Annotated in this window: 52 protein-coding genes, 1 other RNA gene and 2 pseudogenes (1 of these 55 running past the window's edge); 28 read left to right on the top strand and 27 right to left on the bottom strand. The window is 54.3% G+C overall.

All coding sequences use genetic code 11. The features are described from left to right. The 4 genes in view from mhpD to FE839_RS02345 are tightly spaced (at most 17 nt apart) and all read right to left on the bottom strand, a layout consistent with a single transcriptional unit that may run on beyond the window. On the bottom strand, positions 1–760 hold the 5' portion of the coding sequence (gene mhpD, locus FE839_RS02360; RefSeq protein ID WP_138358757.1) for a 2-keto-4-pentenoate hydratase. It extends 47 nt beyond the left edge of the window; only the first 760 of its 807 coding nucleotides appear in the window; it begins with the start codon at positions 758–760; its stop codon lies off the left edge, out of view. A gap of 9 nt (positions 761–769) precedes the next feature. Further along, complete coding sequence (gene mhpC, locus FE839_RS02355; protein WP_138359009.1) at positions 770–1,636, bottom strand: 2-hydroxy-6-oxonona-2,4-dienedioate hydrolase; 867 nt, start codon at positions 1,634–1,636, stop codon at positions 770–772. A 17-nt stretch (positions 1,637–1,653) separates the two neighbouring features. Further along, complete coding sequence (gene mhpB / locus FE839_RS02350) at positions 1,654–2,598, bottom strand: 2,3-dihydroxyphenylpropionate/2,3-dihydroxicinnamic acid 1,2-dioxygenase (protein WP_138358755.1); 945 nt, start codon at positions 2,596–2,598, stop codon at positions 1,654–1,656. Between the two features lies 1 nt (position 2,599). Beyond that, positions 2,600–4,264: a bifunctional 3-(3-hydroxy-phenyl)propionate/3-hydroxycinnamic acid hydroxylase gene (locus tag FE839_RS02345; RefSeq protein ID WP_138358753.1), complete on the bottom strand. Its 1,665-nt coding sequence runs from the start codon at positions 4,262–4,264 to the stop codon at positions 2,600–2,602. Between the two features lie 190 nt (positions 4,265–4,454). On the opposite strand from FE839_RS02345, the gene FE839_RS02340 reads away from it, so the two are divergent. From FE839_RS02340 to FE839_RS02325, 4 genes are all read left to right on the top strand, one after another. Then, positions 4,455–5,261 (top strand): DNA-binding transcriptional regulator, encoded by an 807-nt coding sequence (locus FE839_RS02340; RefSeq protein ID WP_138358751.1) that lies wholly within the window; start codon positions 4,455–4,457, stop codon positions 5,259–5,261. 98 nt (positions 5,262–5,359) lie between these two features. Next, on the top strand, positions 5,360–6,421 hold the full coding sequence (locus FE839_RS02335; protein ID WP_138358749.1) for an ABC transporter substrate-binding protein: 1,062 nt from the start codon (positions 5,360–5,362) through the stop codon (positions 6,419–6,421). Then, complete coding sequence (locus FE839_RS02330; protein ID WP_138358747.1) at positions 6,411–7,418, top strand: FecCD family ABC transporter permease; 1,008 nt, start codon at positions 6,411–6,413, stop codon at positions 7,416–7,418. The genes FE839_RS02335 and FE839_RS02330 overlap by 11 nt, the downstream gene beginning before the upstream one ends. Further along, the gene (locus tag FE839_RS02325; RefSeq protein WP_138358745.1) at positions 7,415–8,164 is read left to right on the top strand and encodes an ABC transporter ATP-binding protein; all 750 of its coding nucleotides are present in this window, start codon (positions 7,415–7,417) and stop codon (positions 8,162–8,164) included. The genes FE839_RS02330 and FE839_RS02325 overlap by 4 nt, the downstream gene beginning before the upstream one ends. On the opposite strand, the gene FE839_RS02320 is transcribed toward FE839_RS02325, so the two are convergent. Both FE839_RS02320 and FE839_RS02315 read right to left on the bottom strand, forming a co-directional pair. Beyond that, positions 8,148–8,888 (bottom strand): substrate-binding domain-containing protein, encoded by a 741-nt coding sequence (locus FE839_RS02320; protein ID WP_138358743.1) that lies wholly within the window; start codon positions 8,886–8,888, stop codon positions 8,148–8,150. The two genes, FE839_RS02325 and FE839_RS02320, sit on opposite strands and share 17 nt — an antisense overlap. 92 nt (positions 8,889–8,980) lie before the next feature. Beyond that, positions 8,981–10,843 carry a bifunctional sugar phosphate isomerase/epimerase/4-hydroxyphenylpyruvate dioxygenase family protein gene (locus FE839_RS02315; protein ID WP_138358741.1) on the bottom strand — a complete coding sequence of 621 codons (1,863 nt, stop codon included), beginning with the start codon at positions 10,841–10,843 and terminating at the stop codon, positions 8,981–8,983. A gap of 132 nt (positions 10,844–10,975) precedes the next feature. On the opposite strand from FE839_RS02315, the gene FE839_RS02310 reads away from it, so the two are divergent. Further along, positions 10,976–11,614, top strand: a complete 639-nt coding sequence (locus FE839_RS02310; protein ID WP_138358739.1) for a TetR/AcrR family transcriptional regulator — start codon at positions 10,976–10,978, stop codon at positions 11,612–11,614. 23 nt (positions 11,615–11,637) lie between these two features. Here the strand turns inward: FE839_RS02310 and fumD are convergent, their stop codons facing one another. After that, entirely contained in the window at positions 11,638–11,850 is a 213-nt protein-coding gene (gene fumD, locus FE839_RS02305) for a fumarate hydratase FumD (RefSeq protein WP_138358737.1), read from the bottom strand. A gap of 229 nt (positions 11,851–12,079) precedes the next feature. Here fumD and ynhH point away from each other — a divergent pair, with 229 nt between their 5' ends. From ynhH to lpp, 3 genes are all read left to right on the top strand, one after another. Beyond that, positions 12,080–12,352, top strand: a complete 273-nt coding sequence (gene ynhH, locus FE839_RS25070; protein ID WP_421807841.1) for a protein YnhH — start codon at positions 12,080–12,082, stop codon at positions 12,350–12,352. A 6-nt stretch (positions 12,353–12,358) separates the two neighbouring features. Next, a complete protein-coding gene (pykF, locus tag FE839_RS02300; RefSeq protein ID WP_138358735.1) occupies positions 12,359–13,771 on the top strand; it encodes a pyruvate kinase PykF in 1,413 nt (470 codons plus the stop codon). A gap of 311 nt (positions 13,772–14,082) precedes the next feature. After that, a complete protein-coding gene (gene lpp / locus FE839_RS02295; RefSeq protein WP_001082307.1) occupies positions 14,083–14,319 on the top strand; it encodes a murein lipoprotein Lpp in 237 nt (78 codons plus the stop codon). A gap of 62 nt (positions 14,320–14,381) precedes the next feature. On the opposite strand, the gene ldtE is transcribed toward lpp, so the two are convergent. From ldtE to hutU, 11 genes are all read right to left on the bottom strand, one after another. Next, on the bottom strand, positions 14,382–15,365 hold the full coding sequence (ldtE, locus tag FE839_RS02290) for a L,D-transpeptidase LdtE (protein ID WP_138358733.1): 984 nt from the start codon (positions 15,363–15,365) through the stop codon (positions 14,382–14,384). A gap of 98 nt (positions 15,366–15,463) precedes the next feature. Further along, entirely contained in the window at positions 15,464–15,880 is a 417-nt protein-coding gene (gene sufE / locus FE839_RS02285; RefSeq protein ID WP_138358731.1) for a cysteine desulfuration protein SufE, read from the bottom strand. An 11-nt stretch (positions 15,881–15,891) separates the two neighbouring features. Beyond that, positions 15,892–17,112 (bottom strand): cysteine desulfurase SufS, encoded by a 1,221-nt coding sequence (gene sufS, locus FE839_RS02280; protein ID WP_138358729.1) that lies wholly within the window; start codon positions 17,110–17,112, stop codon positions 15,892–15,894. After that, on the bottom strand, positions 17,109–18,383 hold the full coding sequence (sufD, locus tag FE839_RS02275) for a Fe-S cluster assembly protein SufD (RefSeq protein ID WP_138358727.1): 1,275 nt from the start codon (positions 18,381–18,383) through the stop codon (positions 17,109–17,111). The genes sufS and sufD overlap by 4 nt, the downstream gene beginning before the upstream one ends. After that, positions 18,358–19,104: a Fe-S cluster assembly ATPase SufC gene (gene sufC / locus FE839_RS02270; RefSeq protein ID WP_138358725.1), complete on the bottom strand. Its 747-nt coding sequence runs from the start codon at positions 19,102–19,104 to the stop codon at positions 18,358–18,360. The genes sufD and sufC overlap by 26 nt, the downstream gene beginning before the upstream one ends. 163 nt (positions 19,105–19,267) lie before the next feature. Beyond that, positions 19,268–20,755 carry a Fe-S cluster assembly protein SufB gene (gene sufB, locus FE839_RS02265; RefSeq protein WP_138358723.1) on the bottom strand — a complete coding sequence of 496 codons (1,488 nt, stop codon included), beginning with the start codon at positions 20,753–20,755 and terminating at the stop codon, positions 19,268–19,270. Between the two features lie 2 nt (positions 20,756–20,757). Next, positions 20,758–21,135: a Fe-S cluster assembly scaffold SufA gene (sufA, locus tag FE839_RS02260; protein WP_138358721.1), complete on the bottom strand. Its 378-nt coding sequence runs from the start codon at positions 21,133–21,135 to the stop codon at positions 20,758–20,760. Between the two features lie 622 nt (positions 21,136–21,757). Beyond that, a complete protein-coding gene (gene hutG, locus FE839_RS02255; protein ID WP_138358719.1) occupies positions 21,758–22,561 on the bottom strand; it encodes an N-formylglutamate deformylase in 804 nt (267 codons plus the stop codon). Continuing rightward, positions 22,554–23,762, bottom strand: coding sequence for an imidazolonepropionase (hutI, locus tag FE839_RS02250; protein ID WP_138358717.1), 1,209 nt, complete (start codon positions 23,760–23,762; stop codon positions 22,554–22,556). The genes hutG and hutI overlap by 8 nt, the downstream gene beginning before the upstream one ends. Positions 23,763–23,772: 10 nt before the next feature. After that, positions 23,773–25,170, bottom strand: coding sequence for a purine-cytosine permease family protein (locus FE839_RS02245; protein WP_138358715.1), 1,398 nt, complete (start codon positions 25,168–25,170; stop codon positions 23,773–23,775). Positions 25,171–25,228: 58 nt separating this feature from the next. Next, entirely contained in the window at positions 25,229–26,905 is a 1,677-nt protein-coding gene (gene hutU, locus FE839_RS24805) for a urocanate hydratase (protein WP_138358713.1), read from the bottom strand. Between the two features lie 494 nt (positions 26,906–27,399). Here hutU and FE839_RS02235 point away from each other — a divergent pair, with 494 nt between their 5' ends. Genes FE839_RS02235 through FE839_RS02200 form a run of 8 tightly spaced genes read left to right on the top strand, consistent with a single transcriptional unit; the run spans position 27,400 to position 35,182 of the window. Then, positions 27,400–28,497, top strand: coding sequence for an ABC transporter ATP-binding protein (locus FE839_RS02235; protein ID WP_138358711.1), 1,098 nt, complete (start codon positions 27,400–27,402; stop codon positions 28,495–28,497). Next, complete coding sequence (locus FE839_RS02230; protein ID WP_138358709.1) at positions 28,494–29,138, top strand: ABC transporter permease; 645 nt, start codon at positions 28,494–28,496, stop codon at positions 29,136–29,138. Before FE839_RS02235 ends, FE839_RS02230 begins: the two co-directional genes overlap by 4 nt. 3 nt (positions 29,139–29,141) lie before the next feature. Beyond that, the gene (locus FE839_RS02225) at positions 29,142–29,822 is read left to right on the top strand and encodes an ABC transporter permease (protein ID WP_138358707.1); all 681 of its coding nucleotides are present in this window, start codon (positions 29,142–29,144) and stop codon (positions 29,820–29,822) included. Between the two features lie 33 nt (positions 29,823–29,855). After that, a complete protein-coding gene (locus FE839_RS02220) occupies positions 29,856–30,743 on the top strand; it encodes an ABC transporter substrate-binding protein (RefSeq protein WP_138358705.1) in 888 nt (295 codons plus the stop codon). Positions 30,744–30,761: 18 nt separating this feature from the next. Continuing rightward, positions 30,762–32,321, top strand: a complete 1,560-nt coding sequence (locus FE839_RS02215) for an HAL/PAL/TAL family ammonia-lyase (protein ID WP_138358703.1) — start codon at positions 30,762–30,764, stop codon at positions 32,319–32,321. Next, positions 32,314–33,510 (top strand): CaiB/BaiF CoA transferase family protein, encoded by a 1,197-nt coding sequence (locus FE839_RS02210; protein ID WP_138358701.1) that lies wholly within the window; start codon positions 32,314–32,316, stop codon positions 33,508–33,510. The genes FE839_RS02215 and FE839_RS02210 overlap by 8 nt, the downstream gene beginning before the upstream one ends. 15 nt (positions 33,511–33,525) lie before the next feature. Continuing rightward, complete coding sequence (locus FE839_RS02205; protein ID WP_138358699.1) at positions 33,526–34,422, top strand: 3-hydroxyacyl-CoA dehydrogenase family protein; 897 nt, start codon at positions 33,526–33,528, stop codon at positions 34,420–34,422. After that, the gene (locus tag FE839_RS02200) at positions 34,415–35,182 is read left to right on the top strand and encodes an enoyl-CoA hydratase/isomerase family protein (protein WP_138358697.1); all 768 of its coding nucleotides are present in this window, start codon (positions 34,415–34,417) and stop codon (positions 35,180–35,182) included. The genes FE839_RS02205 and FE839_RS02200 overlap by 8 nt, the downstream gene beginning before the upstream one ends. Here the strand turns inward: FE839_RS02200 and FE839_RS02195 are convergent. Then, positions 35,179–35,748 carry a HutD/Ves family protein gene (locus tag FE839_RS02195; RefSeq protein WP_138358695.1) on the bottom strand — a complete coding sequence of 190 codons (570 nt, stop codon included), beginning with the start codon at positions 35,746–35,748 and terminating at the stop codon, positions 35,179–35,181. The two genes, FE839_RS02200 and FE839_RS02195, sit on opposite strands and share 4 nt — an antisense overlap. Next, positions 35,745–36,506 (bottom strand): histidine utilization repressor, encoded by a 762-nt coding sequence (gene hutC / locus FE839_RS02190; RefSeq protein ID WP_138358693.1) that lies wholly within the window; start codon positions 36,504–36,506, stop codon positions 35,745–35,747. Before hutC ends, FE839_RS02195 begins: the two co-directional genes overlap by 4 nt. Before the next feature lie 106 nt (positions 36,507–36,612). On the opposite strand from hutC, the gene FE839_RS02185 reads away from it, so the two are divergent. Beyond that, positions 36,613–37,995 (top strand): formimidoylglutamate deiminase, encoded by a 1,383-nt coding sequence (locus FE839_RS02185; protein ID WP_138358691.1) that lies wholly within the window; start codon positions 36,613–36,615, stop codon positions 37,993–37,995. Positions 37,996–38,545: 550 nt separating this feature from the next. Next, the gene (locus FE839_RS02180) at positions 38,546–38,863 is read left to right on the top strand and encodes a hypothetical protein (RefSeq protein WP_138358689.1); all 318 of its coding nucleotides are present in this window, start codon (positions 38,546–38,548) and stop codon (positions 38,861–38,863) included. Positions 38,864–38,987: 124 nt separating this feature from the next. Here FE839_RS02180 and FE839_RS02175 read toward each other — a convergent pair whose 3' ends face one another. From FE839_RS02175 to ydiJ, 3 genes are all read right to left on the bottom strand, one after another. Then, the gene (locus FE839_RS02175; protein WP_138358687.1) at positions 38,988–39,236 is read right to left on the bottom strand and encodes a GlsB/YeaQ/YmgE family stress response membrane protein; all 249 of its coding nucleotides are present in this window, start codon (positions 39,234–39,236) and stop codon (positions 38,988–38,990) included. A gap of 496 nt (positions 39,237–39,732) precedes the next feature. Further along, complete coding sequence (gene menI / locus FE839_RS02170; protein ID WP_138358685.1) at positions 39,733–40,143, bottom strand: 1,4-dihydroxy-2-naphthoyl-CoA hydrolase; 411 nt, start codon at positions 40,141–40,143, stop codon at positions 39,733–39,735. Beyond that, the gene (gene ydiJ, locus FE839_RS02165; RefSeq protein WP_138358683.1) at positions 40,140–43,196 is read right to left on the bottom strand and encodes a D-2-hydroxyglutarate dehydrogenase YdiJ; all 3,057 of its coding nucleotides are present in this window, start codon (positions 43,194–43,196) and stop codon (positions 40,140–40,142) included. Before ydiJ ends, menI begins: the two co-directional genes overlap by 4 nt. Positions 43,197–43,399: 203 nt before the next feature. Between ydiJ and ydiK the strand changes: the two genes are divergently transcribed. Beyond that, positions 43,400–44,521, top strand: a complete 1,122-nt coding sequence (gene ydiK / locus FE839_RS02160) for an AI-2E family transporter YdiK (protein WP_138358681.1) — start codon at positions 43,400–43,402, stop codon at positions 44,519–44,521. A 324-nt stretch (positions 44,522–44,845) separates the two neighbouring features. Next, positions 44,846–44,953, top strand: an RNA gene (rprA, locus tag FE839_RS02155) — antisense sRNA RprA. Here the strand turns inward: rprA and FE839_RS02150 are convergent. Together FE839_RS02150 and FE839_RS02145 are read right to left on the bottom strand one after the other, a co-directional pair. Continuing rightward, a complete protein-coding gene (locus FE839_RS02150; protein ID WP_138358679.1) occupies positions 44,953–47,322 on the bottom strand; it encodes a glycoside hydrolase family 3 N-terminal domain-containing protein in 2,370 nt (789 codons plus the stop codon). The genes rprA and FE839_RS02150 overlap by 1 nt on opposite strands. A gap of 1 nt (position 47,323) precedes the next feature. Further along, positions 47,324–48,724, bottom strand: a complete 1,401-nt coding sequence (locus FE839_RS02145) for an MFS transporter (RefSeq protein ID WP_138358676.1) — start codon at positions 48,722–48,724, stop codon at positions 47,324–47,326. 340 nt (positions 48,725–49,064) lie between these two features. On the opposite strand from FE839_RS02145, the gene FE839_RS02140 reads away from it, so the two are divergent. The 8 genes from FE839_RS02140 (at position 49,065) to FE839_RS02105 (ending at position 56,410) form a co-directional block, all read left to right on the top strand. After that, the gene (locus FE839_RS02140; RefSeq protein ID WP_138359007.1) at positions 49,065–50,090 is read left to right on the top strand and encodes an IS630 family transposase; all 1,026 of its coding nucleotides are present in this window, start codon (positions 49,065–49,067) and stop codon (positions 50,088–50,090) included. 77 nt (positions 50,091–50,167) lie between these two features. After that, the gene (locus FE839_RS02135) at positions 50,168–51,025 is read left to right on the top strand and encodes a MurR/RpiR family transcriptional regulator (RefSeq protein ID WP_138358673.1); all 858 of its coding nucleotides are present in this window, start codon (positions 50,168–50,170) and stop codon (positions 51,023–51,025) included. A 134-nt stretch (positions 51,026–51,159) separates the two neighbouring features. Then, a complete protein-coding gene (locus FE839_RS02130) occupies positions 51,160–52,503 on the top strand; it encodes an aspartate aminotransferase family protein (protein WP_138358670.1) in 1,344 nt (447 codons plus the stop codon). Further along, positions 52,500–53,051 (top strand): carboxymuconolactone decarboxylase family protein, encoded by a 552-nt coding sequence (locus FE839_RS02125; RefSeq protein WP_138358667.1) that lies wholly within the window; start codon positions 52,500–52,502, stop codon positions 53,049–53,051. Before FE839_RS02130 ends, FE839_RS02125 begins: the two co-directional genes overlap by 4 nt. 132 nt (positions 53,052–53,183) lie before the next feature. Continuing rightward, positions 53,184–53,936 carry a glutamine ABC transporter substrate-binding protein GlnH gene (gene glnH, locus FE839_RS02120; protein WP_138358664.1) on the top strand — a complete coding sequence of 251 codons (753 nt, stop codon included), beginning with the start codon at positions 53,184–53,186 and terminating at the stop codon, positions 53,934–53,936. A 53-nt stretch (positions 53,937–53,989) separates the two neighbouring features. Continuing rightward, positions 53,990–54,646, top strand: coding sequence for a glutamine ABC transporter permease GlnP (gene glnP, locus FE839_RS02115; protein WP_138358662.1), 657 nt, complete (start codon positions 53,990–53,992; stop codon positions 54,644–54,646). A 2-nt stretch (positions 54,647–54,648) separates the two neighbouring features. Then, complete coding sequence (gene glnQ / locus FE839_RS02110) at positions 54,649–55,371, top strand: glutamine ABC transporter ATP-binding protein GlnQ (RefSeq protein ID WP_138359005.1); 723 nt, start codon at positions 54,649–54,651, stop codon at positions 55,369–55,371. A 19-nt stretch (positions 55,372–55,390) separates the two neighbouring features. Further along, positions 55,391–56,410, top strand: a complete 1,020-nt coding sequence (locus FE839_RS02105; RefSeq protein WP_138358660.1) for a C45 family autoproteolytic acyltransferase/hydrolase — start codon at positions 55,391–55,393, stop codon at positions 56,408–56,410. Positions 56,411–56,506: 96 nt separating this feature from the next. Here the strand turns inward: FE839_RS02105 and FE839_RS02100 are convergent. After that, a pseudogene (locus tag FE839_RS02100) lies at positions 56,507–56,995 on the bottom strand (nucleotidyltransferase family protein); the annotation flags it as partial. Positions 56,996–57,055: 60 nt separating this feature from the next. Then, positions 57,056–57,295, bottom strand: a pseudogene (locus FE839_RS02095) (transposase domain-containing protein); the annotation flags it as partial. Positions 57,296–57,671 lie beyond the last annotated feature (376 nt).

The raw sequence follows: 57,671 nt of genomic DNA, 5'->3' as shown, positions 1-57,671 counted from the left end.
AACCTAAACCGTCGATATCAGCCGCGAAACGATCGCCGGCGTTAATCGCCACCATTGGGCCTAACGCCCCGGTCAGCACAATATCCCCGGCCCGTAGCGGCTCGCCGAGGCTGGCCATTTTGCGCGCCAGCCACACCGCCGCATTTAGCGGATGACCGAGACATTCGCTGCCGCACCCGCTGGAAACCTCCTCCTGATTACGGGTCATACGCATGACGCAGTTTTTTAAATCCAACCCGTCCGGACGTCGCGCCGGGCTACCAAGCACGTAGACGCCGCAGGAGGCGTTATCGGACACGGTATCGACAAAACCAATCGACCAGTCACGAATGCGGCTGCCAACCACCTCCAGCGCAGGTAGCACCCAGTCAATAGCGGCATAGAGTTCATCAAAGGTGGTATCGGTGTGTGGCAGGTCGTGCCTGAGCACGAGGGCAATTTCTGCCTCAATTTTCGGCTGCAGCACCCGGGAAAACGGGATGTCGGCGTTATCGCCGTAGCACATATCGGCATACAGGGTGCCAAAGTCCGGCTGGTCAACGCCCAGCTGTCGCTGCACTTTAGGATGGGTCAACCCCACCTTACGCCCCACCACCCGGCGACCATTCGCGACGTGATGCCGCACGTTAATTTTCTGGATGGCGTAAGCCGCCTCGGCATTATCGACGCCAGGAATATCGCGCAGCGGTTCCATCGCCTGGCCCGTGGTTTCCGCCTCACGCAACCGTTGCGCCAGTTGTTCAAGAGATAACGAAGTCATGATGGTTCCTCAGGTTCGCGCCAGAAAATCGAGCACCAGTTGATTGAAACTGTCCGCATGCTCCCACTGTGCCCAGTGGCCGCAGTCGCGATAGATATGCAGTTCTGAGCCATTGATCCCGGCCAGCAGACGTAGCCCGGCGTCCATCGGCACAAAGCGGTCATTACGCCCCCAGACAATTAAGGTTTGTGCGCTAATTTCGCCGAGCCGCGGACTAAAATCCGGGAACTGTTTAGGATTGGCTTCCAGGCTCTTGACGAAATTATCCAGATGTTCCCGGCGGGACAGCATATTGTTGAGTCGGGCTTCGAACAGCGCGTCGGTCAGATCGCGGGGATCGAAGACAAAGATATTCATCATCTTTTTCAGGTTTTCGATAGTCGGCTCACGGTACAGGCCATTCAGCAGCTTGATGCCTTCCGTTGGCATCGGGGTAAACAGACTCATCCCGCCGGTTCCGCCGCCCATCAGCACCAGCTTGCCGACGCGTTCCGGCCAGCTCAGGGTAAAGGCCACCGCGCTGTGGCCGCCCATGGAGTTGCCCAGCAGATGCACTTTGCTGATCTCCAGTTGGTCAATAACGCTTTTCAACACCCGGGCGTTCAGGTCAGAACGGGAGCCGCTGTTGACGATGGAATCGCTTTTCCCCCAGCCAGGGCAATCCAGCAAAATCACCCGGTAGCCCGCCTCGACCAGCGGATCGATATTGCGGCTGAAGTTGGCCCAGCCGGTGGCGCCGGGGCCGGAACCGTGCAGCAGGACCACGGTTTCATCCCCCTGGCCGCAGTCGTTAAAATGGATACATAATGTTTCTCCGCCCTCTTCGACGTTGAGGAAACGGCTGGTGGCGGCTTCAGTTTGTGGTTGGTAGCTCATCATCTTCTCCCTTTAATTCAGTTCAGCGTGGTAGCGCTCAGCGAGCCAAATCCGGCGATCCACTCGGGGACAGGTCGGTAATAACGGCTCTCGCAGCGCCAGTTGCCAAAAGCGGATAGCGCGGCAAAGGCGGCCACCCAGGTTTTAATTTCGTGCGTCGATTTCCCTGCCATTGCCGACAGTTCTTCATTACTGATGGCGTCCAGCTCCGCCAGCCGCCCCTGCGCCAGCAGGCTCATAAAGCGGTTGTCCCAGATGGGGTTGAGCGGATAGAGCGAGTTCTGGTCCTTAGTAAACTGTTTCGCTGCGCTAATGACCCGCTGCTGGCGACGTTCCCGTTCATCCGGCGGCAACTGCTTGCCGCTGCCCAACAACCGGTCGCGCATATGGGCGTCGGCCTTCGCCAGCTCCGGCACCGGCGGCTGATGCGACAATCCGCCGGAGCCAAGGATTAATACCCGTTTATTCAGGGTGGTAAGGAAGCGGCCAATGGCTTCGCCCAGCATGCGGGTACGCTGAAATCCCGGCAGCGGCGTGGCGACGCCGTTGATAAACACCGGCAGAACCGGCCGCTTATCCAGGCCGCCAAGCAGGAACTCCAGGGGTTGCGCAAAGCCGTGATCCACCTGCATGCAGTAAGAAACCGCCAGATCGATCCCGTCTTTCATCACCGCATGGGCGCAGGCCTCTGCCAGCGACGTCGGCACCGGCAGAACGCCGCTGGCGCTGCTGAAATCGCCGATGGAGGTTGCGCCGATCCCCAGGCAGAACGGCGGCATCACATCGTAGAAAAAGCCGTTGTAGTGATCGGGGGCAAACAGCACCACCAGTTCCGGGTCAAAGGCGGCAATTTGCGCCCGCGCTTCGGCAATGACACCGTTGACCTCGTCCAGCACCGCCTGTTCCGGGTCTACGTAGCCCACCAGCGGGGTATGAGAAAGACAATGAAGCCAGACATTCATATCAAGCCACCTGTTCAATGGTTGTTGCGGGTTGTGCGGGCGCCAGCTGCATTTTGTTCGCCAGCGCGTCGAGGTTGTTGCCCAGGGTTTGCGGTATCGCCACCGTCGCGACAAAGCGATCCGGTCGCACAACGGCGATGGCGGTACCATGCTGTGCAAACCAGCTTTTCAGACGGTTTTGTGCGTCGCCGAGGCGGATGACGCCGGGAACGTTGTCCTGCTGGCGGTGAATTTGTATGTCTGGCACCACCTGGATAAAACAGGTCCCAGCGGCGCGCCAACGGGAAATCTGCTCATCGTTTAACCCCCACAGCGGGTTGCAGCCCCAGGCGATAATGGCGAACCTGGCGCCAATCACTTCATCCAGCAGCGTCACCTGGCCGCCCTCCAGCGTCACTTTCGGCTGGATAAACATTTTGCCGACCGGTGAAGTCTTACTTTCGCCTTCGGCCAGCAGCGCGCCGTCGCGATACTGCGGCATCGGCTTGAATCGCATTTCGAGGAAGTAGCGTTTAACCGGCGGCAGGTAGTTGAGCAGCCACGAGATACCGTCGCGCACTGCGCCATGCCAGCGTTTCGTCGGCGCCAGGACATTACCGGCGGTAACCGACAGGTCAATCATTGCTTTGGCGTGATCCCGTCGCTCCTGCTGGTAGCTGTCCAGCAGCGAGTCCCCGGCTTTCCCGTTCACCACCAGCGCCAGTTTCCACGCCAGGTTGAACGCATCGCGCATGCCGCTGTTATAACCTTGCCCCTGCCAGACCGGCATGATGTGCGCGGCATCGCCCGCCAGCAGTACGCGGTCTACGCGAAAGCGTTCGGCGATGCGCGCGTTATGGGTATAAACACGCTGACGAATCAGCTCGACGCGATCCGGGTCCGGCAGCACCTTACTCAACAGCTGGCGCATATTGTCCGGTTCGCTAAGCTGGGCTTCGGTTTCGCCGGGCATCACCATAAATTCAAACCGCCTCACCCCGTGCGGCAGCGCGGCGGACACATACGGACGCACCGGATCGCAGCACAGATAAACATGCGGCGTCGCGAGCGGGTCGTTGGCGATATCGATCACGATCCACTGATTGGGCGCGGTTTTACCTTCAAAGGGAATATTCAGTGTGCGACGAATAAAACTTGCCCCGCCATCGCAGGCTACCAGCCAGTCGGCACGTACTGTTTCTCGCTCGCCATTGAGACCTTTTATATTCAGGGTGACGTTGTCACCATTCTGGGTAAAGGCTTCGACTTCACGGGAGAACAGGCAGCGTACATGCGGAAAACGCTTCAGGCCGTCGTACATCACCGCATCAACCTGCGGCTGAATAAAGGCATTCCGGCGCGACCAGCCAAACTCATCGGTCATCGGCTGAATATCGGCAAAGCAGCGCCCTTTCGGGGTAAGAAAGCGCATCGCGTGCCACGGTGTGGTGTGCGGCAGCACATTGTCCACCAGCCCCACCGCCTGCATCGCGCGCAGCGCCTCATCGTCAATACCGATGGCGCGGGGATAATCGATCAGCGATGCCAGCTTCTCAATCAACAGTACGCTGACCCCCATCTGCCCCAGGTAGTTGGCAATCATCAGGCCAACCGGACCCGCGCCGGCAATGGCAACCTGAGCAATATGCTGTACAGCAGGCTGGATATCAGGATTCGATGTTGTCATGTTCAGAACCTCACGCTTCGGACAAATTGCCGTCATTCGGACAATATCCGCCCGGCATTTTGTTAATTAAATGTGAATATATTTTTATTGAGAGGTCAGTATAGGTTCGATGATTTGCGCTACAATCAAAACATCATCAGATGTGCACCAGGTGCACATAGTTGTTTAAATTGATTTTTGTTGAGGTAGCATGATCGAAAACTCATCGACGGATTACAAAATAGTGCGCGGATTAAGCCGCGGATTATTGTTATTAAATTTGTTAAATAAATTCGATGGAGGCGCGACGGTGAGCACGCTGGCCGAGTTTAGCGGTCTGCATCGCACCACCGTCAGACGACTACTGGAAACGCTACAGGAGGAGGGATATGTTCGCCGCAGCCGTTCCGATGACAGCTTTCGGTTAACGATCAAAGTTCGCCAGTTAAGCGAAGGATTTCGTGACGAACATTGGATTTCTGCCCTCGCCACCCCACTGCTTGGCGAGCTGTTGCGGGAAGTTTTGTGGCCCACCGACATCACCACCCTTGATGTCGATGCGATGGTGGTGCGCGAAACAACGCACCGGTTTAGTCGGCTCTCCTTTCACCGGGCGATGGTTGGCCGCCGTTTGCCTTTGCTGCTGACCGCGTCCGGATTAACCTGGCTGGCCTTCGCCCCACAGCATGAGCGAAACCCACTCATCGACATGCTGGCCGCACGCCCGGAAGCGGAGTATCAATTGGCCCGCGAACCGGAAAAGCTGGCGGCGATTCTTGAACGCACCCGGCAAAATGGTTATGGCGAAAACTTCCGCGGCTGGCAACAGGAAGAAAAAATCGCTGCCATTGCCGTGCCAATCCGCAGCCAGCAGCGGGTTATCGGCTGCCTGAATCTGGTGTATATGGCTAAAGCAATGACCATTGAGCAGGCTGCGCAAAAATACCTTGTCGCGTTGCAAAAAGTAGCCAGCCAGCTCGAAGAACGGATGGCTGACGAAGAAGTGTTTTACGAATAACCCGCATTTTGAAAGGGAAAAGCGCCGATAACCATTGCGCCTGACTTCGCTATATATTCTAATGCATAACGTTAATTCATTCGCTATCGAGTCACGCCATGTTCAAACACCCGCGCTTTTTGCTCACGCTGACGCTATTAAGCGCCAGTCTGTTCGTCAATTCGGCCTTTGCCGACCGAACCATTACCGACCAGATAGGCCGTCAGGTCACCCTTCCCGACCATGTCACCCGCGTCGTGGTACTCCAGCATCAGACCTTAAACCTGCTGGTACAGCTTAACGCCGCAGAGGATATCGTCGGCGTCCTGAGCAGCTGGAAAAAACAGCTCGGCCCGCAGTTTGCCCGCTTTATGCCGAACATTGAGAAACTGCCGACGCCGGGCGATCTGACCCAGGTCAACATCGAAAGCCTGCTGGCGCTGCGCCCGCAGGTGGTGTTCGTCGCTAACTATGCCCCGCAGGCGATGATCCAGCAGATTCAGAATGCCGGGATCCCGGTGGTGGCGATTTCGCTGCGCCAGGATGCCGCAGGCGAAAAAAACAAAATGAACCCGACGATGGTCAACGAAGAGCAGGCATACAATGAAGGCCTGAAAGAAGGTATCCGCCTGATCGGTACCGTCGTCGATCGTCAAAAACAGGCTGAAGATCTGATCAATTACACCTTCAGCGCGCGCGCAAAAGCCAACGCGCCGGTGGCCGATATCCCGGAAAACCAGCGGGTGCGCGTGTATATGGCTAACCCGGATCTCAACACCTATGGTTCCGGCAAATATACCGGGCTGATGATGAAGCACGCCGGAGCGTTAAATGTCGCCGCCGCCAGCGTAAAAGGCGCGCGTCAGGTCTCGCTGGAGCAAGTGCTGCAATGGAATCCGCAGGTCATTTTCGTCCAGGACCGTTACCCGAACGTAGTGAAACAGATCCAAAACGATCCCCAGTGGCAGCGCATTGACGCGGTGAAAAATCACCGCGTGTGGCTGATGCCGGAATATGCCAAAGCCTGGGGCTACCCAATGCCGGAAGCGCTGGCGATCGGCGAACTGTGGATGGCGAAAAAACTCTACCCCTCACGCTATAACAACGTTGATGTCAATGCACAAGCGCAGGATTACTATCAGCGTTTCTATCGCGTGAAGTGGACACCGGATGCTCAGTAAGCGTCATCCAGCCCTGCTGCAATATACCCTCGCGCTGGCGACGCTGTTGATTGCCGTCGCCTCGATCAGTTTTGGCCAGTATCCCCTGAGCCTGACGGAAGTTCTGCGTCAGTTAGGGCATGCTTCCGCCACTGGCGATGTGACCGGGCAGATTGTCTGGTCGATCCGGTTGCCGAGAATCGTAATGGCGCTGCTGGCCGGCGGCGCGCTGGGGCTGTGCGGGGCCACGTTGCAGGGTGTATTCCAGAACCCGCTGGTGGACCCGCATATTATCGGCGTGACCTCCGGCTCCGCGTTTGGCGGCACGCTGGCGATTCTGCTGGGGCTCAATATCCCGCTGATGATGACGTCGACCTTTTTCTTCGGTCTTGCCGCGCTAATCCTGGTTTACCTGATTGCCGCACTGCAGGGACGGGAAAACACGCTGGCGCTGATTCTCTCGGGCATTATTCTCAGCGGTTTTTTTGCCGCGCTGGTAAGCCTGATGCAGTATCTCGCCGATACAGAAGAAACGCTGCCGAATATTGTCTTCTGGCTGCTCGGCAGTTTCGCCACGGCAAACTGGCACAAAGTGTTTATCATGGCGATTCCGCTAACCTGCGCAGCAGCGGTGCTCATTAAACTACGCTGGCGGATTAACCTGCTGGCGCTGGAAGACAAGGACGCACGCGGACTGGGGGTTTCCGTCACCGCCCTGCGTCGCGGCGTACTGGTGTGCTGCGCGGTTCTGGTCGCCGCTCAGGTCGCGGTGAGCGGCAGTATTGCGTGGGTCGGGCTGGTGATCCCACACCTGGCCCGGCTTCTGGCAGGCGCCGATCATCGGCGTCTTCTGCCAACCGCTTTCTGGCTCGGCGGCAGTTTTATGATTATTGTCGATGACCTTGCTCGTACGCTGACGCAGGCGGAAATTCCCATTGGTATTATTACCGCTCTGCTTGGCGCGCCGCTGTTTACCTGGTTGCTGGTACACTCCCGGCGCAGAGGCGCGCACGGATGACCACTTCTCTGCGTTTAACCGAATTACGCTACGGCCATCGTCAGCCATTATTTGCGCCGCTGAGCCTGCAATGCCGCGCCGGCGAGACCTGGGCGGTACTCGGCGCTAACGGGCGCGGTAAAAGCACCCTGCTTGATACCCTGACCGGGGTGCTGACGCCGCTCGGCGGTCAGTTTGCCAGCCAGGGCGGTATCGCAATGGTGCCGCAGTCATTTCGTCCGGCTTTCAGCTGGCAGGTACGCGATGTGGTGCTGATGGGACGGGCACGCCACGTTAATCTGTTTGCGCAGCCTTCAGCGCAAGATGAGCGCCGGGTACAGGAGGCGCTGGCGCAACTGGGGATCGCGCCGCTGGCCAGCAAAGTATTTCGCTCCCTTTCCGGTGGACAGCAGCAGCTGGTGATGATCGCCCGGGCGCTGGTGGGCGCCAGCCAGAATGTGTTACTGGATGAACCTTGCTCAGCGCTGGATCTCGCCAACCAGCAGGTGGTATTGCAGTTGATTAGCGACCTTGCCCATCGCCACAAACGCACCGTGCTCTTTACCACTCACGATCCGACCCATGCTCTGCAGGTGGCAAGCCACACTCTGCTCCTGCTGCCGAACCTTCAGTGGCTGGCGGGAAAATCAACAGACGTGCTGACGGAAGAGAATCTTCAGCATGCCTATGGTTTGCCGGTACATAAAATCAATCATCCCGGCTCGGCGGTACCGCTGCTGGCTCCTCAGTTTACGATTCGTCGTTGATGCCCAAAAACCCCGCGTTTTTCAGATAGCGCTGGCCCTCGGTACTGAGGATAAAACGGCACAGCTGCCGGGCACCGGCGCAGGGGTCAATTTGCGTCAGGTGATAGTCGCAGCAAATATTCCACGGCGCAGGGATGACCAGCATGCGCAGGTCGTCATACGCCGTCATCTGCATGGCATAATGCGCATAGCCGATAAACAGATCGGTTACGTTTTCATGAAGCAGCCATGCCCCGGCGATTTCTCCCGCAGGCACCCGCAAAGAGTCTCGTCCGCCAACCAGTTGCTGCGCGCGGGCCATCATGGCGGCGCCAGTGCCGGGACAACGCGCATCAATACGAGAAAAAAGCTGCCAGGTGTAATCGCCGGATGGATCGCAGCCGGGCGTGGAGGTGGCAAGACGCAATCCGGGATCGCTGAGCAGCGCCAGCCAGTCCCGCGCTTCAGTGTCCGCGCCACGGCGGGCGGTCAGCATCAGTTGGTTACGGGCGAACAACTGGCACTCTCCGGCCAGCCCGGCCTGGCGCAGCGCCTGCGGATGCTGGCGATTAGCCGAAGCAAATACAGAGCATGGCTCCCCGGCCTCGATACGCTCACGCAGCAGGCCTGCCGGACCAAATTGCGCTTCGACCGTTATCCCACACTGTTGTTGAAAACGCGCCAGTAGCGGAAGGAACGCGCTTTTCAGGCTCCCCGCCGCTAACAGCCTTAAAGAGGTTGTCATAAGCACCCATCGCTATATTCCAGAAAATATAGCGATATATTAACCGGGTTCAGGTTGTTTCAGCAGCCAATTTCCACAAACGGAGGAAATCATCACGGCTTCTCCGACAAACGCATCGCCGACAGGCGCACCGCCGCGTTTACCGCGCCATATGCCGCATAACCTTTGCGTCGCTCGATTAACTCGAAGAAAAAACGACCGGATGAGAATGGACGGGTGTAGAGGTGCAGGAACTCACCGCCGCTATCGTCGCGATCGTAGAGAATGTGCAGACGTTTTAGCTGGTTAATGCAGTCTTTGTCGCCAAAACGAGCCAGCAGATCCTCGTAATAGTTCGCCGGGATCGGTAGCGCGTTCACGGAGACCTGCGGCACGTGTTCAAGCGTGTCGGGTAAATCGCGGCAGGCAAAAGCCGCATGCTGTAAACCGGCTCCCTGATAGCAGGCCACCGAGCGGGCGATCTGAGTCGCGCGGCTTTGTGAAATATTTAACGCCAGGCGAATATCCCCCTGTGGGCTGCGCACTGCCAGGCTGCGCACCAGCCCGTAGGGATCCGGCAGCGTCTGTTCATGCTCAAGGGTGAAACCGAATACGGTACGGAAAAAGATAATCCAGTTATCGCGGCTGTCTGCTTCCATGCCGAGCGCCAGGTGGTCAATGCCACAATAATCCTCACGCAGGGTGAGATCCGTTCGCAGATGAAAATCGCGAGCGTAAATATCCTCGCCCGTTTCAATCAGGTAAATCAGACTGCCGTCCGGGGCGCAAATCGCCGGGATTGAGCTTTCATTTGGCCCGGCATCCCCCTGCCAGGTGGCGTAACCGTAGGCGCGGGCACGCGCCACGCTCGTGCTGCTGTGGCTGACGCGCAGCGCCATGGCGCAGAGTGAGACCCCGTGCCGCTGGTAAAAATGGTCGGCCCAACTGTGAGGCTGGGCGTTGACCACCACCCGAGCCCCACCATTGCGCCAGAGGGAGACGCATTTAGAACGATGCGTCCCCTCCTCGGCAAATCCCAGTTGCGCCAGCCTTTGTCCCAGTTCGTTAGCTTCCGCGGAACCGGCGGTAAATTCAATAAACGCCAGCCCGGCATAAACGGGGAGTTCAGCCAGGCTAAACAGCGGCGCGTCGCTCTGCGGTAACCGCTGGCGGGTCTGCTCTTCCAGCCACAACAGCGAGCGATAGCCGTCTTTCGCCGTCGCGCCGTTGGGCGATCCGCGAAAGCTGTCGTTGAAAATCTCCAGCGACCACGGGCCGCGATAGCCGCAGCGGGTCAGCTCGCAGGCAAAATCCACCAGCGGCAGTTGTCCCTGCCCTGGAAAACAGCGGAAATGCCGACTCCATTCCAGGATATCCATTTTCATCCGCGGCGCATCGGCCATCTGCACAAAAGTGATTTTCTCCACCGGGACTTCCGTCAGCCGCTGAAGCGTGTCGCCCCGCGCCAGAACATGGAAACTGTCGAGGACAATTCCCAGCGCCGGACTGTTGACGCTTTTAACCCGCTCCCAGGCCTGATGCCAGCGGTTGACGTGCGTGCCCCAGGCCAGCGCCTCGTAGCCGATGGCGATGCCCTCGCGCTCTGCCAGTTCAGCCAGAGCGCGTAAATCCGCCACCTGCAGTTCAACATCCGCAGAACAATCCGGCTGGACATTACTGCACAGCAACATCGTGTCACAGCCCAGCTCATGCATCAGCGCGAATTTGCGCCTGGCCCGTTCCATATTCGCCGCAAACTGGTCGCGGCTGGCGCCTTCAAAATCACGAAAGGGTTGAAAAAGCGTGATTTTTAGCCCTAAATCAGCCACCTGATGACGGATATCTGCCGGCGTGCCGGTATAATAGAGCAGATCGTTTTCAAAGATTTCAACGCCCTGATAGCCTGCCGCAGCAATCGCGTGCAGCTTTTCAGGTAACGTACCGGAGATCGAGACGGTCGCGATGGAGCGCAGCATACGTATCCTCGTGTCATTATCAGCGCTAAGATCTGAATATGTATCATTTGGTTCAATTGCGCCATGATGGGTTGCGACATTGCGACCACTATGCCTATTTTTTCAGCTTAAGAACTCAGAAAAGGAGCCGTTATGCCCCCCGTTGCTCATGATGATGCACTCTCCCTGAAAGAGAAGATCTTCGCGGCCGCCATTACCGTATTCGCCGGGCATGGCGTGTCGGGCGCGAGACTGGAACAGATCGCCACCGAGGCGCAAACCACCAAGCGTATGGTGGTCTATTACTTCAAAACTAAAGAACAGCTTTATCTGGCGGTATTACAACATGTCTACGCGCGGATCCGCGAAACGGAGCAGCAGCTTGGTCTGGAAAATGTGCCGCCGGTCGAAGCGCTGGTACAACTGGTGAAGTGGAGCGTGCGCTTTCACGCCACGCACGCCGATTTTATTCGCGTGATTTGTATGGAAAACATGCAGCGCGGCAAGTGGCTGAAAAAATCCGGTCAACTGAAACCATTAAACCGCACCGCCCTGTCGATTCTCGAAGATATTCTGCAGCGCGGCCAGCAGCAGGGAATATTTCAGGCGGGGCTGGAAGCGCGCGATGTTCACCGGTTGATCAGCAGCGTGAGTTTTTACCAGGTATCAAATTTTTATACCTTCAGCAGCCTGTTTATGGACGATCCGTTACCAGAAATTGACGACGAAGCGATGATTGAACACCACAGCGATATTGCGGTAAAAGCGGTGATTCGTTTCGTCATTTCCTGATCTGCGGCACAACGCAGGCGCGGTCAGTTCCCCGAAAGGGCGTCGACCACTTTTTCCATCGCTTCCCGGGTCAGCGCGGAGCGCTGGACTTTCAGGTTTGCGAGGGCCGTTCGCACCACGCCCGCAATGACAATATGTTTCGGTTCCTGACCCAGATCGCGCATTTCCAGCACCACTTTGCCGACTACGCGACACATTTCCTGGTACAGTTCATCGTCTTTGGCTTTATTTCCCATGCAAGTTAACCCACAAATTTTCATTACCAATCAATTCATTATTGATATATTTCCCGACAAAATCAAACCAGCGTGGTATTTGTGGGTCAGAGAGCGATTTTTTCAGTGAAACTTGTGAATAAACCTCGTTTTCCACACCATTTATGTTATCAGTCACTGAAAAAATGTGTTGCGAATATTCATTAAATTAGTTTGCATATTGTTAAGTATATGACTATAGAAATGAAACATGGTTTTCATTTTCTTTTTGCTTTGGGCAACGTATAATGCCGACAAATACTTATTGAATGGTTTCAGCGCATTGGATTGCATAACTCAACGCATAACAAATCGCCTCTTTTCATGGGCTGAACCGCCAGCACACATTCTTCTGCACGCTCTTATGTTGTCGCCTATCCTTAGAGCGTGGCATCGCAACTTTCGTAAACCCGGTTTAACTCTGTGGCAGTTCGCCCGCGGAGTGAGATTCCTCCATCCTTATCCTTCACAACTTAAAGATTGAACTGTCATGAAAAAGACCAAAATTGTTTGTACCATCGGTCCGAAAACTGAATCTGAAGAGATGCTGACCAAAATGCTGGACGCAGGCATGAACGTTATGCGTCTCAACTTCTCCCACGGTGACTACGCTGAACACGGGCAACGCATCCAGAATCTGCGCAATGTGATGAGCAACACCGGCAAAAAAGCCGCTATCCTGTTGGATACCAAAGGGCCAGAGATTCGTACGATTAAGCTGGAAGGCGGCAACGATGTCTCCCTGAAAGCCGGCCAGACATTCACCTTCACCACCGATAAATCCGTTGTGGGTAATAACGAAATCGTTGCGGTGACCTATGAAGGCTTCACCAGCGACCTGAGCGTCGGCAACACCGTACTGGTGGACGATGGTCTGATCGGGATGGAAGTCACCGCGATCGAAGGTAACAAAGTGGTTTGTAAGGTGCTGAATAACGGCGATCTTGGCGAAAACAAAGGGGTCAACCTGCCTGGCGTGTCTATCGCGCTGCCAGCGCTGGCGGAAAAAGACAAACAGGACCTGATCTTCGGTTGTGAACAAGGCGTTGACTTCGTCGCGGCCTCCTTTATCCGCAAACGTTCTGACGTGGTGGAAATCCGTGAGCACCTGAAAGCCCATGGCGGTGAAAGGATTCAGATCATCTCTAAGATTGAAAACCAGGAAGGCCTGAATAACTTCGACGAAATCCTTGAGGCTTCTGACGGCATTATGGTCGCGCGTGGTGACCTGGGCGTTGAAATCCCGGTTGAAGAAGTTATTTTTGCCCAGAAGATGATGATCGAAAAATGTATTCGCGCGCGTAAAGTGGTTATCACCGCGACGCAGATGCTGGATTCCATGATCAAAAACCCGCGTCCGACCCGCGCGGAAGCAGGCGACGTTGCGAACGCTATCCTCGACGGCACCGATGCTGTAATGCTGTCCGGTGAATCCGCAAAAGGTAAATATCCGCTGGAAGCCGTCACCATCATGGCGACCATCTGTGAACGTACCGACCGCGTCATGACCAGCCGTCTGGAGTACAACAACGACAACCGCAAGCTGCGTATCACCGAAGCGGTTTGCCGCGGCGCCGTCGAAACGGCGGAAAAACTGGAAGCGCCGCTGATTGTCGTGGCAACCCAGGGGGGCAAATCCGCCCGCGCCGTACGTAAATACTTCCCGGATGCCACCATCCTGGCCCTGACCACCAACGAAACCACCGCCCGTCAACTGGTACTGAGTAAAGGCGTTGTCGCTCAGTTGGTTAAAGAGATCTCTTCCACTGACGCGTTCTATATTCAGGGCAAAGAACTGGCGCTGCAAAGTGGCCTGGCGCGTAAAGGCGATGTGGTGGTTATGGTCTCCGGCGCATTAGTTCCGAGTGGCACCACCAATACCGCATCCGTGCACGTGCTGTAATAATTTACAGGTTAATTAACCTTACCTTTAAAAGCGCCTCTTAGGGGCGCTTTTTTTATTCCAGTACTAGACACTGCTAATAAAAATGCAAATCGAATTTTACTATTTAATGCGAGATTATCTAAGATGAATCCGATGGAAGCATGCTGTTTTCACTCGCCTTTTTCACCTCTCGCGAAAATTTCGATGCTTCTTTGAGCGAACGATCAAAAATAAGTGTGTTCCAGTAAAAAAATATTCTCATCACAAAAAAGTTTGTGTAATACTTGTAACGCTACATGGAGATTAACTCAATCTAGAGGGTATTAATAATGAATCGTACTAAACTGGTACTGGGCGCAGTAATCCTGGGTTCTACTCTGCTGGCTGGTTGCTCCAGCAACGCTAAAATCGATCAGCTGTCTTCTGACGTTCAGACTCTGAACGCTAAAGTTGACCAGCTGAGCAACGACGTGAACGCAATGCGTTCCGACGTTCAGGCTGCTAAAGACGACGCAGCTCGCGCTAACCAGCGTCTGGACAACCAGGCTACTAAATACCGTAAGTAATAGTACCTGTGTAACAGAAATGGCGCACAATGTGCGCCATTTTTTATTTCTGTATCACCCGCTTACTGGGTTCTTTTCGCCCCATCATCCGGCCTGTTTTGCACAGACAGCATCGATGTCGCGTTGCCCTCGCTCGATACCACCACCGGATAACCTGCCCGTCTGTTCAGCGCGCGTTTCAGCCGCGCCTCATCGACAGATTTATCGTCAGCAAACTGATGAAACGACGCAGAGAGCGTATAGGCCATCGTCTGGGTGTTCTTTCCCTCATCCGGCGTCAGCGGCCTGTGAACTTCAACATAGCGCTTACCATCCGGCTCTACGGCGAATTTCACCGGCTGGTTAATCACCCGCACCGGCGTCCCGCTCCTCACCTGACTGAACAGAGACTGAATATCCGCCGCATTCATACGCATGCAGCCGGAACTGACGCGCAAGCCGACGCTGTCCGGCGCATTAGTGCCATGAATGAGATATTCGCCGTTGCCGTACGCCAGACGCAATGCAAAACGCCCTAACGGGTTATTTGGCCCGGCAGGGACTACCGGCGGCAAGGTAATGCCCTTCTCAAGAGAGCGCGCGCGAATACCCGCCGTCGGCGTCCAGGTCGGGTTAGGGATTTTCTGCCCGATGCGGGTCGTCATCTCCGGCGTTTCCAGCCCCTGCTGACCAATGCCCAGCGGATACACCTGCACCTGATTCATGCCCGGTGGAAAGTAGTAAAGACGCAGTTCAGCGAGGTTGACGACGATCCCCTCACGCGGCACGTCGGGCAGCAGCATTTGCGAGGGAATCAGTACCCTGGTGCCGGGCTCAGGATACACCGGCGCAATGGTATTATTCGCTTCGAGGATCAGCATCGCCGCCGTATCAAAACGACGGGCGATCGCCTGCAGATTACGGTCTCCCTCCTGTACCGTCCAGGTCTGGTTCTCACCGATTAGACGGCTGTTAGCGGGAGGAAGCGGATAATCAACGGCCCAGGCCGCGTGTGACGCACTGAAGGCGCTCAGAAGAGCCGTAGTGATGAGAAACGCGCGTTTCATACTCAGATTCCTTCTTTGCTGATAAAACGCAAACCTGTTATACACGCCGACAGCCCCTCTCCCGACGCGCATAACAGAATGATATCTACTGTTTTATTCTAGCTAAGATTTTCCGCTTTCGCGCGAATTGCGCGGATCATGGCTTCCAGCCCTTGCGATCGCGAGGGGGTAAGATGCTGTGTCAGGGCCATTTTTTCAAACCACGGGCGCACATCAAACGCGGTGATATCTTTAGCCGTCATCCGGTCATAAAGGATAAACACCACCGCAATAAGCCCCTTGACGATCGCCGCGTCGCTGTCGCCGCGAAGCACAATGGCGCCGCTCTCATCCTGCGTCATCACGATCCACACCTGACTCTGGCAGCCCTGGATGATGTTCTGTGCGATATGTTCCTCCGGGCCAAGCGGCGCCAGACGCTGGCCCAGTTCAATAATATAGAGATACTTCTCTTCCCAGTTCGCGCAACGGCTAAAGTTGCGCAGCAGTTTATCTCTGTCCGGTAACGCCGCCATGGTTGCTTCCTTTAGCTTAATAATTTGTGGATCCGCTGTAGCCCCGTCACCAGCCGATCCACCTCTTCCATTGTATTGTACATCGCCAGCGATGCCCGACACATAGCCGGTACCCCGTAGAATGCCATCAACGGCATGGCGCAATGGTGGCCGGTGCGGACGGCAATACCATAATTATCCAGGAAGCTGCCGACATCGTAGGCATGATGCTTGCCAAGATTAAAGGCTATCACCCCCAGGCGCTGTTGCGGACCGTAGAGGATCAGGTCCGGCACGTTCGCCAGCGCCTGCAGGGCATAGCGCATCAGCGTTTGTTCATATTCCGCAATATGGGTAAGCCCCAGCGCGCTGACGTAATCCAGCGCCGCCCCAAAAGCGATAATACCGCCGGTATTGGGCGTCCCCGCCTCAAAACGCCACGGCGCTTTAGCCCATGTGGTGCCCTCCGTCAGACTGACGGTCGCGATCATCGAACCGCCTCCCTCCCACGGCGGCATATCCTGTAATATCGCCTGTTTAACGTAGAGCACGCCAATCCCGGTCGGGCCATACAGTTTGTGTGCGGAAAACGCGTAGAAATCACACGCCAGAGCCTGGACATCCACCGGGTGATGCATCACCGCCTGCGCACCATCCACCAGCACTTTAGCCCCATGCTGATGGGCTAACGTAATCAAGGCGGCGATCGGGTTTTCAGTACCCAGCACGTTGGAAACCTGGGTGATGGCCAGCAGGCGGGTCCGCTCGTCAAACAGCCCGGGGATCGCATCCAGCTGCAAGGTGCCGTCCTGATTGAGCGGTATCACCCGCAGTTCAGCGCCGACTCTGGCGCACAGCATCTGCCACGGGACGATATTGGCGTGGTGCTCCATGGCGCTGACGATGATATTGTCGCCCGCGCCAACGTTGGCGTTACCCCAGCTGTTCGCCACCAGGTTAATCCCTTCTGTGGTGCCACGAACGAACACCAGTTCTTCCGCCGATCGCGCATTAAGGAAGGTCGCCGCCTGCTGGCGCACCTGTTCCATCCGCGCCGTGGCTTCCGCGCTAAGGGTATGAATACCGCGATGTACCGCCGCATAGCCGTGGCGATAAAATTCCGCCTCGGCGTTGATTACCGCTTCCGGTTTCTGCGCGCTGGCGGCGCTATCAAGGTAGGCCAGAGTCTGGCCGTTAACCTCGCGATTCAGTACCGGAAAATCCGCGCGCACCCGTTCCACAGAAAATGTCATGCTTTACCTCCTGGCAAACGCTGGCCGATACGCGCCAGTATCTGTTGCCTGAGCGCCTCATCGCCGATCGCTTCCGTTAGCTCGGCGGCAAAGGCGTAAAGAATCATCTGCTGCGCCGCCTGCTGCGTAATGCCGCGTGAACGCAGGTAAAACAGCTGTTCGTCATCTATGCGTCCAATGGTCGCGCCGTGGCTGCACTTAACATCATCGGCATAAATCTCCAGCTGCGGTTTCGTATCCACTTCCGACAAGCGTCCGAGCAGCAGATTGTTATTGGTCATCTGACCATCGGTTTTAATCGCATGCTGCGCGACATTAATCAGCCCATTGAACACCGCCCGTCCTTTGTCATTGACGATGGTTTTGTGCAACTGACGGCTGTTGCAGTACCCCACTTTGTGATCGAGCCAGGTACGGCTATCGCAGACTTCGTTATTCACCGGCATCGCCAGCGAGTTAATACGCAGGTTGCTGTTTTCACCATTCAGTTGCGCGCTGGTGTTGTGACGCAGCACCGCGCCGCCAAGCAGGAAACTGCTGCTGAAAGCGGAGGCGTCGCGCCCCAGCGCCAGATCGTTATGGGCAAAGTGGTAGCTCTGCGCATTCTCAAACGCCAGCTTGATATGCTGGAGGTGGGCGTTATCCGCCACCGTCATGGTCAGCCGTGCGCCGGTAAAGTGCCGTTGCTCATTAAGGCTCAAATAGTGTTCGATAATGGTCGCTTCTGCGCCGCTCTCCAGTTCCAGATGGTGGCGGTAGTGAACGGTATTCATCTCATCGCCCGCCAGACCGCGCGTGAGATGCATGATAAGCAGTGGTTTTTCCGGCCGCTGATTGCGTTTGACGCGGATGCGGGTAACCGTCTGCGCCAGGCTTTCGGTCAGATGGAGAAAGACCTCCGGCTGGAGGGCATCCGGCAGCGACTGACGCTGGTTGTCAATCTTAACTTCGTAGCCGCTTGCCGCCAGATCGTCACTCAGATTTTCACTGAACTGACCGTCGACAAACACCAGACGCCAGGCATCAATAGCCAGCGCCAGCGCGTCGCGCTGGTTTATCGTCAGCGCCTGCGGCGGGGCGGTCACAAAGGTCTGGTTAAACAAGGCGTCCAGCGGCGTATATTTCCAGTTTTCCTGCTTACGCGTTGGCAGGCCCAGCCGTAACAATTGTTGCAGGTGCTGATGCGCTTGCGGACTGCGCCGTTCGCTCTGAGCTTCAAACAGATGATGCCACTGTTGCAGCGCGTTACTGCTGTTCGGTAAGCCAGCCATAACCCTGCTCCTCCAGTTGTTTGACCAGAGTAAAATCGCCGGATTTCACAATCCGCCCTTGGTACAGCACGTGGACATAATCCGGCTTGATATAGTCAAGAATGCGCTGATAGTGGGTGACGATAATAAACGCGCGCTTGCCATCGCGCAGGGAGTTAACGCCCTCAGAGACAATCTTCAGCGCGTCGATATCCAGCCCGGAGTCTGACTCATCCAGAATACACAGTTCAGGCTCAAGCACCGCCATCTGCAGGATATCGTTACGTTTTTTCTCGCCGCCGGAGAAGCCAACGTTGACCGAGCGGGTCAGCAGATCCTCCGGCATTTTCAACAGTTTAATTTTCTCTTCCATCAGGTCCTGGAAGTCAAAACGGTCAAGCTGCTCCTGCCCGCGGTAGCTGCGCACGGCGTTGAGCGCGGTTTGCAGGAAAAACTGATTGCTGACGCCGGGAATTTCCACCGGATACTGGAAAGCCATAAAGATACCTTCGCCCGCACGATCTTCAGGGGCCAGTTCCAGCAGATCCTTACCATTAAACGCAATGCTACCGCCGGTGACTTCATAGTCTTCACGTCCGGCGAGCGTCGCGGACAGCGTACTTTTCCCGGAACCGTTCGGCCCCATAATGGCATGCACTTCGCCGGGGCGAACCTCCAGGTTGAGTCCACGCAGGATCGCTTTCTCTTCGACGGCAACCTGCAGGTTTTTAATACTTAACATGTCTATTCCTTAATTCGAATGTCTGATTCATCTGGCGTAATCGTTGCAGCCAGTTTGGGTGCGGACAGCGCGGAGAAACCGGAACGTACACAAAGTACTTGAGGATTTCGAGCACTGCCCAGGCCCAAAATGGCAAGTTAAGATAGCCAGATGGACCAGACTTTTAACCGACGCTGTGTTCAAGACTAATCGCCAGCAATTTTTGCGCTTCCACGGCAAATTCCAGCGGCAGTTCGGAGAAAACGTCCTTACAGAATCCGTTGACGATCATTGAAATCGCATCATCTTCACTGATCCCTCGCTGCAGGCAGTAAAACAGCTGGTCTTCGCCGATGCGCGACGTGGTGGCTTCATGCTCCAGTTGTGCGCTGTTATTGCGACATTCCACGTACGGGAAGGTATGTGCCCCACAGTCCGGGCCAATCAACATGGAGTCGCATTGGGTGAAGTTACGGGCGTTGGTTGCCGTCGGCATGATTTTCACCAGCCCGCGATAGCTGTTCTGGCTGTGACCGGCCGAAATTCCCTTCGAGATAATCGTCGACCGGGTGTTTTTGCCGATATGGATCATCTTGGTGCCGGTATCCGCCTGCTGGTGGCCGCTGGTCAGCGCCACTGAGAAGAATTCGCCGATTGAATTATCGCCACGCAGAATACAGCTCGGATATTTCCAGGTGATCGCCGAGCCGGTTTCCGACTGAGTCCAGGACATTTTGCTGTTTTCGCCTTCACACAGGGCACGCTTGGTGACGAAGTTAAGGATGCCGCCGGTATTGTTGTCGCCGGGGAACCAGTTCTGCACCGTGGAGTATTTCACCTCGGCGTCTTTATGAATAATGACTTCGACCACCGCCGCGTGTAGCTGGTAGCTGTCGCGTACCGGTGCCGAGCAGCCCTCGATGTAGCTGACGTAGCTGCCTTCATCGGCGACCAGGATCGTGCGCTCGAACTGACCCGTCTTTTCGGCGTTGATACGAAAGTAGGTCGACAACTCCATCGGACAGCGCACGCCTTTTGGCACATAGATGAAGGTGCCATCGGACGCTACGGCCGCGTTAAGGGCGGCAAAGAAGTTATCGTTGCCGGGCACCACGGTGCCAAGATATTTTTTTACCAGCTCGGGATGATCGTGGATTGCTTCGCCGAATGAGCAGAAAATAATCCCCTGCTCCGCCAGTTTTTGGCGATAGGTGGTCGCCACAGAGACCGAGTCAAAAATGGCGTCAACGGCCACTTCCCGCCCCTCACGTACCGGCACGCCGAGCTGGTTAAATGCCGCCTCCACTTCACTGGTCAGGAACGCGCTGGCGCCGGTTTGCTGCACGGCGCCCGGTTCAGAGGCGCAGGTGTCGTCGCAGTTGCCACAGGAAGGCGCGGAGTAATAGCTGTAATCCTGATAGTTCAGCGTGTCATAGTGCGCTTTTAACCAGTGCGGCTCTTCCATCGCCTGCCAGGCCTTAAACGCATTAAGACGAAACGCCAGCATCCATTCCGGTTCATTGCGGCGTGCAGAAATCGCCCGAACCACCTCTTCATTTATGCCTTTCGCCAGCTCGTCGGTCTGTAGCTGCGTGAAAAAGCCTTCTTTATAGTTGAGTGGCCCGCCGCCCCAGGTTTTGACATCGTCAGTTGCTTCAGTATTACGAGACATAGTTACTCCGCCTGAACGCCAAAACTCTCACCGCAGCCGCATTCGTGCTGCGCTTTCGGGTTATGATATTTAAAGATGTGATTTAAGCCCTCGCGGACATAATCAATTTCGGTGCCATCGATAAACGGCATCGCCTGCAGCGGCGCCCAGAGCTTCGCGCCGTCTCGCTCAAACAACAGGTCATCTTTCGCCGGTTCGGCGATTAATTCGAGAACATAGCCAAAACCGGCGCAGCCGCTGGTTTTAACGCTCAGACGCAACCCTCGCATATCTGGCTGTTTGCGGATCAGATCGCAAATATGGGCCGCCGCCGACGATGTCATCGTCAGGCCGCGCCAGCTAAAATCATCGGGGTTAAACGTTCCTGCATGTGAATCCATCGCTCTACCTCATAGGTTGACGCCCTCAGGGCATCTCATTATGGTAGTGATAATGATTATCACTTCAACCCATTCAAAGAAGGGGTATTCCCCCCACAGGTCTCATTTTTGTCCTTTTTATAAGCATAGACCCTGTTCTTCGCCTTTTCAGTCCACATGCTTTTATTTTAATTTACTGAAAAATAAATAGTTATTTACCAGGTAACGGAGAGATATCAGGCAATGACAAAGATGCATCGAAAATACCGATTTATAAAATAGGCAGCAGAAAAGACGGGTTTTCATCCACTTATCGGGTATTCAATAGACACTGGCGGGAAATCAAAGACATTCCAGACGCTTTTAATGGTCAAGGTGAGTAAGGTAGCAACAGCCCATGGGTTGGCTGTAATCGTGATGCGTTATCTCCGGGGCTGGTCAATGCCAGCTAATATCTTACCCCTGCACGCTGCTCCGGCGCGTTTTACTGCATGAGTTATGTCATCGAAAAGCGATTTCCCCATCGGTACGACGGGGAAGACGTTGTTCTCATCACGCGACTGATGAGATACAGGTGATATTGATGAACCGCTCCGCTGCTCGCAGCGCCTGCACGTTAACGCTCGGAAACGGTATTCCTCGTTCAGCGCGCTTTATACTGCTCTCGTCCCCACTGCAGTGCTGTATTAAGCAAGGTTTCCAGCACGCGCTGCATCTGCCCGGCTTTCTCGGGCATATAGGCAAAGCTCTCTTCATCCATATAGCAGCATTGCGCCATTTCCAGTTGCACCGCATGAATATGGTTATCAGGATCGCCGTAATGGCGGGTGATATACCCTCCTTTAAAGCGGCCATTGAGAACCCTGCTGTAGTGCGGGAAACGGTCACAGCTTGCCAGCAGTGCGTCGCTGAGCGGCAGAGCGCAGCTGAGTCCATCAGCGGTGCCGAAGTTCAGATCCGGCAGACGTCCCTCAAACAGACGCGGTACGACCGATTTGATCGAATGCGCGTCCCAGAGTAGCGCATAGCCGAATTTCTCCCGCAGCCGCGCCAGTTCATCCGCGAGCGCCTGATGATAGGGCCGCCAGACATTCTCCAGAATCGCGGCCTTCGTCGCTTCATCCGGCTCATCGCCAGGATGAAAAAGCGCTTCGCCGTCAAAAAAGATGTCCGTAAACAGGCCCGTTGTCGCCGTACTGTAAAGCGGTTTGTCATCCGCCGGGCGATTAAGATCCACAACATAGCGGGAATAGCGCGCGCACAGGGTGCTGGCCCCCATGTCAGCGATGGTCTGATAGAGCAAGGGAATATGCCAGTCAGTATCCTCCAGACGCTGCGCTCGGGGGGTGAGGCCGCGCGAGACTTCGGGAGTTAACAACGTTCCCGCATGGGGCATACTGACCAGTAACGGCAGATTTCCCTGCCGTAAATCAAACGCCTTAATCACGATATACCTCCTTACCTTGATAAATGACCTGTTTTGTCAGCGTGCCCCCCAGCCAGTAACTCAGTTCCGACGGATGGGCGATATCCCATACCACAAAACTGGCCTCTTTTCCGGCTTCCAGAGATCCGCACTTCCGCTCCAGCCCCAGCGCCTTCGCGCCATTTATCGTGACGCCGGCCAGCGCCTCTTCCGGCGTCATACGGAACAGCGTACAGGCCATATTCATCATCAGACGCAGAGACAATACTGGCGAGGTTCCGGGATTTAAATCACTGGCAAGGGCCACAGGAACCTGATACTGGCGCAGTAATGCTACCGGCGGTAACTGTTTCTCTCGCAGGAAGTAATAGGCGCCAGGCAACAGCACAGCAACCGTACCCTGACGGGCCATCACCGCAATATCTTCCTCACATAAATACTCCAGATGATCCGCCGACAGCGCCTGGTAACGCGCAGCCAGCGCCGCGCCATGCTGCAGTGATAGCTGTTCGGCATGGAGCTTCACCGGCAGGCCCAACTGACGGGAGGCCTGAAATACCCGCTCCACCTGGGATGGCGAAAATGCCAGGTGTTCGCAGAATGCGTCCACCGCATCCACCAGCCCTTCCTGATGCAGCTCCGGCAGCAGTTGCTCGCAGATATAGTCAATCCAGGCATCCGCACGCCCCTGATATTCTACGGGCACCGCATGGGCCGCCAGGCAGGTGCTGCGCAGGGTTAGCGGCAGAGCATCGCCTAACTGGCGAATAACCCGCAGCATTTTGCGTTCGTTAGCCAGATCCAGACCATAGCCTGATTTGATCTCAAGGGTCGTTACGCCATCCTGACACAGCGCTTTAAGACGCGGCAGTGCGCTGTCAAACAGTTGCTTTTCACTGGCTTGCCGTGTGGCATTCACCGTACTGGCGATCCCCCCGCCAGCGGCGGCGATCTCCGCATAGCTTGCGCCGGTGAGGCGCATTTCGAATTCCCGCGCCCGATTACCGCCGAAGACCGCATGACTGTGACAATCGACCATGCCCGGCGTCACCACCCGCCCCTGTAAATCAATCCGCTGCGCGACGGGAACATCAGGCCGATCTTCCCGATTGCCAACCCAGAAAATCTCCGCGTCATGCGTCAGCATCGCGCCATCGTCAAGCAACTGATAATGACCGCCAGCCATGGTGGCAATACGGCAATGGTGCCAAAGAGTATACATAACGTTCTCCTTAACGGCTGATGGCGGTGTCGGCCGCCGCCGGGGCGGACTGAACTTTGCGCAGGATGTAGTAGAGCGTCGCGGGCAGCGCCAGCCCGACTATCCACGAGATATCAATACCGCCAAGCATTTTCACAAACGGGCCGGAATAGAACCCGCTATCAATAAATGGTGTCTGTACCGCCACGCCAAAAAGATAAACCCCAATTCCCGTCGCGTTCCACGCCTGGTACTTCCCGTTCGCATCATTCAGCGCCTCCAGATCTATTGTCTGGTGGTTAAAGAAATAGTAATCAACCAGGTTAACCGCGCTCCACGGCGTAAAGAAGGTCAGCAGGAATAACAGGAAAGATTTAAACGCCGGCAGGAAAGCGTGCTGCCCCACAATCGCGACACCGGTCGCCAGGGCGATAATGACTGCCAGCACCAGCAGACGCGCCCGCTGGCTCACATGCGATCGCTGCTTCCCGCAGCTGTAAACCGTCGCCAGACACATCAGGCTACCGTAGGCATTCAGGGTATTAATGGTCAATTTGCCAAACGCGATACTCAGATACAGCAGCGTGGCAATCACGCCGACACCCCCCAGGCCAACAATATAGTCCACTTTATGGCCGACCAGCTTTCCCTGAGAGAGCGCGGCAGCCAGCACCCCGACGGTCATGGCGATTTGCGCGCCAATCACTGACCCACTTCCGACAGCGCAAAATACTTTTCCGGGCGAAGTGCTTCGCGGCAGATAGCGAGAATAATCGGCGACATAGGGACCAAAAGTGATCTGCCAGGAGGCAGCAAGACCCGTGGCGGTCAAAAACGTGCTCCAGCTAAAAGGTCGGATACTCAGCAGGTCGCCAATTGCCGAAGAGGTGCTGATTTTACACAGCAAATAGATAAACGCGATAATTCCCACCAGACTCGCCAGCTTACCTAACAGGTGGATCAAGCGATAGCCGATATAAGCGATAACCAGCGTAGCGGCGGCAAAAAGCAGAATACCGCCGGTTTCCGACGTATGGAACACCGCCGAGATCGCCTGACCGGACAGCACGGCGCCGGTGGCGATAAAACCCAGGTACATCAGGCAAACCAGCAGAATTGGCAGACAGGCGCCGTAGACCCCAAACTGCACCCGGCTGCTGATCATCTGCGGTATCCCCAGTTGCGGCCCCTGCGCGGCATGTAATGCCATTACAATCCCGCCGGCAACCTGACCCAGCAGCAGACCCGCCAGCGACCAGAAAACATCCCCGCCGAATACGATGGTTAATGCACCGGTGACCATTGCGGTGATTTGCAGGTTAGCCCCCAGCCACAGGGTGAACTGGCTGAAAATACTGCCGTGGCGTTCACTATCGGGGATGGGTTCAATAGAACGTGTTTCGATGTATGTTGTGTTGTTATTATTCATGGCTGCGCTCCGGTCAGCGCGAAGACGGCGGCATAGCCCGCCGCCTTCGCCGGGGAAATTAATCCGTAATCATTGGCAGGTTGAGCCCTTGTTCTCGGGCACATTCAATCGCGATGTCGTAACCCGCATCCGCGTGGCGCATTACGCCAGTGGCCGGATCATTGCTGAGAACCCGAACGATACGTTCTGCCGCTTCATCGCTGCCGTCACAGACGATGACCACGCCGGAGTGCTGAGAGAACCCCATCCCCACGCCGCCGCCGTGGTGCAGCGAAACCCAGGTCGCGCCGCTGGCGGTGTTCAACAGCGCGTTAAGCAGAGGCCAGTCTGATACGGCGTCAGAACCATCTTTCATCGCTTCAGTTTCGCGGTTAGGGCTGGCAACGGAGCCAGAGTCAAGGTGATCGCGCCCGATAACGATCGGTGCGGAAACGTCACCATTGCGTACCATTTCGTTAAACGCCAGCCCCAGACGGGCGCGCTGTCCCAGACCAACCCAGCAAATACGCGCCGGTAACCCCTGGAAACTGATGCGTTCTTTCGCCATATCCAGCCAGCGATGCAGATGGCTATCATCGGCAATCAGCTCTTTGACTTTTTCATCCGTGCGATAAATATCTTGCGGGTCGCCAGAGAGCGCCACCCAGCGGAACGGGCCGATGCCCCGGCAGAATAAAGGCCGAATATAAGCAGGTACAAAGCCCGGAAAATCAAAAGCATTGCTCACGCCCATCTCTTTCGCCATCTGGCGAATATTATTCCCATAATCGAAAACAGGAATGCCTTGCTGCTGGAAGGCGAGCATCGCTTTAACATGTTCAGCCATCGAGGCTTTTGCCGCCTGAATGACCACAGCCGGTTCAGTGACTGCACGCTCGCGATAGGTTTCCCAGCGCCAGCCTGCGGGCAGATAGCCATTCAGCGGATCGTGGGCGCTGGTCTGGTCAGTGACAATATCCGGACGCACGCCGCGTTTCACCAGTTCGGGTAACACTTCCGCCGCATTGCCATGCAGGGCGACAGAGATCGCCTTCCCGGCAGCGGTATAACGTTTGATGCGATCCAGAGCATCATCAATATCACTGGCTTGTTCATCCACATAGCCAGTACGCAAACGAAAATCGATACGTGACTGCTGGCACTCAATATTCAGCGAGCAGGCTCCCGCGAGGGTTGCCGCCAGCGGCTGTGCGCCGCCCATCCCGCCGAGTCCGGCGGTCAGTACCCAGCGGCCACTCAACGAGCCGTTGTAGTGCTGACGTCCCGCTTCAACAAAGGTTTCATACGTCCCCTGAACGATGCCCTGACTGCCGATATAAATCCACGACCCTGCCGTCATTTGCCCGTACATCGCCAGGCCTTTAGCGTCCAGTTCGTTGAAGTGCTCCCAGTTTGCCCAGTGCGGCACCAGATTTGAGTTGGCGATCAGCACCCGCGGTGCGTTGGTGTGAGTTCTGAAAACGCCTGCAGGCTTACCGGACTGAATCAACAGCGTTTCATCATCATTGAGCTGTTTCAACGTCTCAATGATCTTGTCATAACACTCCCAATTGCGGGCAGCCCGCCCGATACCACCGTACACCACCAGTTCTTTGGGATTTTCCGCGACTTCGGGATCCAGGTTGTTCATCAACATCCGCAATGGCGCCTCGGTCAACCAACTTTTGGCATTCAATGTGGTACCGCGTGGTGCTCTGATTTCAACATCACGATAACGGGAAAATTCACTGCTCATGCGCTTCACCTTTTGTCTTCATTGAATCAGGAAAGATGTCCACTGAAAAACGCGAATGCCTTTTTCAATACTCTTGTATATACATGATAAGCACATATGATGCCAAAGTGGGATTTATTTTTTTATTGATTAAAAACAATTAGATAAACAAATAAAGAATGAGAGGGATAATATAACACCGTAATAATCCGCCATTAAAGCATCAATATAGTGCAAATAAATCAATAATTAGCACCATATTAGTGCAATAAAACAGAAATTTAACATCACAATACAGCTATAGCGCGCATTTCATACCGCTTATGGTAGAGGATTCATTCTCTATTTTTAGCAAAAAATAAAAAAATTATTGTTATTCAACAAATTAATTAATTAACAAAATGATAACCGAGTGAATGGCACAGGGCTTGCTAGTTGTACATACAAGGATATACATAAATGACTTTACACTGCCGTTTTTACCTGTCGGCAGGAAGAAACCATAAGGCGTGACGATGATTACTTTTAATAATGTGACCAAGCATTACGACGATGGCACGGTAGTGGTGGACGGTCTGAGTCTGGTTGCGCCAGGCGGTAAAATTACTGTCCTGGTGGGACCATCCGGGTGCGGGAAAACCACGTCGCTACGGATGATCAACCGGCTGGTTGAACCCTCTTCCGGCACCATCCTGCTCAATGGTGAAACCACCGCTCAGATGGATGTTGTGCACCTGCGTCGGCGAATTGGTTATGTGATTCAAAACGCCGGGCTGTTCCCGCATAAAAATATCATCGATAACATTGCCACTACCGCGATTCTTAACGGCATGACGAAAAGTAAGGCCAGAGCCAGAGCCGCGGAACTACTGGAAGTGGTGGGTCTGGCGCCGCAACTGGCGAAAAGATACCCGTGGCAATTATCCGGCGGCCAGCAGCAACGTGTCGGCGTGGCGCGAGCGCTGGCTTCTGATCCCGAGTTTATGTTAATGGACGAGCCTTTCAGCGCCGTCGATCCGGTAGTCCGTGAGCAATTACAGGAAGAATTCCTGCGCATCCAGAAAGAAGTGAGTAAGACCATTATCATGGTCACTCACGATATTGATGAAGCCATGAAGCTGGGCGATCGGGTCGCGGTTCTCAAGCCCGGCGGTAAACTGGCACAGCTGGCAACCCCAGGGGAATTACTCAACGCGCCACAAAGTGAATTTGTCGCTGACTTTATTGGCCGCGACCGCGGCTATCGCAAACTGAGCTTCCACAGCTCTGGCCCGCTGTCCGGTATCCGCCCGGAACCTACCGTGGAAATGGGCGCCTCCCATGCTCAGGCGTGCAATATCGCCCCTCAGCGCTGGCTGCTGGTGACCCATAATGGCAAAGCCTGCGGCTGGTTTGACACCCATCAGCCGGTTGGGGCGATTACCCCGGAAACCATCAACCTTGGCGCCACCTTCTTCCCGCAAGGGGGAACGCTGCGTCAATTGCTCGATTCGGCTTTGAGCTCGCCCTGTCATCGCGCCGTTGTGGTTGACGCCCGGCACGCGCCGGTCGGAACACTGGCGCTGGAGCATGTTCTGGATGCCTGTAAGTCAATGACCCAGGAGGCATCATGAGATTTGACTGGTTGTGGGGGCAAAGAGAAAATATTCTTAATTTGTTGATCTGGCACAGCTATTTATCCATTACGCCGATTGTGATTGGCCTGTTGTTGGCCATTCCCGCAGGCTGGGCGGTATATAGCGTGCCAAAAGCAAAAAGCGTTATTCTCAATCTCTTTGGCTTACTTTATACCATTCCGTCCCTGGCCCTGTTTGTGCTGCTACCGGCCATATTAAACACACAAATCCTCGACCCGATAAACGTGGTGGTGGCGCTGACTATTTATAGCTTCGCCCTCCTGGTGCGCACGGTCTGTGACGGTCTGGATTCCGTCTCCACCGACACCCGGCAATCGGCATGCGCTTTGGGTTACAAACCGATACAGCAGTTTTTCCAGATCGATCTGCCGCTGGCCGTACCGGTTATTGGTTCAGGAATGCGCGTTGCGGTCGTGTCCAACGTCAGTATTGTCTCCGTCGCCGCGCTGATTGGCACTCCACAGCTCGGTTCACTGTTCACCCAGGGATTCCAGCTGCAGTTTCTTACCCCAATCATCGCGGGCATCGTGCTGTGTATTGTGCTGGCGTTTGTACTGGATTGCCTGGTGGTCGCGGGCACCCGCGCGTTAAGCCGTTGGCAACCGAAAAGAGGATGATGTATGTCTGAATGGTTTTTCAATCTCAGCCACTGGTACGGCGATGACGGCATCATCCCTTTACTGTTACAGCATATCGCCTATAGCGCAGTGGCGCTGGTTATTGCCATAGCTATCGCTTTCCCGGTTGGTTGTTACACCGGCCACACAGGCAAAGGCGAAGCACTGCTTATCGGCGCCACAAACGCGTTACGTTCCCTGCCCTCGTTTGGCCTGATTATTTTACTGGTGATCCTGATGTCGAGCTGGTTCGAATCGGATATGGCTTTCGTGCTGCCCTGCATTGTCGTGCTGGTGGTGCTGGCGCTGCCGCCAGTGGCATTGGGGGTACATGCCGGGATTCGTTCTGTTGATCCCAGCGTCCACGATGCGGCCAGCGGGATCGGCCTGACGCCATTGCAGGTGTTAATGCAGGTGGAACTGCCCTGCGCCACGCCGCTGATTATTTCAGGTATTCGTAGCGCCACCCTGCAAATCATCTCAACCGCCACAATTGCCGCTTATGTTTCGCTGGGCGGGCTGGGACGGTTGATTATTGATGGCCGGGCGGCAAACGATTTTGCCCAGATGATCGCAGGCGCCGTGCTTGTCGCGCTGCTGGCTCTGCTCATTGATTTTATTTTCTCGCTTTCCGAGAAAATGATCGTCTCGCCGGGACTTTCCCGACGCACCAAAAACATGTGATGTCCTGCCCTTTAACTCCAGAAGGTTAATACGATGAATATCAAAAAACGCTATTTGACGCTGTTCAGTGCCGCCATCTTATCTGTCGCCTCTTCTGTCTGGGCAGCGCCCACGACGAGCACAAAAGTGATTATCGGATCGGCCGATTTCCCTGAGAGCCAACTGCTGGCAACGATTTACGCTGGCGCGCTGGAAGCGAAACATATTCCGGTCGAGAAAAAACTCAATATCGGTAGCCGTGAAGTTTATATCCCGGCATTGCTGGATGGTTCGATCAACGTTATCCCGGAATATAGCGGCGCGCTGCTGAGCTACCTGGATGCCAGCAACCAGGCCCACAGCCCAGAAGATGTGGCAACAGTGCTGGCGGGCAAACTGCCGAAGAACGTGAAGATGCTTAATATCTCAATGGCGCAAGACAGCGATGTGTTGGTCGTAACCCGGAAAACAGCGGACAAATACAACCTGAAAACGATTGATGACCTGAAACCGATCGCTGGCAAACTGGTGCTCGGCGGCCCCGCGGAGTGGAAAACACGTCATGAAGGCGTTCCGGGTCTGCGTGATGTGTACGGGCTGAATTTCAAAAGCTTTAAAGTGCTGGATGTCGCGGGACCGCTGACAATCAACGCGCTGAAAAACAACCAGATTCAGGTGGCTGATTTAACCTCCACCGCGCCAGAAATCCAGAAAGATCACTTTGTTGCGCTGGGCGATCCGAAAAACTTATTTGCCGCGCAGAATATCGTACCGATTGTCGCCAGCAACACGCTGACCCCGGAAATCGAAAGTACGTTGAATAAGATTTCGGCGCAACTGACCACCAAAGACCTGATCGCCATGAATGAACAGCTCGCGGAATTCACCAACATTGATGACGTTGCGCATCAGTGGCTGGTGAAACACGGCCTTAACAAGTAAGTAAGGAATGGTTTGCTGATGACGACACATCTCTCTTCTCCCGCACAACCACGGGATGCCGTGATATTAGGCAGAACCCGTACCACCATCGAAGAGCTGGTACGCATCGCCGACGGAGCACCAGTTATACTGGAGCCTGACGCGCTGGCCCATATGGATAATGTGAGCCGTTTTATCCACAAAGCGATTGCCGATGGTAAGGTGATTTACGGTCTGACGACAGGTGTGGGAGACCTGGTGACCGAACGTCTATCCGCAGATCAAATTGGTCAGATGCAAATGAACATGCTGCGCAGCCATGCCTGCGGCATGGGACCGGATCTTTCAGCGCGAGAGGTCCGCGCCCTGATGGCGGTGATGCTGAAATCCCTGTTACAGGGATATAGCGGCGTCAGCGCCGAGCTGGCGCGCCGCATGTGCCAGATGCTAAACCAGCATGTTACCCCGTGGTCGCCCGCAGGCGGCTCGGTGGGTTATCTGATCGCCACAGCCCATATCGGACTGTCGGTGTTCGGTGAAGGAAAATGCTGGTATCAGGGACAACTGTTGCCGTCCAGTCAGGCACTGGACAGAGCGGGGATCGCTGCGTATACCCCGGGCCCTCGTGAAGGTCATGCGTTAATCAGCGGAACCTATGAAATTACCGCCCTGGGTTGTCTGGCCATCGGTGATTTTGAACAACTGTTGCCGGTGGCTGATATGGCTGGCGGGATGTGTCTGGAAGCCATGAAAGGCAATACCCGCGGCTATGATGCCCGATTGCACGCCCTGCGCCCGCATGATGGACAACAGGAAACCGCGCGTATTTTGCGTTGTCTGCTGCGTGACAGCGAAATCCTTACGCACTATCGCGATCACAGAGTACAGGATGCGCTTAGTCTGCGCTGCATTCCCCAAATCCACGGCGCGGTGCGCGATCAACTGGCCCACTGCCGACAAATTGTGACCACCGAACTCAACGCCGTGACCGACAACCCGGTATTTTTAATTGAAAACAATGAATTAGTTGTTCTCCCGGGGGGCAATGGCCATGGCGCCCCCCTGGCGCTCGCCCTGGATGCGCTGGCCGTCTCCATTGCTCAAATCAGCACCGCTTCACAGGCACGTTCCGACCGTATTACGAACGTGCATCTCAGCGGTCTGCCCGCTTTCCTGATCGGCGCGAGCGGCCCGAATTCCGGCATGATGATCCCACCCTATGTCGCCGCCGCGCTGGCCGGGGATAACCGCAGTCTTGCCGCGCCTGCCAGCGTACATACCGTCTCTACCTGCGCCGGACAAGAGGATCATATCAGTATGGGCGTCTCATCCGCCCGTAAGGCCGTAAAAGCTGTCGAAAACGCGCGGGATATAGTGGCCATTGAATTGCTGTGCGCCTGCCAGGCCATTGAATTTCATCGGCCGTTACGTGCCTCGGTCGGGACAGAACTGACGCTGTCACAGGTTCGCCAGATAGTGGAATTTCGCCAACGTGATACCGCGCTCTATCCGGATATGCACGCAGTGCGCGATCTGATTGCCAGCGGTGTACTGAGCCACCAGTTACGCGCCCTGTTTGAGGAGAAACACGATGACTGAAGCATTACAAGCGCTGCATGGTATACGGGTGCTCGATTTATCCCGCGTGCTGGCCGGACCGTGGTGCGCTTCACTACTCAACGATCTCGGCGCGGAAGTGATCAAGATTGAGATGCCTGGCAGTGGTGATGATTCCCGCCACTTCACACCGCATATTGGCGGCGAAAGCAGCTACTTTATGCAACTCAATCATGGCAAAAAAAGCGTCACGCTAAATCTGAAAAACCCACAGGGGCTGGCGATCCTGAAACAACTGGTGGCCAGCGCCGACGTGCTGGTCGAGAACTTTCGCCCCGGCGTTACCGCGCGCCTTGGCATTGATTACCCGACGCTGCAGGCGATAAACCCGCGGCTGGTGTACGTCAGTATTTCCGGTTTTGGCCAACAAGGGCCGCTTGCGCACAAACCCGCCTATGATCATATTATTCAGGCAATTGGCGGCATCATGCAGGTTACCGGCTGGGCGGATGGCGAGCCGACACGCGTAGGCGATGCCATCGGCGATGTGGTCGCCGGTTTGTACGGCAGTTGGGCAGTGCTGGCGGCATTATTACAGCGCGGTATCAACGGTAAAGGCCAGCACCTGGATGTATCGATGCTTGACACCATGGTTACATTACAAATGGTGTCATTAATCCAGTGGATTGGCGGGCAACCCGCTGCTGGCAGGCTGGGTAACGCTCATCCGATCAGCGCGCCAATGGACAGCTATCGCGCACAGGATGGATATATTGTGATTGCCGTCGCCAACGATAAACTCTTTCGCCAGCTTGCTGAAGCGATGGAATACCCCGCATTAATGGACGATACCCGCTTCGCCAGCGATCCTCAGCGCCTGGCTCATCAGCAGGAATTACGGGAAGTCATCGAATGCTGGCTGGCGACGAAAACCATCAGCCAGGCGCAGGCCATACTGGATATCGCCGGAGTACCGGCTTCCCCGGTACTCCGGCTGGATCAGATCCTCGCCAGCGACTATGCCCGGCAACGCCAACTGGTCAAACAGGTTGAACACCCCCAGGCCGGAAATATTGCGATTGTCCCGCAACCGGTCAAGATGAGCGGCGCCAGCGGGGAACCCGCGTTACTGCCTCCCCTGCTCGGGGAACATACGCATGCCGTTTTGCGCGACATTCTCGGTATGGATGACGCAACCTTAGCGCAACTGCACACGCAGGGCGTAATTTAACCAGCGGAGAGAAATATGCCAGTCATTAAAAACGTGGCGGTCATTGGCGCGGGAACCATGGGGGCGCGTATCGCCGCGGTCATGGCGCGCGCAGGGTATCATGTCCATCTGTGGTCACGCTCGGCGCACACGCTGCAAACGGCGCGCTCGCTAATTGAGTCTCTGGGCGTGACGACCTCGATTCACTACAGTAGCCAGCTGGAAACCTGCCTTGCGGAGGCCGATATCGTTTCAGAAAACATCGCCGAAGATACGTCGCTGAAACAAAGCTTGCTGCAAACCATTGAACAACAGATTTCCGCAGATTGCCTGTTGACCACAAATACGTCCAGCATCTCTATTACCTTGCTGGCATCCGCGCTACGCGACCCTTCGCGGCTGATTGGCATGCACTGGTTTAACCCTGCGGATATTATGCCAATGATTGAGATTGTGCGGGGCGAAAAAACCAGCGAACACATTTGTCAGCAGATACGGGAAATTTGTCAGCATCTTGGCAAAGAGACCATCACCGTCAATCAGGATATTCCTGGGTTTATTATCAACCGATTACAGTACGCCATGCTGCGTGAAGCACTGTATCTGGTTAGCGCGGGTATCGGTTCGATTGAAGATGTAGACCGGGCGGTACAACGCACGCTGGCCCCCCGCTGGGCGGCAATGGGGCCCATGAAGCTCATGGATTTCGCTGGGCTGGATACGGTAGAGAAAGTTGCCGCGCTGCTGTTGCCTGCGCTGGATAACAGCAGCACGCTACCGGACTGGCTAAACGAAACGATCTCCGCCGGTAAGCTGGGCGTCAAAAGCGGCGCGGGGTTCTATTCATGGCCCGGAGAGAGTGCGATGGACGCCATGCGGCAGCGTGATGCGCTGGTGAATAGCCTCACGTCAAGGAGCGTGGAAAGTGAGTGAAATTCTCTGTCGCTATGAAGAGGCGGTTGCTATTGTGACCCTGAACCGCGCGGAAAAATATAACGCCCTCACGGCCGGGATGCTCGACGCCCTGCTGAGCACGCTAAAAACACTCGATCAGCAACCTGAAGTAAGGGCAATAGTGCTATCAGGCGCGCCGCGCGCGTTTTCTGCTGGCGCGGATATCGGCACCCTGGCGGCTGCATCGGCCACCACGCTATGGCGCAGCGGTTTTAGTGAAAAATGGGACCAGATCGCCTGCATCGAAAAACCCCTTATTGCCGCCGTATCCGGCTATGTGCTCGGTGGTGGTCTGGAACTGGCGTTGCTGTGCGATATTATCATTGCCGATGACACCGCGAAATTTGCTTTACCGGAGAGCCAGATCGGCATTATTCCTGGCGCTGGCGGAACTCAGCGGCTGGTTCGCGCGGTAGGAAAATCGCTGGCGATGGAGATGCTGCTGACCGGCAGACGTATTAGCGCAGAAGAGGCGCACCAGGCTGGCTTAATCAGCCAACGGGTCAACGCCGGAGAGTCGGAAATCCACGCGCTGACGGTGGCAAAACAGATTGCCCGGGCAGCGCCGCTGGCGGTGCAGATGATTAAGAAAGCGGTCAATGCCAGCTATGAAATGCCCCTTAGCGCCGGGGTCGCATATGAGCGGGCGCTCTCGGCGTTGATCGCGGATAGCGACGATCGGGCCATCGGGATGACGGCGTTTAAAAACAAGCAAACGCCGCAATTTACCGGGCGCTAAGCGCTTACTGGCAAAGGGCTAAGCGTGACACTCGCCACGCGATTTTTGGCGCTCCTCGCCAGAATCACCGTTGCGGGTGCGTCAATCAGCAGGCTGTCGTAATGGTGCAGACAATGACAGTGTTCGCCGACCCGAATATCCAGCGTATCGCCAGCATTAAACAGCAGCAATGTCCCTGTATGATGTGCCCATTCTCCGCCATCGACCCAACGCACCGCCGCCCGTACCGTGGCGGCATCATAGATAACGTTAAAATCGAGCAACGGGCCACCGCTGATCTGACAGGAAACATCGCTATCGCCACGAAAATCGGTCGCCTGAAATGGCGGAATAAACGCGCTTTGCTGACCGTCGATCGTCAGATACATCCCGCCCCCTTCCAGCACGCTGATATTTCTCAAATAACCGGGAAAGCGGGAAAAAGGCCCATCATTACGGATCGTGGCGAGAGATATTCGCCAGGCATACTGTTCGCAGGAAGGGTAACGCAACACTTCACGGGTGATCCCCTGCCCGTTTTTCCATCGCATCTCAGTATATTGCGCATGGGGCAGATGGCGGATCATTTACGCATACTCCCTTCCAGACGGTAGCGCGATCCTGGGTAGACCAGACGTACGCTGGTAACGATTTTTTTATCCTGCCGTCCGGTCCAGGTACGGCGGTTAACCTGCAGGCACGGCGTGTGCTCATTAATTTCCAGGTAGGCACACTCAACCCGACTGACATTTACCGCTTCAATGATATGCTCCCCTTCCACGATAGGTGCAATCGAGGAAAGATAGGCATTTGGCGTGATACGGGTAAAGTCCTGTTGCAGATAGTCCGGGGCGAGCAACGCATTGACCAACCGATCTTCCAGCATGATCGGCACGCCATTTTCGTAATGGCAAATCAAGGAGTGAAACAAACGACTGCCCATGGGGAGATTAAGCAGCAGCGTTTGCTGAGTATCGGCCTGTAACTGGGTCAACTCCAGGACGCGTGCGTGATGGCGATGGCCGCGGCTGGCTATCTCATCGGCGATATTATTTATATCCAGCAGCGCCGACTGCCCGCGCACCTCCGCCACAAACGTTCCGACGCCCTGCATACGGACCAGTAACCCTTCAGCGGTCAATTCCCGCAGCGCCCGGTTGATGGTCATGCGACTGTAGCCGAACTGGCTAACCAGTTCACTCTCGGAAGGCACCCGGTAGTTCACCGGCCAGACACCACTATGGATATTGGTTTTGATCATATTTTTTACCCTTTCATAGAAAGGGGCTGGTTGATCCAGGCATTCCTCACCCACGACAACTTTACACACATCGTTTTGTGCCATAACTGTTTCCTCCCCTGATGACTATTAAAGTTTACTCTATGCACTATTGGATGTATATATATAAACATGTATATACATTTAATCATCATCAAACCGGAGTGGAAATATGGCGGTATATTTTGCGGCGAAAGCGCTTCTGCCGCAGGGCTGGGAAAACAATGTCAAAATAAGCGTCTCCGCCCAGGGCATCATTACCTCAGTGGAGAGCAACACTGTCGCGGATGAGCATAGCATCAGGCTTAACGGCTTGCTCGTGCCGGGTATGCCTAATCTCCACTCTCACGCGTTTCAACGCGCGATGGCCGGCCTTACTGAAGTGGTCGGCAATCCCGCCGATAGCTTCTGGACCTGGCGAGAATTGATGTATCGGCTGGTTGATAAAATCACCCCCCAACAACTCGAAACGATCGCCAGCTATCTGTACATCGAAATGCTAAAAGCAGGTTATACCTCAGTGGCGGAGTTCCACTATCTGCACCATGATCGGGGAGGTAAACCTTACGCGCAGCCAGCGGAACTGGCATTACGCATTTCGCAGGCGGCAAAAACGGCGGGTATCGGTCTGACCCTACTGCCGGTACTCTACTCTTACTCCGGCTTTGGCGGCCAACCTGCCTCCGCCGGACAGGCACGCTTTATCAACACTACCGATCGCTATCTGGCGATCTACGATGCCATTACCGCGCAACTTGCCGACGAACCGATGCAGCGCAGCGGCCTGTGCTTTCATTCCCTGCGTGCGGTTACCGAGGAGCAGATGCGTATTGTACTTGCCGCCAGACCGCATAAGCAGCCCGTCCACATTCATATTGCCGAGCAGCAAAAAGAGGTGGACGATTGCGTCGCATGGTCTGGTTTGCGCCCGGTGGAGTGGCTCTACCGCCATATGCCGGTAGATGGGCGCTGGTGTCTTATCCATGCCACCCATCTGACAACCGAGGAAACCCGACAGATTGCGCACTCCGGCGCTGTCGCGGGCCTGTGTCTGACCACGGAAGCCAACCTGGGCGACGGTATTTTCCCGGGGCAGGATTATTTAGCGTATCAAGGCAACTGGGGAATAGGTTCCGACAGCCATATCTCGGTCAATGTCGCTGAGGATTTACGCTGGTTTGAATACGGCCAACGACTGAACCACCGGCGGCGCAATCTTCTTCATACCGCAAACGAACCCTATATCGCCAATGTACTGTATCAGGAGGCGTTAAATGGCGGACGCCAGGCTCTTGGGCAACCCGTCGGACTGATTGCCGCAGGTGAGCGCGCAGATATGCTGGAACTTAACGGTCACGACCCGTTTCTCGCCACCGCCAGCGATCGCGAAATTCTGAATCGCTGGATATTTGCCTGTGCTACCAATCCAATTAAAAATGTCATGACCGGGGGTCGCTGGGTTATTGAAGATGGTCGACATGCTCATGAAGATAAAATTACCGCAGAGTTTATCGCGGTTATGAAACAGCTGACTGGCGTGGCACCCTCCCGGTAGATATTTTCACGCCTTGCGACGAAACCCGTTGTTCGCTTCGCGGAGTGACGCCGCACAGACTGCGGCGTCGACCCGGCTGGATAAATCGCCGATATGCCTGCCCACGATGTTGCCGCGCAGCCCAATAGACGACGGCGGCACATACGATGGCGCGGCACCGCCTGAGATATTCGGCCTGTGGATCTCGCTAACCTTCGTGAGAAAAAAATGCAGAAAGATTTCTATACTGCCATCCAACTCGTGTACAATATTTCGTCAAATTTTTTTCATTTTTGAATGCAATGTCGCAATGCAAATTATCAGGAAGGTATGTAGTACTGGATTATGGATATTGAAACAGACGTTATGTCGATGTGTATGGCTATATTGTTAATTATAAGCGTTTTGCTTGATTAACCCCTTCCTCGCCAAAATTGTGAGCCTCGTCGTCGTCGGCCAGGCCTTCACATTCGTGATAAAATATGAAGATTCATAGGATTCACCCGCCCGGGGATTGCTTGCCAAAAGCCAGGCCTCTAAGCTTCATTCACAAACTTACGAGGTACCTGAAATGAATAAAACGCTTATTGCACTGTTCACCCTTGTTTCGATCACCGCCGCCAGCGCGTTTGCTGCAGATAAAACCGAAGCCCCGACACCGGCAGACGTCAATGCAGGGCATCCGCCATTTGAACTGGCTCAGGGACACGGCCCAATGCCATTTCCCCCTTTTCCACCGAAAAAGCCGGTAATATTCTCCGCAACGGTAGCAACGGATAATCCGGTGGAAACGATCAATAAACTCACGCCGCTTATTCCGGCAAACAAAGCCAAACATTACGAAGTCCGCGTGGAAGTGGTTCCCGTGCCTGATATCCCGGGTGCATAAGCCCATATTTTCGCTGTGGATTTACCTGTGTCGAATAGGCCATCGGTTATCTACAGATATTAAAAAAGCTGCCAGCAAAACTGGCAGCTTTTTATTTTATAGCACACGTTGCGCGCAGGCAGAATTAGCTCTTAATTTTCCGGTAGATAAACAGCACAACCAGTGCGCCGATCACCGCCACGACAAAGCTGCCGAAATTAAAGCCATCGACCTTACCAAATCCGAAGAAGGTACTAATCCAGCCCCCGACAACCGCACCGATGACGCCGAGAATTACAGTAACGATAAATCCGCCGCCGTCTTTCCCCGGCATAATCCACTTGGCCAAAATACCGGCGATAAGACCAAAAATGATCCATGAAATGATACCCATAGCTAACTCCGTCCTCTTGTTACCTTGTAAATCTCTCGTATTTAAGAGCTTAGCATAAATATGAAGAGGGATTAATAAATTTATATTTCACCGACAACACCTTGTCATCTGGAAGATAATGGTCTAAAGACAGCAGAACGAGCGAAATCAAATAAACCGCAAAGGACAAATTATCTACTGATTAATTCCTGATAAGAACATGGGTATATCCGCTGAATAATTCGAGTCGCCGCACAACACGGTTAACCATTTGAACAGGCAGGCCCGGGAAGGGGAAACGATCGGGGGAAATTCCCCCTCAGATGGCTGACAAAGTGCGTTTTTCAGCCATTGCCCGGCAGCACTTGCGCGGGCCGACGAAAAAACCAGAACATACGGATATTATTAATTTTGTAGGCCGGATAAGGCGCAGACGCCATCCGGCGGAAATGCAGGCACACTATCTAAACCGGTTTGCCATCAGCCTCAGGGGGAAAGATCCCCCTTCTCAGTCACTTTATATCACCGCCGTTGTCAGTCGCGATGAACAACAGAGGCGCCCCTGCGCATCAGAAATATCGATTTGCCAGACCTGGTGACGGGAGCCAATATGCAGCGCCCGGCACACGCCGCGAACCCTGCCGCTGCGCACCGCGCGAATGTGGTTGGCATTCACCTCCAGACCCACGACTTTCTGTTCACCTTCACAGCACAAATAGCCAGCGACTGAGCCTAGCGTTTCAGCTAATACCACCGATGCGCCGCCGTGCAATAAGCCAAAGGGCTGATGAGTACGCTCATCTACCGGCATGCTGGCCTCAAGGGTATTCTCAGTCAGCGTCTCAAAGCGAATATCCAGCAAGCCGAGCATGTTCCCGTCCTTCATCGCATTCAGCTGCTCCAGGCTGCTCTGACGCCGCCAGATCATCCGATGATCTCCAGCAGCGCCTGCAGCGGATGACGAACGCCACTGCCTTCAATACGCTTCACCTGACTACGACAGGAGTAGCCGGTGGCCAGGCAACGGTTGCGCGGTAATCGCTGCATCGCCTGCTGCCAGGAGAGCGCGTAGATGGCCAGCGAATTAGCATGATTCTTCACTTCATGGCCGTAAGTCCCGGCCATGCCGCAACAGCCGACATTCACGTTCTCCAGCTTCGCGCCGAAACGCGCGAAAATATCCGCCCACTGTTTCGTCGATGCGGGCAGCGCCGTCACTTCGGTACAGTGACCAAACAGATACCACGCCTCGCCGCCTTTATCCTGCGCGATGGTTTCCGTTAACGCCTGCGGCAACCATTCGTGTACCAGCATCACGCGGAAATCGCCTCGCTTATCACCCAGTACCTGGTTGTATTCATCGCGATAGCAGAGCACCAGTGCCGGATCGACGCCCACCATCGGCATACCGAGACGGGCCACACGGTTGAGGAAATCGGCGGTTTTCTGCGCGGTGCGCGCAAATCGCGTCAGGAAGCCTTTAATATGCTGCGCCTTGCCATTCGGAGAAAACGGCAACAACACCGGCTGATAGCCGACCTTTTCGACCAGACGCATGAAATCAGCCACCACCTGCGCATCATAGTAGCTGGTAAACGGATCCTGGACCACCAGCACCCTTTTCGCTTTCTGCTCAGGACTCAGCGCTTCCAGCTGTTCCAGGGTGGTGTTCGCCGAGCGGTGGCCGACCATTTGCTGTTTCAGCGAAGGCGTGGAGAGCAGCGGTAGATCCACCATACCAATATGCTTTTCCGACAGCTTACGCATCCACGGCTGATTAATAAAAAAGTTAAACGTCTTCGGCGCATGCGCCATCAGCGGGGCGTAGGATTCAACCGTCGCCACCAGATGGTCGCGAACCGGGCGCAGATAGCGGCTATGGTAGAGCTGCAGGAAGCGCGAGCGAAACTCCGGCACGTCAATTTTGATCGGGCACTGGGTCGAGCAGGCTTTACAGGCCAGGCAGCCGGACATCGCCTCTTTGACTTCATGGGAGAAATCATACTCCCCTTTACGCGCATGCCAGCTATTGCGGGTACGCGCCACCAAGGTACGCAAACTCGCGCGTTTTTCCGGCAGTTCTTTTTCCAGCTGATTAGGGTCAATGCCCCGATCCGCCAGCAGGCGCAGCCACTCGCGCACCAACGTTGCACGGCCTTTCGGCGAATGGATACGATGGTTACTCACCTTCATCGAAGGACACATGGGGCTTTTTGCATCAAAGTTAAAGCACAGGCCGTTGCCGTTACACTCCATCGCGCCGCGCCATGCACTACGCACCGCAATCGGGATCTGGCGATCGAAAGTCCCGCGTTTAACCGCATCCACTTTCATCATCGGCGCATCAACGCCTTCGGGAGGGCAAATTTTCCCCGGGTTCAGCCGGTTATCCGGGTCAAACGCAGCTTTAATTTTACGCAGTTCGCCAAACAGCGCTTCACCAAAGAACGCCGGACTATACTCGGCGCGGAACCCTTTGCCGTGTTCGCCCCACAACAGACCGCCATATTTTGCGGTTAACGCCACGACATCATCGGAGATCCGCTTCATTAGCATCTCTTGCTGCGGGTCGCACATATCCAGCGCCGGGCGCACATGCAGCACCCCGGCATCAACATGACCGAACATACCGTAGCTCAGACCATGTCCGTCCAGCAGCGCGCGAAATTCCACAATATAATCGGCCAGATGTTCCGGCGGCACGCAGGTATCTTCCGCAAAAGGTATCGGTTTAGCGGCCCCTTTGGCATTACCGAGCAGCCCGACCGCTTTTTTACGCATTGCGTAGATACGCTCAATGCCGTCCAGTTCGCTACAAACCTGCCAGCCGATAACGCCAGCCTCGTTACGCGACATCAGTTCATCCAGGCGCTGGCACAGCGTCGCGACTTGATTGTCAATCAGCTCGCCGTCATCACCGGCGAACTCGACAATATTCAGCCCCAGCATCTCTTTATCCGGGACATCAGCGATTAGCTCGCTAACCGAATGCCAGACAATATCCTCCCGCGCCAGATTAAGGACTTTTGAGTCAACGGTTTCCACCGAGAGCGCCTTCGCCTCGACCATAAACGGCGCGTTGCGCAGCGCGGAATTAAATGAATCGTATTTAATATTAACCAGGCGGCGCACCTTCGGCAGGCGCGTAATATCCAGCCGCGCTTCGGTGATAAACGCCAGCGTCCCTTCTGAACCGGTCAAAATGCGCGTCAGGTCAAATTCGCTCATCTCATCATTAAAAACATGGCGCAGATCGTACCCGGTGAGAAAGCGGTTAAGCTTAGGAAATTTGTCGATAACCAACTGCCGCTGCGTTTTGCAGCGCTGATAGACCGTGCGGTAAATACGCCCGATCGCCGACTGTTCTTCGCCCAGCGTTTCTGCCAGCGCCACGGGAATCGGCTGCGTATCGAGAATGTCGCCGCCCATCAGCACCGAACGCACGCCCAGTACATGGTCGGACGTTTTACCGTAGACCAGCGAACCCTGCCCGGAGGCGTCGGTATTAATCATTCCACCAAGAGTGGCGCGATTACTGGTGGACAACTCCGGGGCGAAAAAGTAGCCATACGGCTTGAGATATTGATTAAGCTGGTCTTTAATGACCCCGGCTTCCACCCGCACCCATCCATCTTCCGGGTTGATTTCGATAATGCGGTTCATATAGCGGGACATATCGACAATAATGCCGGCATTCAGCGACTGACCGTTAGTCCCGGTCCCGCCGCCTCGCGGGGTAAAAACCAGCGTTTTAAAACGCTCTTCCGCCGCCAGCCTTGCCAGCAGAGCCACATCTGCTGTGGAACGGGGAAATAAAATCGCATCCGGCAACAGTTGATATACACTGTTATCCGTCGCCATCGTCAGCCTGTCGGCGTAACTGGTGGCGGTATCACCGGTAAAACCTTGTTGCTCCAGTACCTGCAAAAAATTCAGCACCAGTTGAACGACACCTGGCGCCTGAGAAATTTGTGGGATCATGACGCTCGACCCTGCCCGACTATGTTGTGTTGTAAGTAATTAAACGTTTGCGTTATGCACTCAACTTTTTATCACATTTTTTTCATATGCGCCCGCCAGAATTAAATGCAAAATCAGGCGCGCAAACTTATTGATATTATTATCAGTACATGGAATTACGCTGCGTCAGCATCCTGACGCGACTGCAAAGGTAAAATTTCACCATGATTAACCCCCATCAGCCCCGCGACATACCGCAAATTCTGTTATCGGTGCTGTTTTTATCCCTGATTATCATTTCCTGCCTGTGGATTGTGCAGCCATTTATCCTGTCGTTTGCCTGGGCCGGTACGGTGGTTATCGCCACCTGGCCGTTGCTCCTGCGCCTGCAACGCCTGCTTTTAGGCAAACGCTCCCTGGCCGTACTGGGGATGACGCTGCTGCTGTTTTTGCTGTTCGTCATCCCCATCGCGTTGCTGGTCAACAGCCTGGTGGATAACAGCACGCCATTAATAAAAGTGATTACCAGCGGCAACTTTACCCCGCCGGATTTGGCATGGTTGAACACTATTCCGCTGGTCGGCGATAAGTTGTATCTCGGCTGGCATAGTCTGCTGGAAATGGGGGGCGCGACGATTATGAGCAAAATTCGTCCCTATATCGGCACCACCACCACCTGGTTTGTCGGGCAGGCGGCGCATATCGGTAAACTCCTGGTTCACTGCGGACTGATGCTGCTATTTAGCGCATTGCTCTACTGGCGCGGCGAACAGGTAGCCTATGGTTTCCGCCACTTTGCCACGCGTCTGGCAGCAAAACGCGGCGATGCGGCGGTGATCCTCGCAGGTCAGGCTATCCGCGCCGTAGCGCTGGGGGTGGTAGTAACCGCGCTGGTCCAGGCGGTGATGGGCGGTATTGGTCTCGCCGTCAGCGGCGTTCCCTACGCCGCGCTGCTCACCGTGGTGATGATTTTCAGTTGTCTGGTGCAACTGGGGCCATTGCTGGTTCTGGTGCCGTCAATTATCTGGCTGTACTGGACGGGCGACACCACCTGGGGAACCGTACTGCTGATATGGAGTTGTGTGGTGGGCACCATGGATAGCTTTATCCGCCCGTTACTGATTCGTATGGGCGCCGATCTGCCGATGATCCTTATTCTTTCCGGCGTTATCGGCGGTCTGGTCGCCTTTGGCATGATAGGCCTGTTTATCGGCCCGGTGCTGCTGGCCGTCTCCTGGCGGCTATACGATGCGTGGGTTAACGAAGCGCCGCCTCCGTCGAAAGATCCCGACCAGGTACTAGAGGAACTCAGCGAACTGAATAACCGCGCATCACTGGATAAGTAAGTGAAAAGGCTGTCGGGAGCGATCACCCATCCCGCGGTTCAGCGCAATGTCAGGAATTCAGGGGGACGAGCGAAACGTCCCCCGACTGTTTATACGCCAGGCATGAAACATCGTCACAACATATTGCACATGGAACATGCCTCTGCCCAGCCCGGGTAAACAAACATATTTCGTCTTAACCTTAAGAACAACTGATACATCAGACCTAACCGCCCTCAGGTTTCAGCTCGCAGTCCGCATTGACGGCGCAGATTATTAACCCCGATTTAACTATTGGGAGGAATCCGATCGACGTCAAAAGCCGCATTGCCTACTATTTATCCTACGGTTATAGATCAAGACCCTGATTTATAAGCATGGAAATCCCCTGAGTGAAACAATGAATTGCTGTGTGTAGTCTTTGCCCATCTCCCACGATGGGCTTTTTTTTGTCAACTGACTTCACAGCGGCTGATCATGCGCCAGTCCCGCGGCAGTTCGCGAACCTCGCCCTTCACCGTCACGGTTGCCTTCCCGCGAATATCCGCCGATGAAGCACCAATCTGCAGCTCAAACTCGCCGGGCTCGACAATTCGCTTACCGTCACGACGGGTGAAGTTAAGCATATCCACCGGTAACGTGAAATTCAGCGTCGCCGTTTCGCCAGCGTCGAGCGTCACGCGTCGGAACGCTTTTAGTTCCTGTAGTGGACGCACCATCGAGGCCACGTTGTCACGAACGTAGAGCTGAACTACCTCGCTGCCCCGGCGTTCTCCGCAATTACGGACAGCAACCTGAACGACGATGTCACCTGTCACCGCAACTTCCGGCGTCAGCAGACGCGGCGCGGAATAGTCGAACATCGTCCAGCTTTGCCCATACCCAAACGGATAGCGAGAACCAAAGTGAAACGCAAACGGCGTGCCGCCGCTTTTCAGCTTATGGTTATAGTAATAGGGCATTGCGCCTGCGCTTTTCGGCACGCTGACCACTAAGCGGCCCTGCGGTTCGGCGCGCCCGGTTAACACATCGGCAATCGCCCAGCCTCCCTCCTGACCTGGCGCCCAGGCCATTATCAACGCCGCGACGCGCTCCTCCAGCCCCTGCAGATTATAAGGTCGCCCGCCGGTCATCACCACAATCACCGGCTTACCGGTGGCGACCAGCGCTTCAAGGAGTTGCTGCTGAACCCCCGGCAGGTTCAGGCTATCAGTATCCGAACCTTCACCCACGGTGCCGCTCTGGAACAGACCCGCAAGGTCGCCCACACAAGCCACCACCACATCGCTCTCCAGGGCTGCGCTGACCGCATCGGGGATCAGGCGGGTATCCTGTGATACTGGAGACTGCTGCATCGGCCTACCGCCGCTGTCGCCAGGAAATACCGGCGCGCCAGCCATGCGTTGCTCAATGATATGACACCCTTTGGCATAGCTAACCCGCCCTTCACCAAGATAGTGACGCAGCGCAGTTAACGGCGTTGTCACCTGCGAGACTTCATCCACCATATCGCTGATGATCAGATGCACCGGGAAGCTGTAGCCGCTGAGCAAAGCCAGCGGATCGTCAGCCGTCGGCCCCACTAGCGCGACTTTTGCTTTGCCCTGCAACGGTATCGCCCCGCGGTTTTCCAGCAGCGTCAATGAGCGCGTCGCCACATCCCGGGCGGCCTGGCGGGCTCTGGCCGATTGCAATGTAATGGCAGAAACATCGGTATAAGGGTGTTCAAATAAGCCAAGACGGAACTTCTCCGTCAACGTGCGGGAGACAATTTCATCAATCTTCGCCATAGTGATTAATCCGCGATCCAAAGCCTCCTGCAGATGCCGCGCGCAATCATCTTTCGGCAGCTCCACATCAAGGCCCGCGTTGAATGCCAGCGCTGCCGATTCCGCCGCATCCTGCGCTACGCCGTGGTGCTGATGAAGCAGGCTGATGCCGCCATAGTCGGCGACCACAATGCCATCAAACCCCCACTGTTCGCGCAAAACAGTGGTCAGCAGGAAACGATCGCTGTGGCCCGGTTGGTTATCGATATCGTGATAGGCTGGCATGACCGAGCCCGCATTAGCCAGCTTTACCGCCATCTCAAACGGCAACAGGAAGGTGTCATTGAGTTCGCAGAAACCAAGATGCACCGGGGCATGGTTGCGCGCCCCTTCACTGAATGAATGCCCGACGTAATGTTTCAGCGTCGCCAGCACATCGCGCTTCTCTCCCTGCAATCCATTGACGTAAGCGCAGGCCATCACCCCTACCAGCCAGGGATCTTCGCCAAAGGTTTCTTCGGTACGCCCCCAGCGTACATCGCGCGAAACGTCCAGCACCGGCGCCAGCCCCTGTTTACAGCCGGTGGAACGGGCCTCGTCGCCAATTTCTCGCGCCGCACGCGCTACCAGTTCGGGATCCCAGGTTGATCCATAGTTTAGCGACGATGGAAACAGCGTCGCGTTCTTGCACAACAGTCCAACCAGACACTCTTCATGAAACAGAGCCGGGATCCCCAGCCGGGTCTCTTCCACCAGCATTTTTTGCAAGCGGTTTGCCGCGCGCACAGCGCTGTGCGCGTCGACAATATGCGTACCCAGCGGACGCGTAATTTGCCCGACGCCAGATTTCAGTTTTTCCGCGAGTGAGGTCTGCTCGCTGGCACCGGAAAATTCATCGCTCAAATCACTGCGTTCTTGATGTTCGCCGTTTTCCGCCAACACCAGCCAGTAGGCATGCATTTGGGCAAATTTTTCTTCGGTCGTCATTCGCGACAGCAAATCCGCCACGCGTTCCGGGACAGGGCGCCGGGCATCCTTGTAAATTACGGTCATATTATTGCTCCTGTAGTGCAGAATTCAGCGCTCTCTGTCCGGACTCTTGCGCACGGAGTTCGCGTTTGCGTGTCAGTTCACGCGCAATCGTGTCCGCCGTGCGGCTATTGAGTTTGTACAACATCAACAGCAGCGCCATGGCGATAAACAGGCTCGATGGCACCAAAGTGAAAAGCGCATTGATGGTATTTAATACCTTGGAGGATTGGTCAAGCGCATTGGGGGCGTAATCAACCATCCCCAGCACCCAACCAACAACAGCGCCCCCTAGCGCCAGGCCAAATTTAATGGCAAACAGTGCAGTGGAAAACACCAGGCCGTCAAGGCGGCGTCCGCTACGATGTTCTTCGTAATCCACGACATCAGAGAACATGGTCCACTGTAGCGGTGTGGTCAGATTTTGCATAAAACCGAAGATGACGTTAAGGCTAAATATTAACCACAGTTGATTCGCGGGAATAAAGAAAATAGCGGCGGCAAAAATAACGTACGTGATAATCGTCCATTGATAGGCGCGCACGCGGTCAAATTTCCCGAGCAGGCGCTCGGATAATAGCGCCCCAAGCAGCGCGGCAATCATCCCGCTCACAATAAAAGTGAACACCATATCCGGGCGCTGCATAACATATTTTACGTAATACATGGTTGCAGAACCACGCGTGACCACGGCGGTTAATAATAGAATATTGAAGATAAAAACTATCCGCCACTGGCTATTTCCTGCCAGTAATTTGAGATCTTTTAATAACGATCCTGAACTATCTCCCGAAGGAGTATAACGCTCACGAGTCAGGAAAAAGCAGCTAAAGAAAAGCACTATGCCAAGAATACCCATCAGACTCATGGCATAAAAATAGCCTTTTTGCGCGTCCCCGTGCCCTAAATATGATACCAGCGGCAGCGCAATCACCGTGACAATCAGACCACCAATAAACGACAGCGCAAAGCGCCACGACTGGAGCGAATGTCGTTCATGCGGGTCCATCGTCAATGCGCCAGGCATGGCGCAATACGGCACATTAATTGCGGAATAGATAAAGCTCAGAATGGCGTAAGTCAGGCAGGCATAAACAATTTTCGCCGTTTCGCCGACATCGGGAACATAGAAAGTAATAATACAGCTTACACCGAACGGAATAGCAAACCACAGCAGCCAGGGACGAAAACGTCCATGACGGGTATGGGTACGGTCCACCAGCGCGCCAATGCAGGGATCGACCACCGCATCAATAACCCTGACAACTAAAAACATCGTGCCCATGATGGCAGCCGGTAAGCCAAATACATCCGTATAGAAATAGGCCAGAAAAAGCGTGGCGGTTTGCCATACCAGCGCGCTGGCCATATCGCCAAGACCATAACCTATTTTATCTTTAGTAGTGAGTACCGAGGAAAGTGTCATTATTATTATCCTGTACACGATAGAAAAGGCATTTCTGTATTTCGTTATCAAGTGTTTCGATAACGTGGTGTCAGTATTAGTAATGAACAACACGGGAACAATTGTCGAAATTAACTGATGGATTACGGTATTTTGTTTTTTTCGTTTTATGTGACTTACCGCAAATAAGCAGGATGAGGGTGTAAAAAATCCCCGCCATTGGACTAATACCGGTCAGTTAAGCGCGCCATCGGCGTTTTATGCTGTTCTGTTTGCTGCTCTATGCAGTTCAATGGCTGATATATACCCGTGATCATTGAAGATGCTTGATTTTTCAGTAACAGGAGATCATGCTGTCCCCATGAAAATCTTCATCACTGACCAACAAAAAGCGGAACTTGAGCGTCTTCATGACTCCAGTCGTGACGGGCGAGTCCGGGATCGTATTAAAGCTATCCTTCTGGCCTCCGAAGGCTGGAGTTCATCCATGATAGCTCAGGCTTTGCGCCTGCATCAGACTACTGTTGACCACCATATCAGCGAGTTTCTGAACAAAGGCAAGCTGAAGCCCGAAAATGGAGGCTCAGACAGCAAACTCAGCGCTGAACAAACGGCCTTTTTAATCAGCCAGTTATCCGATAATTTATTTTACCATACCCGTGATATCGTCGCGTTTGTCGCACGGACATGGAACATCGTTTTCAGTATTCCGGGAATGAATAAGTGGCTGCACCGGAACGGTTTCACTTACAAAAAACCGTCAGGCGTCCCGCATAAATTCAGTGAAGAGAAACAAAAGCAATTCATTGAATATTATGAAGAACTCAAAGCCACCGCGGGTGATGAACCGGTTCTTTTTATTGATGCTGTCCATCCGACTCAGGCCACCAAAATAGGTTATGGCTGGATACGTAAAGGCCAGAGAAAAGCGGTAAAAACAACAGGCAGTCGTACACGGCTGAATATCATGGGGGCGCTGAATCTGAAGGCCCCGGAGCACCCATTAATCTGTGAATATAAAACCATAAATGAATACAACGTATCTCGTTTTTTCAATGAGATACGTAAAATTTATCCGGATTATCACCAGAAAGTGCATGTTATTCTGGATGGTGCTGGTTATCACCGTTCACTTTTAGTGAAAGACTGGGCGGAAGTGGTGAATATAAAACTCCATTATCTCCCGCCGTACAGTCCAAACCTGAATCCAATAGAACGAATGTGGAAATTAATGAACGAACATGCCCGGAATAACCGCTACTTCAGCAACAGCAGGGAGTTCAGGGATGCAATATCTGAATTTTTCAGCCATACGTTACCGGAGATAGCGGGTTCTCTGACGTCCCGAATTAACGATAATTTTCAGGTGCTCAAATCTGTGTCTTGAGGTTTATTGGGTATATATACTTTTTTCATCGGCTGGATTTCCGCCGCATACACTCTTTCGGATGATAACGAAACACCATGAATCTTCGTGAAAACATTGTGAGTCAGTTCAGCCTGCTGTCGCCTGAACTCCAGCGCGCGGCAGAATTTTCCCTGCAAAACACCAACCAGTTAGTGGTGCAATCCATGCGCGCTTTCGCCGCAGAAGCCAAGGTTAAACCTGCCACGCTATTACGGCTGGCGCAGCGTCTGGGTTATAACGGTTGGGGGGAGCTAAAAAACGCTTTTATCGACGATATTGGCTTGCGAAATGATACATATGTATCTAAAGCGGAAAAGCTGATCGCTAAAGGAACGCAACCTGCGCTGTACGAAGAGGTGTTCCTCGCGCATCAGGCCAATCTGGCCTTCACACAGGCTGAGAATCAGCAGTCAATGCAGCAAGCAGTTACGCTGCTGGATGAAGCGATACAGGTTTATATTTGCGGCTTCCGCGCCAGCTTTCCGATTGCCTGGTCGTTGTTTTATGTCTACCGATTGTTCAATCGCCAGGCGTCGCTGATTGACGGACTGGCCAGTAATATCGAAGTGTTCACTCGCGAGATCACGGCGGAAGACTGTCTGTTATTGACCAGCTTTGCGCCATATTCCCGCGAGTCCCTCGACGTTCTCAATGCAGCCAGGGAGGCCGGGGCACGGATTATCGCCATCACTGACTCACCGGTTTCACCGCTAGCGCAGACTGCGGATTGCACGTTGCTGTTCTCCCTCAGCAGTCCGTCATTTTTCCCTTCGGTGGCAGCCGGCATGGGTGTCGCAGAGTGTTTGCTGGCAATGCTTGTTGCTCACCACGGACGGGAGGCGGTGAGTAAAATTGAGAGCGCAGAACGTTATCTTCAAAGCTCCGGGGCATATGTGATGCCCGGAAAACCCTGACAAATGATTCATTTGCCTCCATCATAAGAAAATGAAATGCATTTGAATCATTATTGCATTGACGAGATTCAAATGGATCCTGCAAGATGCTTTCAACTTACGCGAAAGCGATTTTCTAAAGCAGGAAAAAAAGCATGAGTCAAATCATTCACCGCAGCCTCCGTACCACGCCAGCCGTGGCGGTCAGTGCACAAGGGGCTTACATTACGGATGCCAGTGGTAAACGCTATCTGGATGCCTGCGGCGGTGCAGCGGTTTCTTGTCTGGGTCACGCCCACCCGGATGTGCTGGCGGCGATGCACCGACAGATCGATCAACTGGCCTATGCCCATACCAGTTTTTTCACCAGCGATACGGTGGAACAACTGGCAGAGCAACTCGTCCGCACTGCGCCCGGTTCCCTCAGCTACGCCTATTTCGTTTCTGGCGGATCGGAAGCAGTTGAAACGGCGCTGAAACTGGCGCGCCAGTATTTTGTTGAGATCGGGCAGCCGGAGCGCACGCTGTTTATTGCTCGTAAACAAAGCTACCACGGCAATACGCTGGGGGCACTGGCAGTCGGCGGTAATGAGTGGCGTCGCCGCCAGTTCGCGCCGCTGCTGATGGATGTGGTGCGCGTATCAGCCTGTAATGAGTACCGCGACCGTGCAGCGGGTGAAAGCCAGCAGCAGTACACCGAACGTCTGCTTGGCGAACTCGAAGCGGCAATTCTGGAGGCCGGGCCGGAAAAAATTATCGGTTTTTGTGCCGAAACGGTGGTTGGCGCAACCACCGGTGCAACGCCGCCTACGCCGGGTTATCTGCAAGGCGTTCGTAGATTGTGTGATAAATACAGCATTCTGTATATCGCCGATGAGGTGATGTGCGGCATGGGTCGTACCGGCACGCTGCACGCCTTTGAGCAGGATGGTGTTGTCCCTGATATCGTGACCATCGCAAAAGGGTTAGGTGGAGGTTACCAGCCCATTGGTGCGGTGCTGGCCAGTGAGAAAATTGTTGCCGCGCTGCAAGCCGGCAGCGGAATGTTCCAGCATGGTCACACCTATATCTGCCACCCGACAGCAGCAGCGGCTGCACTGGCGGTGCAACAGGTTATTGAGCGTGATCATTTGCTGGAACAAGTGCAGCAGCAGGGCGCGTATTTACAGCAGGCGCTGCATGACGTTCTGGGCGGGTTACCGTATGTCGGTAATACGCGCGGTCGCGGTTTGTTCGCCGGTGTGGAACTGGTAAGCGATAAAGCCAGCAAAACACCATTTGATCCGGCGCTGAAACTTCATGCCGCTATCAAAGCGCAGTGCGTGGCGCATGGGCTGTTGGTCTATCCGATGGGTGGAACCATTGATGGTCAACTGGGCGATCATATCCTGATTGCACCACCGTTTATTGTCAGCCGTTCAGAACTAGATTTCGTAGTTGATACCCTGCACAAGGTTATCAGCGAAGAGACGCATAAACTGGCGAGACGACAGCTATGAATCGTTTACCTGCGTTGTCAGAACAGCAGTGGAGCGATGAACAACGCCAGCTTGCGGAGGAGATTATCAACGGCCCGCGCGGTGCGTTGCTGCCGCCGTTTGAACCGTTGTTGCGCAGCCCGGAACTGATGGCGCATGCGCAGAGAATGGGGGAGTATCTGCGCTACCGTAGCGCGCTGGGGCAGCGGCTGTCGGAACTGGCAATCCTGCTTACCGCGCGTCACTGGTCTCAGCCGGTTGAATGGGCTATTCATGCGCCAATCGCCAGGGAAAAAGGGATCGCTGCACAAGCGGTACGGGCGATTAATGAACAGCGTCCGCCAGAGGACCTGGCGACTGATGAATGGGTGGTTTACCATTTTTGCCAACAGTTGCATCAGCATAAAAAAGTCAGCGACGACATCTGGCAACAGGCAATCGACCTGTGGGGTGAAAAGGGCGTTGTCGATCTGATTGGCATCAACGGTTATTACAGCTTTCTTTCAATGATCATGAACGGTGCGCAGACGCCAGTACCCGACACCGGGGATTTTATTGTTCCAGCATAAATAATTCGTACGCATTCATTTCTATATCGCGTGTGAATGTAAAGATACAATTTTTATTGTCATCAGTAATATCATTTTTATGATATTGCGCAAGAACTCCTGTTTGCTATCTTAATTACGCTGAGGGTTATTATGTCTGAATTATTGAAAAAATTAAAGATTACACTGGCACTGGTAGCCTGTTCGGTAAGTTTTGCCGCAATGGCACAAGATAAATTATTAGTGGGTGTGGATACGGCGTTCGTTCCATTTGAATTTAAGCAAGGCGATAAATATGTCGGTTTTGATATCGATTTATGGGATGCCATTGCGAAAAAAATGAATGTCAGCTACGAATTACGTCCTATGGATTTCGGTGGCTTAATCCCGGGGTTGCAATCGCGCAATCTGGATGTGGCAATGGCCGGGATCACCATTACCGATGCCCGTAAACAGGTCGTTGATTTCAGCCAGGGTTACTACGATGCGGATCTCTTAATGGCGGTAAAGATCGGTGATAATTCCATCACCAAATTCAGCGACCTGGTCGGCAAAAAAGTGGGGCTGAAGCAGGGCACCGCAGCCGCAAGTTTCATGAAATCTAAATATAAGGCCAACTATGTCGAATTCCCTAACATTGATAACGCCTATCTCGACTTGCAGGCAGGCAACCTTGATGCGGTAGTACACGACTCCCCTAACGTGCTGTACTACGTGAAAACCGCCGGTGACGGCAAGGTGAAATCGGTCGGGGAAACGGACAGCATTCTGCCGCAGCAATATGGTTTTGCAATGCAGAAAAACAGCAGTCTGACACCGAAAGTCGATGCCGCGTTACAGGCATTACGTGCGGATGGCACCTACAGAAAAATTTATTTCAAATGGTTTAACAAACAACCTAAATAACCCCCGTCAGGCCGGGTAACTCCGGCCTGAACCGAGAGTGAATAGACCGCATTATGAATTTCGAAACGAAATATATATGGGAATCGCTGCCACTGTTGTTACAGGGGCTTCAACTGACAATATTGATCTCAATGGTCGGTTTAGCAGGTGGTTTTATTATTGGCCTGCTGGCAGGAACCTGTCGAGCATTGGGAAACGGTATCGCGAAAACGCTTTCATTAATTTTCGTCGAACTGATTCGCGGCACGCCAATTATGGTTCAGGTAATGTTTATCTATTTTGCATTGCCAATGGTACTGCCTATTCGTATCGACCCTATTACGGCTGCAATTGTCACCATTATTATTAACTCTGGTGCGTATATTGCGGAAATCACACGCGGCGCGATTTTGTCCATCAATAAAGGGTTTAAAGAGGCCAGTCTGGCGATGGGATTATCTCAGCGCGCAACGCTGTGGTACGTGATTATGCCGCTGGCATTGCGTCGCATGATCCCTGCGCTGGGTAATCAGTGGATAATCAGCATCAAAGATACCTCGCTTTTTATTGTTATCGGCGTCGCGGAATTAACGCGTCAGGGTCAGGAGATCATTGCCGGGAACTTCCGTGCCCTTGAAGTCTGGACAGCAGTAGCCTTGATCTACCTTGCCGTCACCCTGTGCCTGAGTTTCCTGTTGAAGCAACTGGAGAAAAGGATACATATTTTATGAGCATGGTTGAATTTAGCGCGGTCGCTAAACATTTCGGCACCACGCAGGTACTGCACGATATCAATCTGAAAATTGATTCCGGTGAAGTGGTGGTTATTATCGGTCCTTCCGGTTCAGGAAAATCGACGCTGCTGCGTTGCATCAATAAACTGGAAGAGATCTCCTCCGGCACCTTGCTGGTTGCCGGGATGCACCTGACAGATCCCCACGTCAATGAGTGCGATATCCGCCGCGAAGCGGGGATGGTGTTTCAGCAATTTCACCTGTTTCCGCACCTGACGGCGCTGGAAAATGTGATGTTTGGGCCTATCCGCGTGCGTAAAATGAGTAAAGCGGTAGCCCGCGAACAGGCACTGACACTGCTGGATCGTGTTGGGCTGCGCGAACGAGCCGATCACTATCCTTCTGAGCTTTCTGGTGGCCAGCAGCAACGCGTGGCTATTGCCCGTGCGCTGGCGGTAAAACCGAAAATGATGCTGTTTGATGAGCCAACCTCTGCGCTCGACCCGGAGTTGCGCCATGAAGTATTGAAAGTGATGCGTTCACTGGCTGATGAGGGGATGACAATGGTCATTGTGACGCACGAGATTGGCTTTGCACGCGATGTGGCGTCACGGCTGATTTTTATTGATGGTGGAACCATTGCCGAAGACGGCCCGCCTGATATCCTGCTGAATGCCAGTAGCAATCTGCGCCTGAAAGAATTTTTACAGCACGTTTCCTGAACAGAAGTGAATTCATCGCATGAAAAAAATCGACATCAGTGGTTCCCTGTTTGAAATTGGCCTGCAACTTGGCGCATTTGGCCGTGAAGCCTGGCATCAGAAGCTGGCGCTCACGTCGCTGTGGCAAACGGTGATGACCATGCAGTCATCCGCTCAGACCCATGCAATGCGTGCTATGGTGCAGACGCATTACCCGCAAATCTGGCAGGAGCTGGAAGGGCTGGCGCAGGGGCTGGAGGCCACCATTGATCAGGTCTTTGCCTGGAACTGCCGTGGCGACCTGGTGCGCTCGACGTCGGATGGCTGTACAACGGTTGCCGGGATAAACGCCGCTGGCGAGCGGATTATTGCACATAACGAAGATGGTTTTCCCCAGTTACGTGATGACTGCTTGCTGGTCACCATTAATCCGGAGTGTGGTCTGAGTTTTACCAGTTTTGCCTACCCGGGTTCGATTTGCGGCCACACCTTTGCGGTGAATGAAAAAGGTATCGTTAACACGGTTAATAACATCCGTGCAGTGCATCGCCCGCAGGGATTGCCGCGCCAGATCCTGGCCCGTGCCTCACTGAATGCAAACACCCTCGACGAGGCCATCGCCATTCTAACCGGGCAGCCGCGCGCCGGGGCATTTCATCATATGCTGGGGCAGATGGGCGATACGCGGCTGTTCAGTGTTGAGGCCACAGGCCGAGGCTGTTCTGTTATGCCACTGACGACAGTGGCCGGACATGCCAACCATCTTGTGCATGCTGCTCTTGCTTACGTTGAGCAGGTAGTAACGGACAGCTCTGCGTCGCGTCAGCTACGTCTGGCGCAGTGGATGGAGAATCACCACCCGTTTGACGCCACAGCGGCAAAAGGCATTCTCTCTGATAAACATGATGCCGTGTTGCCTATTTACCGGCTGGCTGCCGACGATCCGGATGATGAGAACACCCTCGCCACGGCAGTTTTCACCCTCGATGCAAACCATGTCAGGTGGCAAATTTTCGGTATTAATCGCGACGCTGCCGAATCACAGGGGGAAGTGCGTTAAGGTGATAGCTTGATGCTGCAGTGATAATTGATTAAGAAGGGGTTATGCTATGCAGATAGTTAAAGATTTCTATCTTGAATAAAATTTATGGGTAAAAAAAGTATCCAACTTTTCACGTTCAAATGCAGGAGTCGGTCGTAAACGCAGTTCAAATAAGTCAGAAAGTCCATAAGGTGCAGTGATATCGAGACCTTCCTTCCCCAATCTGACAGCTACGGCAGTAGCTGTTTCAGGCCAATACAGTAAAGCATTTCCCGTTGAGGTATAGGGCTGGTCACCATTACGTTGATGCATTCTGGCTTGATTCTTCACCGACCAGTCGAACGAAGGTAATTGTTGCCTAAGCCTTTCTTCCAGCTAGCGATCATGGTCTGGACTACAGTGCTCACAGTCAAACCAGACGACATCTACATCACCAGAAAACGGACTTAGCCCATATCCATGTAAGTAATCCCAAACAGCATCTCGTACAAATCCTGCCCCAATCCAACCATCATTGAGTTCCAGAGCTCGAACTGTATATAGGATCTTCATTCTTACAGGGTCATCTGACAATATTTTCTGCAATGACGTTTGATATTCCATTTGTACCCTCTACTGGAAACAGTTTAAGCGTACACCGAGGGCCGTATTGACGGGGATGTGTTATTCCGTTGGCAGTGCGACGCGCCAGGGGAGCAGTTCATTCACCCGGTTTATCGGCCAGTCAGCAATGACGTCAAGGACATAGCGAAGGTAGCTTTCCGGCTCCACGCCGTTCAGTTTGCACGTCCCGATCAGGCTGTACAGCAACGCTCCGCGCTCACCACCATGATCAGAGCCGAAGAACAGGTAGTTTTTACGACCCAGACTGACCATTCGCAGAGCATTCTCCGCGATGTTGTTATGTGTGCCTTGCAAGGCACGATCTTTCCGTCGGTGAAAGTCCGACCCGGCTAACTCTCGCTCCGGCCGGAAGTACAGGGGGCGGTCCAGGAGGTAACAAATGGGCTGAAGCTCTCCCTGAAACGGCTTCTTAAGGAAGTCAACGGGTTATGCGGGCCGTAACGTGAGTGAACACTGAGCAGGCCTCGAAATGCCGTCGTGGGTGCCGACACGCCATAATAACGGGGAAGGCCGACGATGACCGAGAAGAGAGTGAGAAAAGCACCGGTCATACCCACCGGGGTAGTGGTGACAGCACGCATAACGATTGATCGATCGTGCAACAAGGGAAGTCCATAACGATGTTCGTCCGGCAGACGGGCAACGACGCCTCGTG

The organism is Klebsiella indica (assembly GCF_005860775.1).
Taxonomy (GTDB): domain Bacteria; phylum Pseudomonadota; class Gammaproteobacteria; order Enterobacterales; family Enterobacteriaceae; genus Klebsiella; species Klebsiella indica.
This window is presented reverse-complemented; position numbering and strand designations above follow the sequence as displayed.

Coding starts and splice junctions, on each gene's coding strand:
- mhpC (WP_138359009.1), bottom strand. CDS start 1,636: ATGAGCTACCAACCACAAACTGAAGCCGCCACCAGCCGTTTCCTCAAC.
- mhpB (WP_138358755.1), bottom strand. CDS start 2,598: ATGAATGTCTGGCTTCATTGTCTTTCTCATACCCCGCTGGTGGGCTAC.
- FE839_RS02345 (WP_138358753.1), bottom strand. CDS start 4,264: ATGACAACATCGAATCCTGATATCCAGCCTGCTGTACAGCATATTGCT.
- FE839_RS02340 (WP_138358751.1), top strand. CDS start 4,455: ATGATCGAAAACTCATCGACGGATTACAAAATAGTGCGCGGATTAAGC.
- FE839_RS02335 (WP_138358749.1), top strand. CDS start 5,360: ATGTTCAAACACCCGCGCTTTTTGCTCACGCTGACGCTATTAAGCGCC.
- FE839_RS02330 (WP_138358747.1), top strand. CDS start 6,411: ATGCTCAGTAAGCGTCATCCAGCCCTGCTGCAATATACCCTCGCGCTG.
- FE839_RS02325 (WP_138358745.1), top strand. CDS start 7,415: ATGACCACTTCTCTGCGTTTAACCGAATTACGCTACGGCCATCGTCAG.
- FE839_RS02320 (WP_138358743.1), bottom strand. CDS start 8,888: ATGACAACCTCTTTAAGGCTGTTAGCGGCGGGGAGCCTGAAAAGCGCG.
- FE839_RS02315 (WP_138358741.1), bottom strand. CDS start 10,843: ATGCTGCGCTCCATCGCGACCGTCTCGATCTCCGGTACGTTACCTGAA.
- FE839_RS02310 (WP_138358739.1), top strand. CDS start 10,976: ATGCCCCCCGTTGCTCATGATGATGCACTCTCCCTGAAAGAGAAGATC.
- fumD (WP_138358737.1), bottom strand. CDS start 11,850: ATGGGAAATAAAGCCAAAGACGATGAACTGTACCAGGAAATGTGTCGC.
- ynhH (WP_421807841.1), top strand. CDS start 12,080: ATGGTTTTCATTTTCTTTTTGCTTTGGGCAACGTATAATGCCGACAAA.
- pykF (WP_138358735.1), top strand. CDS start 12,359: ATGAAAAAGACCAAAATTGTTTGTACCATCGGTCCGAAAACTGAATCT.
- lpp (WP_001082307.1), top strand. CDS start 14,083: ATGAATCGTACTAAACTGGTACTGGGCGCAGTAATCCTGGGTTCTACT.
- ldtE (WP_138358733.1), bottom strand. CDS start 15,365: ATGAAACGCGCGTTTCTCATCACTACGGCTCTTCTGAGCGCCTTCAGT.
- sufE (WP_138358731.1), bottom strand. CDS start 15,880: ATGGCGGCGTTACCGGACAGAGATAAACTGCTGCGCAACTTTAGCCGT.
- sufS (WP_138358729.1), bottom strand. CDS start 17,112: ATGACATTTTCTGTGGAACGGGTGCGCGCGGATTTTCCGGTACTGAAT.
- sufD (WP_138358727.1), bottom strand. CDS start 18,383: ATGGCTGGCTTACCGAACAGCAGTAACGCGCTGCAACAGTGGCATCAT.
- sufC (WP_138358725.1), bottom strand. CDS start 19,104: ATGTTAAGTATTAAAAACCTGCAGGTTGCCGTCGAAGAGAAAGCGATC.
- sufB (WP_138358723.1), bottom strand. CDS start 20,755: ATGTCTCGTAATACTGAAGCAACTGACGATGTCAAAACCTGGGGCGGC.
- sufA (WP_138358721.1), bottom strand. CDS start 21,135: ATGGATTCACATGCAGGAACGTTTAACCCCGATGATTTTAGCTGGCGC.
- hutI (WP_138358717.1), bottom strand. CDS start 23,762: ATGTATACTCTTTGGCACCATTGCCGTATTGCCACCATGGCTGGCGGT.
- FE839_RS02245 (WP_138358715.1), bottom strand. CDS start 25,170: ATGAATAATAACAACACAACATACATCGAAACACGTTCTATTGAACCC.
- hutU (WP_138358713.1), bottom strand. CDS start 26,905: ATGAGCAGTGAATTTTCCCGTTATCGTGATGTTGAAATCAGAGCACCA.
- FE839_RS02235 (WP_138358711.1), top strand. CDS start 27,400: ATGATTACTTTTAATAATGTGACCAAGCATTACGACGATGGCACGGTA.
- FE839_RS02230 (WP_138358709.1), top strand. CDS start 28,494: ATGAGATTTGACTGGTTGTGGGGGCAAAGAGAAAATATTCTTAATTTG.
- FE839_RS02225 (WP_138358707.1), top strand. CDS start 29,142: ATGTCTGAATGGTTTTTCAATCTCAGCCACTGGTACGGCGATGACGGC.
- FE839_RS02220 (WP_138358705.1), top strand. CDS start 29,856: ATGAATATCAAAAAACGCTATTTGACGCTGTTCAGTGCCGCCATCTTA.
- FE839_RS02215 (WP_138358703.1), top strand. CDS start 30,762: ATGACGACACATCTCTCTTCTCCCGCACAACCACGGGATGCCGTGATA.
- FE839_RS02210 (WP_138358701.1), top strand. CDS start 32,314: ATGACTGAAGCATTACAAGCGCTGCATGGTATACGGGTGCTCGATTTA.
- FE839_RS02205 (WP_138358699.1), top strand. CDS start 33,526: ATGCCAGTCATTAAAAACGTGGCGGTCATTGGCGCGGGAACCATGGGG.
- FE839_RS02195 (WP_138358695.1), bottom strand. CDS start 35,748: ATGATCCGCCATCTGCCCCATGCGCAATATACTGAGATGCGATGGAAA.
- hutC (WP_138358693.1), bottom strand. CDS start 36,506: ATGGCACAAAACGATGTGTGTAAAGTTGTCGTGGGTGAGGAATGCCTG.
- FE839_RS02185 (WP_138358691.1), top strand. CDS start 36,613: ATGGCGGTATATTTTGCGGCGAAAGCGCTTCTGCCGCAGGGCTGGGAA.
- FE839_RS02180 (WP_138358689.1), top strand. CDS start 38,546: ATGAATAAAACGCTTATTGCACTGTTCACCCTTGTTTCGATCACCGCC.
- FE839_RS02175 (WP_138358687.1), bottom strand. CDS start 39,236: ATGGGTATCATTTCATGGATCATTTTTGGTCTTATCGCCGGTATTTTG.
- menI (WP_138358685.1), bottom strand. CDS start 40,143: ATGATCTGGCGGCGTCAGAGCAGCCTGGAGCAGCTGAATGCGATGAAG.
- ydiJ (WP_138358683.1), bottom strand. CDS start 43,196: ATGATCCCACAAATTTCTCAGGCGCCAGGTGTCGTTCAACTGGTGCTG.
- ydiK (WP_138358681.1), top strand. CDS start 43,400: ATGATTAACCCCCATCAGCCCCGCGACATACCGCAAATTCTGTTATCG.
- FE839_RS02150 (WP_138358679.1), bottom strand. CDS start 47,322: ATGACCGTAATTTACAAGGATGCCCGGCGCCCTGTCCCGGAACGCGTG.
- FE839_RS02145 (WP_138358676.1), bottom strand. CDS start 48,724: ATGACACTTTCCTCGGTACTCACTACTAAAGATAAAATAGGTTATGGT.
- FE839_RS02140 (WP_138359007.1), top strand. CDS start 49,065: ATGAAAATCTTCATCACTGACCAACAAAAAGCGGAACTTGAGCGTCTT.
- FE839_RS02135 (WP_138358673.1), top strand. CDS start 50,168: ATGAATCTTCGTGAAAACATTGTGAGTCAGTTCAGCCTGCTGTCGCCT.
- FE839_RS02130 (WP_138358670.1), top strand. CDS start 51,160: ATGAGTCAAATCATTCACCGCAGCCTCCGTACCACGCCAGCCGTGGCG.
- FE839_RS02125 (WP_138358667.1), top strand. CDS start 52,500: ATGAATCGTTTACCTGCGTTGTCAGAACAGCAGTGGAGCGATGAACAA.
- glnH (WP_138358664.1), top strand. CDS start 53,184: ATGTCTGAATTATTGAAAAAATTAAAGATTACACTGGCACTGGTAGCC.
- glnP (WP_138358662.1), top strand. CDS start 53,990: ATGAATTTCGAAACGAAATATATATGGGAATCGCTGCCACTGTTGTTA.
- glnQ (WP_138359005.1), top strand. CDS start 54,649: ATGGTTGAATTTAGCGCGGTCGCTAAACATTTCGGCACCACGCAGGTA.
- FE839_RS02105 (WP_138358660.1), top strand. CDS start 55,391: ATGAAAAAAATCGACATCAGTGGTTCCCTGTTTGAAATTGGCCTGCAA.